The sequence below is a fragment of the Actinosynnema sp. NPDC050436 genome, assembly GCF_040655415.1.
In the GTDB taxonomy this organism is placed as follows: domain Bacteria; phylum Actinomycetota; class Actinomycetes; order Mycobacteriales; family Pseudonocardiaceae; genus Actinosynnema.
Window position 1 is genome coordinate 822,018 of sequence record NZ_JBFAJV010000002.1, and the last position, 56,468, is coordinate 878,485.

The following is a 56,468-nucleotide window of genomic DNA, read 5'->3' on the forward strand; positions in this document are numbered from 1 at the left end:
GGGCAGGCCGGGCATGGTGGCCAGGCCGGCCCAGACGAGCTGGTCGAAGTACGGGTAGTCGACGCCGTCGACGTCAAGGCGCCGTTCGAACGGGTTGGGGGTGTGGTCGTGCGGAAATGCGGGTGTCGGCGTGATCGGGCACACCACGACGTCGAACTCGGCGAACAGGCGCCGCCAGCCGTGGCGGTGCAGTTCGCGTCGGTGATTCGCCTCCATCCAGTCGTGGTGGCTGAACGCCGAGGCGCGCAGCCGCACCGCGTCGAGGCTCCGGTCCTCCGCGTCCAGCGCGGCGACGCGCGCCTGCAACTGCTCCTGCGACCCGCCCGGGAAACGCGCGACGGAGCCCGAGATCAGCAACTGCATGTAGAGCGTCGCGGCCTCGGTGGGATCGGGCAGCAGCGGGCTGCGCCGCTCGACGCGGGCACCGCCGGCGACGAGCGCGTCGGCCACCCGCTCCACGCCCGCCCGCACGGCGGACCCGGTCGGGATGAGCGGGTGCTCGTCGAGGACCAGGACCCGGAAGTCGGCGAGCCGCTCGTGGCGGGCGGGCGGCAGCGCCACCCGGTGCGCCACGCCGAAGGTCAGCGGGTCCGGTCCGGCCATGACGTCGAGCAGCAGCGCGAGGTCGCGTGCGCTGCGCGCCATCGGGCCGACCACGGCGAGGTCCAGGTCCACCGGCAACGCGGGTTGGGACGGCGGGACCATGCCCCGGTTGGCCGCCAGCCCGAGCGTCGGCTTGTGCGCGTAGACGCCGCAGAAGTGCGCGGGGGTGCGCAGCGAGCCGGCGAGGTCGGAGCCGATGGACAGCGCGCCGAAACCGCACGCCAGAGCAGCCGCCGACCCGCCGGACGAACCACCCGACGTGCGGGTGTGGTCCCACGGGTTCGTGGTCGTGCCGTAGAGGTCGTTGAAGCTCTGGATGTCCTGCAGCCCCAACGGCACGTTGGTCTTGCCGAGCACCACGGCACCTGCGGCCTTGAGCCGCGACACCTGCACCGCGTCCTCGTCCGGCAGGTGGTCCCGGTGCGGCGGCATCCCCCAGGTCGTGGGCAGCCCGACGATGTTGAAGGACTCCTTGACCGTCACCGGGATGCCGAGCAGCGGCCGGTCCTCACCACGCGCACGGGCCCGGTCGGCACCGTGCGCGGCGGCCCGCGCACGGTCGAAGTCGGGTACGCAGATCGCGTTGACCACCTCGTCGTCGCGCTCGATGCGCGCGATGGCCTCCTCGGTCAGTTCCACCGACGTCACCGCACCGGCACGCATCGCGGCGACGAGCTGTTCGGCCGTGTGAAAGCTCCACTCCATGAAAATCACGCTAAAGGGCCGTCGGGGAAGCCATCTAATACTTCGTCGCGCAATACCCCGCGTCCGTATTTTGCGGCTGTCAGGTCGTTTCCCCGCCTCTGCGGGCTCGTCTGACCCGGTGCGGCCATCCGGGTACTCCCGGTAAACCGTACAGCGGCACGTGCTAGTGTGACGTGTGCCCGACGCGCCGACCGGTACGGCTGGGGCCGTCGGCTCCGGCGCTCGCGGGAGCAGCGGCTTCGCACCCCAGTCCCCGGAGGAAGTCTTCCCATGTTCAAGCGGATGCTCAGCGCCTTCGGCGTCGGCGGACCGTCCGTCGACACCGTCCTCGACTCACCGCACGCCGCGCCCGGTCAGGTGATCACCGGCCAGGTGCGCATCCAGGGCGGGAGCGGTGACGCCCACATCGACCAGGTCGTGCTGTCCCTGGTGACCCGGGTCGAGGTCGAGCACGGCGACCACGAGTTCGCCGGCGTCTCGGAGTTCCTGCGGGTCCAGGTCGCCCAGGGCGTCCGGGTCGCGGCGAACCAGCCGCTCGCCGTGCCGTTCCAGCTCCCGATCCCGTGGGAGACCCCGATCACCGCCGTCGGCGGGCACCAGCTCCCCGGCATGACGGTCGGCGTGCGCACCGAGCTGGTCATCGCGGGCGCACCGGACAAGGGCGACCTCGACCCGGTGGTGGTGTCGCCGCTGCCGTCGCAGGACCGCGTGCTGGACGCCTTCGGGCAGCTCGGCTTCCAGTTCCGCAGCGCGGACGTGGAGGCCGGTCGCATCCACGGCGTGCACCAGGAACTCGGCTTCTACCAGGAGATCGAGTTCTTCCCGCCCAGCCAGTACGCGGGCCGGCTCAACCAGGTGGAGCTGACCTTCGTGACCAGCCCGCACGAGCTGGTCGTGGTGCTGGAGGCGGACAAGCGCGGTGGCCTGTTCAGCTCCGGCGGCGACTCGTTCGGCCGGTTCCACGCCTCGCACCAGGACGCGCAGCACACCGACTGGGCCTCGGCGATCAACGGGTGGCTCGCGCAGGTCGTCGAGCGCGGCGGCCACTCCGCGTTCGGCAACCCCGCGTTCGGCGGCCAGCAGGGTCACCCGCAGCAGGGTTACCCGCAGCACGGGTACGACCAGCACGGCCACCACGGGTACGGCCACCACGAGCGGCGCGGGCCCGGCGTGGGCGGCGTGGTCGCGGGTGCGGCGGCCGGCGTGGTCGGCGGGATGGTGCTCGGCGAGGTGCTGGAGGACGCCTTCGAGGACGGTGGCGAGGACTTCGCGTCCGAGGAGTGACCCCGGGCGGGGCGGGTCGGCGCGGGAATCGGGTCGCGCCGCCCGTCCCGGTCGGAGATCATCGCGGGGTGGTGGGAGCGGAGCGGGCCGTCGTGCTGGTCACGGGCATCCAGGCGGCCGGGAAGTCCACGGTGGCGCAGGCGCTGGCCGAGCGGCTGCCGCGCTCCGCGCACGTCCGGGGTGACGTGTACCGGCGCATGGTCGTCGGCGGGCGGGCGGAGATGGGCCCGGAGCCGTCCGGCGAAGCGGTGCGGCAGTTGCGGCTGCGGCACGACCTGGCCGCCGCGACCGCCGACGCGTACTTCGGCGCGGGGTTCACCGCCGTGGTGCAGGACGTGGTGCTCGGCGAGTACCTGCCGTACCTGGTCGACCGGATCCGCAGCCGCCCGCTGCTGGTCGTGGTGCTGGCACCGACGCCTTCCGTGATCGCGGACCGGGAGGCGGGCCGGGGCAAGCGGGCCTACGACGAGTGGACCGTGCACGCCCTGGACCGGGTGCTGCGCGAGGAGACCCCGCGCCTGGGGCTGTGGCTGGACACCTCGGCGCAGACCCCGGAGCAGACGGTGGCCGAAGTGCTGGACCGGTGGTCCGAGGCCGTGGTCGCCTGACCATCCCACCGCGACCCGGGTGCTGCCGCGCGTCACTCGATGCGGACGCTCATGCCGAACTCGTGCACCTGGTCACTGGCCGGCCCGACCGTGGAGACGACGGACCCCCGGCAGTCGGTCCCGTCGTAGACGACGGCGAACCGGTTGGTGCGGTTCTTGACCACCAGCGGCAGGTAGTTGCCGTGGTAGCAGCCGCTCGGGTCGCGGAACTCGTTGCCGCTGACCCAGAGCACGCCCTGGGCCGCAGCCGCCTGCGGAGCGGTCGGCACAGCCGCCGACACCGCCACCAGGGCCGCCGCCGCCAAGCCCACCGCCACCAGTCGTCGTGCCGTCACGAGCCGTAGTGCCGTCACCAGCCGTTGTGCCGCCATGCCAGGGACCTCCCTCTCCACGAGTGGTGCCCCCAGCTTCCCGACCGGGACCGGCCAGCCGCTCGCCCAGCACGCCGACATCGCCCGACCGTGCCGGATCTCGCCCGTGCCGGTCGAGGTCGGTGACGTGCCGTCACCGACCCGGCGAACGGCGAGGCCGCCGCCCGGTGCGCGCGGATGCCCGGACCGCCGCACGGTGCGGCGCGGCGTGGTGCTGTACTGACCCCGATCCGTCGCAGGGAGGTCGTGAGTGGCTCAGATCCAGGTACGCCCCGGTGTCAACCCGGACGAGCCGGAGGTGCCCGTCGTGGTCGTGCTCATCGACCCCGAGGGTCCTCCCGGGGAACGGGCCGTCAACGACCTGTCCAGCTACTGCTACGAGGGCGACGGCGTCCTGTACCTCGCGCAGACCGACGGCTGGGCGGAGTCCGCGCTCGCCGGCGACCGGCTCACCGTCGACGTCGTCGCGCACCCGACCGCGCTGGAGCAGGTCGACGTCGACCCCGGCCTGTTCCCGGGCCGGTCCGCGACCGACCCGGCAGCGGTAATCGTGCTGCGCGTGGAGACCAGGGTCGACCCCGGCGTGTTCGCCCGCGCCGAACCCGGCGCGGCGGTGTTCGCGCTCGGCCCGGACGAGACGCTGGAGGACGCCCTCGCGGACGAGGAGGCGTGGCCGATCCTCATCGCCCCGCCACCGGAGCGCTGACCCCGGTCCTGCCTGGGAGCGCTGACCCCGGTCCTGCCACCGAAACGCTGACCGCTGCCTCGCCGCCGGAGCGCCGATCGCCGGTCCCGCCACGCGGAGCCCGGTCGCAACGCCGGCGGTGTCGCCGTGCTCTGCGCGCCGTGCCTTGCCCGCCGTGCTCCGCTCGCCGTGTCCCGCTCGCGGAACGCCGGGGCGGTCGGGTCGTGGAGGGACCCGACCGCCCCGACGGCGTCAGCAGCCGCGCCTGGTCGGGGACTCCCGGGTCACCAGGTCCGTGCCGCCGGCCGTGCCGTCCAGCCACACCACGCGCCGGTCGCGGTCGGCGGCGAAGGACGCCTGGTCGCCCCGGTTGCACGACACGCGTCGCGGCGTGCCGCCCCACACCGGCACCTGCTCCAGCTTCGGCAGGCCCGCGTTGGTGCCCGCCGCGCCGACCCGCGTGCTGAACGTCAGCCACTGGTCGCTCGCGTCCAGCGCAGGGAACATCGGCGCGTGCTCACCGTCCTCCGCGACCACCGCGCGCACGCGCCCGCCGTGGTGGTCGGCCGCCATGATCCCCGAACGGCCGTCCACGCCGACGTCCTGGATCCACGCCACCCCGCTCGCGGTCAGCACGGCGTCCTTGACGAACACCGACCCCGTCGGCGACGGCAGGACCGTGCGGGTGCCGGTGCGCAGGTCCTCCACCACGGCGTTGTAGTACCAGCCGGTGGCGTCGCGCCGGACCTGCGTGTACGAGAGCAGGTGCCCGCGCAGGAACGGCCGGTTGCCCTGCACGCCGGGCTCGGGCGTCAGGTTGCGGGCGGGCCCGTCGCCGACCCGCACCCACACGTCGGTCTCCAGCGCGCCGGCGAAGTCGAAGTTCTGCCACGCCACCGCGTCACCGGACACCACCGGCACGGACAGGTCGGCGGTGGTGCCGCCGTCCGCGACGGTCCGGATCGGGCCGCCGTCGAGCGTGCGCGCCAGGACGCGGCTGCCCGCGCGGGACCGGTTGCTCCACACCGCCGTGGTGCCGTCGGTGTTGGTCTGGGCGTTGGCCGTGCCGTCCTTCGCGGACAGCCGCACGGGCGGCGTGGCGCGGTCGATGCGCCCGGTGTGCACCTCGGGGGCCTGCTCGCCGCGCACGTCGGACAGCAGCACCACGTACCGGCCGCCGGCGGCGGACGGGAACGGCGTGGCGGACGTGACGCCGCCGACCAGGGTGGTCGTGTCGGTGCCGAGGCGCTGCTCCCAGCCCGGCACGATGCCGTGCTCGTCGAACGCCCTGGCGATGGTCGCCTGCTGCCGCGCGGTGAGCTTGAGGGCCGCCGCCGCGCCGAGCACGGCCGTCCGACCGTCCACGAAGGTGTCCAGCGGGGTCATGTACTCGGTGAGCGCGGTGTAGACGACCTCGTCCGCCAGGGCCGGGTCGATGCGCTCGCGGATGTCCCACAGCGCGCCGCCGAAGATGGTGGAGTTCAGGTGCACGCCGCCGTTGTCGGTGCTCCGGGTGACGCCCAGGTAGTCGCGCACGGTCGTCCGGCCGTCGTTCAGGTCGCGGATGGCGCACTCCCGGGGTGCCTTGGTGCGGCACAGGTCCTCGCCGAGCAGGCCGGCGTCCGGGTCGGTCATCGGGGTGCCGCTGACGGTGACGTCGACGGCGTTGCCGAGGTAGTCCGACACGGCCTCGTTGATCGCCCCGGACTGGCCCAGGTAGACCAGGTTCGCGGTGTGCTCGGTGATGCCGTGGGTCATCTCGTGGCCCACGACGTCCAGGTCGGCCGACAGCGGCAGCTGCTCGCCGGTCGCCCAGCCGTAGACCATCTTCGTCCCGTCCCAGAAGGCGTTGAGGAACGGCTGGCCCCGGTTGGTGACGCCCGCGACGGACACGCTGGAGCCGCCCTTGCCGTCGATGCCCCGGCGGCCGAGCCGCTGCTCGTAGAACTCGTAGACCTGGCCCGCAGCCCAGTGCGCGTCCACGCCGCCGGTCTCGGCCGCCGCGCCGTCGAACCGCGCGGTGTCGGAGGCGAAGAGTTCGGTCTCGGGCGGCAGCTCGCCGAGGAAGTCGTAGTAGTCGCGCTTCTCGGCGTCGTAGGTCAGGATCTCGCCGCCGGTCGCGGGGAACATGGCCCGGCTGCGGTCGCGCAGCTCGAACCTGCCGTCGGCGCGCTCGTAGACGGCCAGCGGCTTGGTCTTGCCGTTGGCGGCGACGCCCTCACCGGTCGCCGGGCCCTCGGCGAGGTGCAGGTTGTCGTACTCCAGCGCGACGGCGCCGGTGTGCGCGTCGACGTACACCTCACGCCGCAGCGGCAGGCCCCGGGGGACGTCCTCGCCGCGCACGGTCAGGTGCCACGCCAGCACCCCGGACCCGCCGGGCAGCACGACCAGCCCGTGCCGCTCGACCCGGGCCCGGGACCGGGTCTCCGGGTCCAGCCCCGCGAGCGCGCCGCCGACCGCCCGGTCCTCGGCCACGGTCGGGGTGGTGTCGACGGTGAGCCCGCGCGCGGTCCGGTCGGTGGTGGCCCGGACGGTCCGCCGCGCCGCCGGCCCGTCGAGGTGCACGAGGGACTGCGCGCCGAACACCGGCACGCCCCGGTGCGCCTGGGCGAACCGGACGGTGGACCGGTCGCCGGAGTCGGTGGTGGACAACGGGGTCAGCTCTGCGCCGCCGGTCGCGGCGCGGGCCAGGGTGAGGTCGTCGGCGTGGGCGGCCGGCCCGCCCGGTAAGAGGGTGGCGGCGAGCGTGGCCAGGACGGCGGCCCCCACGAGGGACTTGCGCATGAATCCTCCTCGCCCGTGCGTCGGCAGGGAGTTCGCGGCACGGGTCGGAGCCCATGGTTGCGCCGACGAGTGGTGTAGACCTATCCGGCGTTGATCGTCAACAGTTGGCAGTTCAAGCCCGTTCGGACGCCACACGTGGGCCGGCTGCCCGAAGCCGTCACCGGGACGGCCCAACGCCGGGCAAGCGCTTCCCGCCTCGGCGACCGCACGCCGTGCGGTGGTCGGCGCTGTGGGCCGAAGCGGCGAGCGGACCGGCCGGGATTACCCATCTTTCCCGGAGGCCGGCGTGGAATGGCGCTGCTGATCGGCTCCGGGGGCGGGAAAGCCCGGGTCGGTGCCGCTTGTGAGCGGTCCCGCCAGGCCGGCAGTCTGCCTTCGGCGGCGCGCCGGAGTCGACATCCACCACGGGACCTTCGGAGGTACTCCCATGCGCAGGATTTCCGGCATTGCGGCGGTCGCGGCTCTGGTGCTGGCGGGGGTGGCGGGCTCGACCACGAGCGTCACGGCGACCCCGAACGCCCCCGAGACCCCGATCCCGAGCTACAGCGCGGCACGACTCGCCGCCCTCCAGTCCCGAGTGGACGGACACCTCGCCGACTACGGCGGTGGCAGGCAGGTCGGGCTCAACCAGGTCGAGTACCAGGGCGGCGGGATGGTGCTCACGCTGCCCCTGCCCGGCGAGGCGTCCGGCCGCGCGGTGGACGAGCCGGTGCACGCCCAGGGCGCCCCCGACTGCCCGTCCGGTTCGTCGTGCGTGTGGGAGGACACGGGCTACGAAGGCGCCCGCCTCTCCCGTTCCAAGTGCGGCCGGCTCACCTTGAGCGCGCCGTTCACCACCAGCGTGGGATCGCTGCACAACAACAACGGCAGCCAGACCGTGCTGTTCAACTCCGTCGGAGCGTTCCTCAACGCCAACCAGGACCCGACCCGGATCAACGACACCGGCGTCGGCACGCGCGGGTACGTCCGCCAGTGGGAAGTCTGCCCCTGACCCGGTGCCCCGCCGACCGGCACAGGTCCGGCCGTCGGGGACACCACTAGCCGGTGAGCCGGCCGTCGTGGACCTCGACCACCCGGTCCGCCGTGGCCAGGTGCGCGCGGTCGTGGGTGACCAGGACGGTGGCGGTCGACTGGTCGCGGGTCAGGCGCGTGATCAGGTCCACCACCGCCGCGCCGCGCTCGTGGTCCAGGGCGCTGGTCGGCTCGTCCACCAGCAGCACGGTGGGCCGGTTCATCAGCGCCCGGGCGATGTTCACGCGCTGGCGCTGGCCCCCGGAGAGCTGGTGCGGTCGCCGGCCGGCCAGGTCCGCCAGGCCGACCGCGTCCAGCAGGTCCAGCGCGCGCGGGCGGGCGGCGGCGGGGGAGCGGCCGTCCAGGTGGGCCATCACCTGGAGCTGTTCGGCGGCGGTCAGCGACGGCAGCAGGTTCGGCTGCTGGAACACCGTGCCGATGGTCCGCCGGCGCAGTGCGGCCAGCTCGCCCCGGCGCAGGCCGGTGGTGGTCACGCCGGCCACGGTGACCGTGCCCGCGTCCGGCGTGACCAGGGTGGCGGCGACCGCCAGCAGGCTGGACTTGCCGGAGCCGGACGGGCCCACGACGGCGGTCAGCGTGCCCGCAGGCACGTCCAGGCCCACCCGGTCCAGCGCGGTCAGCCGGCCGTCGCCGTCGGCGTAGGTCAGCGTGACGTCGCGCAGGACGAGGCTCATCGGGCTGCTCCCAGGGCGGTCAGCGGGTCGACGGAGGTGACGCGGCGGACGGCCAGCGCCGCGCCGGCCGCGCCCAGCAGCACGGTCGCCGCCGCCGGCGGCAGCACCGTCGCGGGGGTGAGCAGGAACGGCACGGACGAGCCGGCCAGCGCCGCGCCGACCGCGACCGCCAGGCCGGTGCCCACCAGCGTGCCGCCGACCAGCACGACGACCGCCTGGCCGAGCGCGTCGCGCAGCAGGTTCCCGGTGGAGGCGCCCAGCGCCTTCAGCACGGCGACGTCGCCGCTGCGCTGGATCGTCCACACGGTGAAGAACGCGCCGATCACGAGCGCGGAGATGGCGAACAGGAACCCGCGCATCAGTTGCAGCGAGCCGTTCTCCGACGTGTAGGAGCCGATCCCGGCCAGGGCGTCGCCGATCGACGTGGTCCGGGTGCCGATCGCGGCGTCCGCCGCCGCGAAGTCCACACCGGACGGATCGGTGGTCAGCGCGACCACGGTGGCCGCCCGCGCGTCCGGCGGCGCGACGAGCCGCCAGGTGTCCGCAGTGGTCCACACGACCGGTGTGTGGCTGTACCAGGCGTCACCGCGCACGGCGGCGACCGTCAACGAGCGCCCGGCGACCACGACCGCGTCACCGGGGCCGGCACCCAGCTCGTCGGCGGCCCCCTCGGACAGCACGGCGGAGCGGTCGTCGGGCACCGGGGCGAGCGCCGACCCGGGCCGCACCCCGAACACGGTGACCGGGGCGTTGCGCGCCGCCGACGCCTTGGTGCCGGCGACGCCCAGGGGCTCGGCGGCGCGCACGCCCGGCGTGGCCGCCCACCGCCGCACCTGGTCGTCGGTCACGGCGGAGTCCGCGAAGGACACCTCCGGCCCGCCGAACGCGATCCGGTCGGCCGGCAGCCCGGTGACCGCCGAGGTGTTCTGCCTGCCCAGCCCGGCGGTCAGCCCGGACAGCAACCCCACCAGCAGGGTGATGAGCACGATCACGGTCCCCATGAGAGCGAAGCGCCCCCGGGCGAACCTCAGGTCCCTCCAGCCGACGTACATCTCTTCCTTCCCCTCGGCAGCGGTGTCCTCCTACCGTCACCCGGCCGAGGGGTCCGGGGCATCGCGCGGGGGACCGGAGTCGCAGCGCCGCGAGGCGGTACCCGGGGTCGAACTTTCGGTTGATGCCTGGCCGGCGCGGGTCACCTACCCTGGACGGTGCTCATGGACACCACTCGCGTCGCCCTGACCTGGGGCCTGCACCTGCTGGTCGTCGCCCTGGTCGCGCCGGCCGTCGTCCGCGCGGGGGCACCGGCCACCGTCGTGGTCGCGGCGCTGCTCGTCGTCGTGTACGCGGCAGGCGTGCTGGTGCCGGGCATCGGCCGGTCGCGCCGCCGGGCCGCGTGGTGGCTCGCCGCCGTGTGCGCGGTGTGGGCGGTGCTGCTGGTGCTCACCGCCGACGCGCTGTGGGTGGCGTTCCCGCTCTACTTCCTCCAGCTGCACCTGCTGCCCCGGCGCGCGGGCGTGCCGGCCGTCGCCGCCACCGCGCTCGCCGCCGCCACCTCGTTCACCCTGCACCAGGGCTTCACGCCGGCCGCCGTGGCCGGTCCGGTGCTGGGTGCGGCCGTCGCCGTCGTGGTCGTGCGCGGCTACGAGGTGCTCTACCGCGAGAGCGAGCGCCGCCGGCGGCTGATCGAGGAGCTGACCGCGACCCGTGCCGACCTGGCCGAAGCGCAGCACGCGGCGGGCGTGCTCGCCGAGCGGGAGCGCCTGGCCCGCGAGATCCACGACACCCTGGCCCAGGGCCTGTCCAGCATCCAGCTCCTGCTGCGCGCGGCCGAGCGCATCCTGCCCGACCGCCCCGAGGACGCCGCCCGGCACGTCGGGCAGGCCCGCCGCACCGCCGTGGACAACCTCGCCGAGGCACGCCGCTTCGTGGCCGCGCTGAGCCCGCCCGCCCTGGACGGCACCACGCTGGCCGGCGCGCTGGAACGCCTGTGCGCCGCCACCGCGTCCCCGCCGACCCGCTTCGAGCTGACCGGCCGGCCGGTGCCGCTGCCGACCGCGCACGACGTGGCCCTGCTGCGGATCGCCCAGTCGGCGCTGGCCAACACCGCCCGCCACGCGCGCGCCCGCGCCGCGTCCGCCACCCTCGACTACCGGGACGACGAGGTCGTGCTGACCGTCACCGACGACGGCGACGGCTTCGACCCGGCGGCACCGCCCGCGCCAGACCCGGACGCCGGCGGGTTCGGCCTGGCCGCCTCGGCGGCCCGCGCGCGGTCCCTCGGCGGCACCCTCACCGTCGAGTCGGCTCCCGGGCGCGGCACCGCCCTGTCCGCCCGGCTCCCCCTGCCGCCGGAGCGGCCGTGACCCCGATCCGGCTGCTGCTCGCCGACGACCACCCGGTCGTGCGGGCGGGGCTGCGCGCGCTGCTGGAGACCGAACCGGACCTGGTGGTGGTGGCCGAGGCCGCCACCGCCGAGCGGGCCGTGGAACTCGCGGCGGAGCTGGACGTGGACGTCGTGCTGATGGACCTCCAGTTCGCCGGCGGGGTCATGAACGGCTCGCAGGCCACCGCCGCGATCAGCGCCCGCCCCAACGCGCCGCGCGTGCTGGTCGTCACCACCTACGACACCGACGCCGACACGCTGCCCGCGATCGAGGCGGGTGCGACCGGCTACCTGCTCAAGGACGCCCCGCCCGAGGAGCTGGCCGCCGCCGTCCGCACCGCCGCCGCCGGCCGGACCGCGCTGGCCCCGACCGTCGCCGACCGCCTGGTCGACCGCCTGCGCACCCCCGCGACCGCGCTGACCCGGCGCGAGGCCGAGGTGCTGACCCTGGTCGCGCGGGGCCTGTCCAACCACGCCATCGGCGAGCGCCTGGGCCTCACCCTGGCCACCGTGAAGTCGCACCTGGTCCACGTCTACGCGAAGCTGGACGTCGACTCGCGCACCGCCGCCGTGGCCGCCGCCACGGCCCGCGGCCTGATCCGCCGCTAGAGCCCGTCCGCACAGCCGGGTGGTGGGGGTGGTGAAGTCGGTCATGCCCGGTAGGAGGTGGCGGTCTTGTCACAGCGGGTGGCTCGGCCCTGGTCCGCGACCACCCGGCTCGGCCTGGCCGCCGGACGCCCGGAGCCGGCCTCCCGGCCCGATCCCGGCCGCGACCGGGTGACCGCGGCGCAGTCGTCGACGCCGCCGCCGGTCGGGACGACCCACAGCGGGCGGCCCTGACCCGGCGCGAACCGGACGGGCCTTCGTGGTGAGACCTCCTCGGACCGGCCGATGGCGTGATCGCCCGACCCACCGCGCCCGTCGTGCGATCCGACCGCCCCGCGCGGGAACGGTCGTGCGGCGGGCACCGCCGCGTGCCGGTGCGCCCGCACGATGCCGGGGTCGGCCGACACGTGCCGCTCCGGCAGGTCCTGCCACGCCACCCCCGGTCTGCGCCTCGAACAGCAGTCGACCCGTGCCTGCGCACCACGGACGGAGATCGACCCAGACCCGGCCGAGCCACCTGTGAAGACGGGTGGGGCCTGTGTCGGAGTCGCCGGGGGTGGCCGAGCCCGGCCCGGATCGTGGGCGGCGGCTCGTGGCCTGTTCCGACGTCGACAGCGGACCGGGGATCGGCAGGCGGTCCTGACCGCGTTCCGGGCGGTGGCGACGCCGCTCGCCGCACCGCCCGGGATGCGGGCCCCGGTCTGAGACCCGCCGCAGAGTCACCCGGTCGTGGTGCACGTTTCGCCCGGCGACGGTGAAACCGCCGTGCAAGTATCCGCTCGTCATCGCGTTCGGTCGCACGACGGTGGAGGCACGATGTCGTTGGTCGCCCGGCTGTTCCGGGGGAGCCGGGTGCTCGCCGGGGTGCTCGCGGCGGCCGTCGTGGCGACCCTGGTGACCGCGCCGGGTGCGTGGGCGGCCGACTGGGCGGTCGAGGGCGAGGACCGACCGTCCACTTTCGACTGCGACCACCTCTACTACAGCAACTACCGCTCCGGGATGGAGTTCGCCACCGGCCCCTCCGGCGAGCCCGTCATCGCCAACACGGTGATCAGCAAGCGCACGGGGTCGGGGCCGCCGGACTACTGGTCCACCAGCATGGCGCTGGGCCGCGACCCGGACACCGGGGCCGTGGCGGCGTTCTACGCGAGCTACACCTCCGCCGACCTCACGCTGTACAAGCACGTCTCCGGCACCGACGTGGTCACCGACCTGATCGCGGGCGGCCAGGGCCGCGCCCTGCCCGCCGGCACGAACTGGGGCGGGATCGCCGCCGACCCGGCGGCCGGCGCGCTGTACGGGGCGCAGAACGGTGGTGTGCCCAAGCTGTTCCGGATGGACCTGGCGACCGGTGCGACCACCGTGTGGACGCGCGGCGACAACCTGACCTCCGTGCCGCCCGACGACCCGGTGTTCGCGGGCGGGTCGATGGTCCCCGACATGTTCGTGGACAGCAACGGCGGCGCCTACTACGGCATCTCCTACGGCGGCTCGTCCTACGTCTACCGGTTGGACCCGGCGACCGGGACGACGACCCAGGCCGTGCAGGTGACCGGTCCGGCGTCCGGCAACGGGTTCAACAACTACGGCATGGCCTACGCGCACCACGCGATCTACCTCGGCGCGTACTGGGGCGCGCTGTACAAAGTGGACCCGGAGACCGGCGTCTCGGAGGAGGTGCCGGGCGGCTACGCGCACAACAACCAGGTCGGGCGGATCACGTCCGAGGGCGGCGGGTCGTGGCCGATCACCGACCTCGCCGCGTGCGAGGTCGCACCCGACCTCACGAAGAAGCTCGTGGTGGCCAAGACCGCCGACAAGACCACCGCCCGGCCGGGCGACAAGGTCACCTACACGGTGACCGCCCGCAACACCGGCACCGGCCCGGCGCCCGGGGCCTCCGTGGTCGACGACCTGTCCGGCGTGCTGGACGACGCGGTGTACAACGGCGACGCGGTCGCCGCCGGCTCGCCGACCCAGCCGGTGTACGACGGCACCGCGCAGACCCTGTCCTGGACCGGCGACATCGCCGCCGGGGCGACGGTCACGCTCACCTACTCGGTGACCGTGGGCAGCCCGCCCGGCGGCGACAAGGTGCTCCGCAACACCGTCACCTCCCCGGACGGCAACTGCTCGGCGGGCTGCTCGCACGAGGTGCCGATCGCGGTGCTGCGCCTGCGGAAGACGAGCGCCCCGCCGGACCCGGGCCCCGGCGGCACCGTCACCTACACGGTCACCGCGACCAACGACGGCACCGCGCCGTGGACCGGCGGCACGGTCACCGACGACCTGTCCGGCGTGCTGGACGACGCCGCGTACAACGGCGACGCCACGGCGAGCGCCGGCACCGTCGCCTACGACCCGGCGACCCGGCAACTCGCCTGGACGGGCGACGTGCCCGCCGGGGGATCGGTCACCATCACCTACTCGGTGACCGTCGGCAGCCCGCCCGCCGGCGACAAGCGGCTGCGCAACGCGGTCGTCGGCCCGGACGGCTCGAACTGCCCGGCCGGCGCCACCGACCCCGACTGCGGCACCGACCAGGTCGTCACCGGGCTGGTGATCCGCAAGACCGCCGCGCCCGCGACCGTGAAGCCCGGCGACACCGTCACCTTCACCATCACCGCCGAGAACGCCGGCGGCGCGCTGGTGGCGGGCGCGACGCTGACCGACGACCTGACCGGCGTGCTGGACGACGCCGACTACCGGGGTGACGCCGTGGCGCGCGTCGGCGGGACGGCCGCGCCCACCCAGCCCGTGTTCGACGCGGGCACCCGGACGCTCACCTGGACCGGTGACGTCGGCGTCGGCCAGACCGTCACCATCACCTACACGGCCACGGTCCGCACACCGCCCGGCGGCGACCTCTCGCTGGGCAACGCGGTGACCGGCCCGGAGGGCTCGAACTGCCCGCCGGGCTCCGCCGACCCCGCCTGCGGCAGCGTCACGCCGGTCGGCGCGGTCACCGTCCGCAAGACCGCCGACAAGGCCACCGCGGCGCCCGGCGAGCGCGTCACCTACACCGTGGTGGTGGTCAACACCGGTCGGGCCGCCTACCCCGGCGCGCGATTCACCGACGACCTGGCCGGCGTGCTGGACGACGCCGAGTGGGACGACCGGCTCACCGCCGACGTGGGCCGGGCGGTGTTCGACGCCGACGCGCGGCGGCTGACCTGGACCGGCGACGTCGCCGAGGGCGCGACCGCGACCATCACCTACTCGGTGACCGTCGGCACCCCGCCCGCCGGGGACAAGACGCTGCGCAACGCCGTTACCGGCGAGAACTGCCGACCCGGCTCGACCGGCCCGGGGTGCGGCACCGAGACGGCGGTCAAGTCGCTCAGGCTGGTCAAGACCGGGGGTCCTGCCAACCCGAAGGTGGGTGACGTGGTCACCTACTCGGTGGTGGTGACCAACACCGGCACCGCGCCCTACCCCGGGGCGGCGTTCGCGGACGACCTGAGCGACGTGCTGGACGACGCGTCCTGGAACGGCGACGCCACGGCGACCTCCGGCTCGGTGGTGTTCGACGCGGCCGGCGCGAAGCTCACCTGGACCGGTGACCTGGCGGTCGGCGCGACCGCGACGGTCACCTACCGGGTCACGGTCACCAACGGCGGCAACGAGTTCCTGCGCAACGTCGTGACCGGCGACGGCTCGAACTGCCCGCCGGGGTCGGACGACCCGGCGTGCACCAGCGTCCTGCCCAAACCGGCGCTGGAGATCGCCAAGGCGGTGTCGGCGACCAGCGCGAAGCCCGGCGACGTGGTCACGTACACGGTCACCGTCACCGAGAGCACCGGCAACGCCGCCTACTCCGGCGCGTCGTTCACCGACGACCTCTCCGGCGTGCTGGACGACGCGGCGTGGAACGGTGACGCCACCGCGACGTCGGGTTCCGCGACGTTCGACCCGGGCGCGAAGACGCTGGTGTGGAACGGGGACGTGCCGGCCGGCGGCACGGTGACCATCACCTACCGCGTGACCGTGGGGGTGCCGCCGGCTGGGGACGAGCGGCTGCGCAACACCGTGACCGGGCCCGAGGACTCCACCTGCCCGCCGGGCGGGGACTGCGGCACGGACACGCCCGTCGCCCTGCTGAAGATCCGCAAGACGGCGTCGCTCGCCCAGCCGAAGGCCGGTGACACCGTCACGTACACCGTCGTGGTGGGCAACCAGGGCGCGGCCGACTACGTGGGCGCGTCGTTCACCGACGACCTGACCGGCGTGCTGGACGACGCGGCGTGGAACGGTGACGCCACCGCGACGTCGGGTTCCGCGACCTTCGACCCGGGCGCGAAAACGCTGACGTGGAACGGGGACGTGGCCGCCGGCGGCACGGTCACCGTCACCTACTCGGTCACCGTGGGCCGCCCGCCCGCCGGCGACCGCGCGCTGCGCAACGCCGTCGTCGGCCCGGACGGGGCGACCTGCCCGCCGGGCTCGACGGACCCGGACTGCTCCACCGTCACCCCGCTGGCGCTGCTGGAGCTGGCGAAGACCGCGTCGCCGGCGACCGCGAAACCGGGCCAACGGGTCACCTACACCGTCACCGCGCGCAACCCCGGGACCGCGACCTACGTCGGCGCGACGTTCACCGACGACCTGACGGGCGTGCTGGACGACGCCACGTACGGCGGTGACGCCACCGCGTCGGCGGGCGCGCTGGACTACACCGCGCCGAACCTGACGTGGCGGCACGACCTGCCCGCCGGTGCGACGGCCACGGTCACCTTCTCGGTCACCGTGCGGCAGCCGCCCGCCGGGGACGGCGCACTGCGCAACGCGGTGACCGGCCCGGCCGACTCGACGTGCGGGTCGGGCTGCGGCACCGTCACGCCGGTCGCCGCGCTGCGCATCGCCAAGACCTCCGCGCCGGCCGACCCCCGGCCCGGCGACGAGGTGACCTACACCGTGCTGGTCACCAACACCGGCACGGCGACCTACTCCGGTGCGTCGTTCGCCGACGACCTGACCGGCGTGCTGGACGACGCCGCCTTCGACCAGGACGCCTCGGCCACCTCAGGGGTCGTCGCCTACACCGCGCCGACCGTCTCGTGGAACGGCGACGTCGGGGCGGGTGCCGAGGTGCGCGTCACCTACTCGGTCACCGTGAACCGCCCGCCCGGCGGTGACAAGGTGCTGCGCAACGCCGTCGTGGGCCCGGTCGACTCCACCTGCCCGCCCGGCGGCGCGGACCCGGCCTGCGGCACGGTCACCCCGCTGCCGGCGTTGCGGGTCGTCAAGAGCGGGACGCCTGACGACCCCCGGACCGGCGACAAGGTCACCTACACGGTCACCGTCACCAACGTGGGCGAGGCCCCGTACCCGGACGCGGCGTTCGCCGACGACCTGACCGGGGTCGTGGACGACGCCACCTACAACGGTGACGCGGTCGCATCGACGGGCGCGGTCTCCTACGCCGCACCGAACCTGGGTTGGACCGGCTCGCTGGACAAGGGCGCGACGGCCACCGTGACCTACTCGGTGACCGTCACGAACCTGGGCGACCGGCGGCTGGTCAACGTGGTCACCGCCGAGGGCTCCAACTGCGAACCCGGTTCCGCCGACCCGGACTGCCGCTCGGTGCTGCCGGTGCCGAAGCTGTCGATCCGGAAGACGGCGGAACCGGCGGCCGTGACGGCGGGCGGGACGGTGACCTACCGGGTCGTCCTCGCCAACACGGGCGGAGCGCCGTACCGGGGTGCGGCGTTCGCCGACGACCTGACCGGGGTCGTGGACGACGCCACCTACAACGGTGACGCGGTCGCGTCGGCAGGCACGGTCTCCTACGCCGCACCGGTCCTGAGGTGGTCCGGCGACGTCCCGGCGAACGCGGAGGTCACCGTGACCTACACCGTGGTGGTGGGCACCCCGCCCGCCGGTGACAAGCGGCTGCGCAACGCGGTGACCAGCCCGGACGCCACGAACTGCCCGCCGTCGACGCGCACGCCGCACGCGCGGGCGACGGGCCCGGCCGACCCGGCGTGCTCGACGGAGACGCTGGTCCGGGAGCTGACCATCCGCAAGTCGGCCGACCCGGGCACGACGGTCGCACCCGGCGGGACCGTCCGCTACGCGCTGACCGTCCACAACACCGGCGCCGCGCGGTACGAGCAGGCGGAGCTGGCCGACGACCTGGCGGACGTCCTGGACGACGCGACGTACGACGGCAACGCCCGCGCCGACACCGGGATGGTCACCGTGACCGGGTCGGTGCTGCGGTGGCAGGGCAGCCTGGAACCGGCGGAACTGGCGACGATCACGTACTCGGTGACCGTGCGGGCGGACGCCACCGGGCCGCTGCGCAACACGGCGGTCTCCAGGACCCCGGGCGCGAACTGCACCCCGGAACGGCCTTGCGCGACCACGACGGACGTGGCGCCGGCCGCGCTGGCCGACACCGGCACCCGGCTGCTGGACCTGCTGCTCGCCGCCCTGGCCCTGCTGGCGGCCGGTGCCCTGCTGCTGGTCCGGGGCCGCCGCAGCTGACTTCGCGCGGCCCCCGCGCGGTCAGCCGTCGACGTCGGGGGACAGGAACTCCAGCCGGTTGCCGAACACGTCGGACACGTAGCACCGCCGGAACCCCGGGAAGTCGCCGTCCCAGCGCACCTCGACGCCCGCGTCGGCGATCCGGGCGGCCAGGCCGTCCAGGTCGGTCGTGGTGATCCCGGGGTGGGCCTTGCGCGCGGGCCGGAAGTCGTCCTCGACGCCGAGGTGGACCTCCAGCCGGTCGGCGCGCACCCACAGGCCGCCGCGCGCGGCGAGCGCCGGCGGCTTGGGGACCTCGGTCATGCCCAGCACGCCGACGTAGAAGGCACGTGCCCGGTCCTCGCCGCCGGGCGGGATGGCGAGCTGCACGTGGTGCAGCCCCAGCCCGAACGCGCCCGGGGTGTCCGCTCCGCTCGACAGCGCCTGGTCCACGACCCGTCCCCTCCCCGTCACCGTCAGTCGATCATCCCACGCGCCCGGCCGTGCCCGTCGTACTCGCGCCGGTTGGCCGCCGACCAGCGCCGCGCGCCGTCGAGGGTGGCCCGGTGGACGGCGTTGGCCAGCCGCCGCCCCCACTCCGAGCGCGGGCCGCCGTAGGGCTCGCCCCCGTCGTCGGGGCAGCAGACGACGATCGCGTCGCTCGGCGTCCCGGTGCCGGGCACGCCGGCGTCGGCCAGCGCCTGGGCCTTCGCCTCGGTCGCCGTCACCACGGCGTTGACCAGCGCGCCGTCCGCGAGCCCGACCGGCACCCAGCACACGGTGTTGATCGTGCCGGGGCCCCACGCCCCGGCGGCGGCGGAGGAGGCCGCGTACACCGGGTGGCTGAGCCCGACCGTGGCGACGCACTCGACGCCCCCGTCCGCGCCGGTCGCGTGCTCGGCGACCACCGCCGCCGTCAGCAGCCCCGCACCCGGGCCGGTCAGGTTCCACGCCCCGGCCAGCTCGCCGACGTGCGCCACGGGGTCGCGGTGGTACTGGTCGTCCACCTCGACGTTGACCACCCAGCGGCACGGCCCGACGCCGCCGCCGACCACCGCCGTCGACACCGCCCGCACCCCGTCCGGGAACGACCAGGCGAGGGCGGGCCGGCCGTTGTCGGGCTGGGTGAGGACTCCGGGCGGCACGATCGTGATCACCGCCGCACGATAGCGACGCGGCGCGCGCGACCGCCGGGAACCGGCCCCTCGGCGGTTCCCGGCGGGTCGCGGTCCTCAGCCCACCTGGGCGTAGAACTCGCGGATGTCGGCGACCAGGACGTCGGTCGCCTCGTGCGCCGCGTAGTGGCCGGCCGCGTCGTTCGCGCTGCCGCCGGCTTCGGTGCCGTAGGAGTTCCAGCGGACGATGGCGGCGTGGTCCCGTTCGGCGAAGCGGCGGATGGACCGGAAGTCGCCGGCGAACATGGCCAGCGCGGTCGGCGTCGTGGTCGGGCCGGTCGGGCGGTCGGTGTGGTGCGCGTCCTCGTAGTAGAACCGGATGGACGAGCCGCCCGTGCGGGTCAGCCAGTAGATCGCCACGTTCGCCACGACGAAGTCGTCGTCCAGCGCTTCGCCGAAGAGCTGCGCGTTCCACCCGAGCAGGCCGACCGGCGAGTCGGCGAGCGCGAACGCCAGCGTCTGCGGCTGCTGGCTGTGCAGGGCGTTGAAGGAGAACTTGGTGGCGTAGAACCACTCCAGGTGCCGCAGCGCGGCCAGGTCGGCTTCGTCCAGGCCCTCGAACTCGGCGGGGTCGCCGGAGGGGAAGGAGAAGAGCTGGGTGACGTGCACGCCGATCACGCCCTCCGGGTCGAGCCGTCCGACCTCGGGGGAGACCATCGAGCCGCCGTCGTTGCCGACCGCGCCGTAGCGCCGGTAGCCCAGCCGGCGCATCAGCTCGACCCACGCGCGGGCGGTGCGGTGGGTGCCCCAGCCGGGGCTGCGGGTCGGGCCGGAGAAGCCGAAGCCCGGCAGCGACGGGATGACCAGGTGGAAGGCCGGGCTGTCGGCGGACTCCGGCTCGGTCAGCGGGCCGATCACGTCCAGGTACTCGACCACGGAGCCGGGCCAGCCGTGGGTGAGCACGAGCGGGGTGGCGTCCTCGCGGGACGAGCGGACGTGCAGGAAGTGGATGTCCTCGCCCTCGATCTCGGTGACGAACTGGGGGTGCTCGTTGAGCCGGGCCTCGAACGCGCGCCAGTCGAACCCGGACCGCCAGTGCTCGGCAAGCCGGCGCACCCGCCCGGCCGGCACGCCGTAGGCGTCCGCGACGCCCGGCAGCTCGTCCGGCCACAGCGCCGCGTCGAGCCGGCGGTGCAGGTCGTCCAGGTCGGCCTGCGGGACCTCGACGCGGAACGGGCGGATCGCGGTGCCGGTCATCTCTGCTCCTTCGGAACGGAATGCTTTGTTCCGTTTCACTGTAGCGGAGCGGAACGATCCGTTCCAGTGTTAGGGTGGTCACCATGCCGTCACGGACCGACGCCGGCCTCTCCGGCCGCCGCCAGCAGGCCGCGCACAACGACGCCGCCATCCTCGCCGCCGCCCGCGAGGTGTTCCTCAACGACCCGCGATCACCGATCGCCGACGTGGCCAAGCACGCGGGCGTCGGGATCAGCGCGCTGTACCGCCGGTACCCGGGCAAAGAGGAACTGCTGCGCAAGCTGTGCCACGACGGGCTGCGCCGCTACATCGCCGAGGCGGAGGCGGCGCTGGCCGAACCGGACGGCTGGGCCGCTCTGACCGGCTTCCTGGCCGGGGTGGTCGACGCCGACGTGCACTCGCTGACCGTGCGCCTGGCCGGCACGTTCACCCCCACGCCGGACATGGGCGCGGACGCCGCCCGCGCGGGGGAGCTGGCCGCCGCGCTCGTGGACCGCGCACACGCCGACGGCAGGCTGCGCGCCGACGTCGTCGCCCACGACCTCGGCCTGGTGCTGGAAAGCTGCGCCGCCGTCCGCGTGCCGGACGCGGGCCGCACCGCCGAGCTGCGCCGCCGCGTGCTCGCGGTCATGGTGGACGGCCTCGCCCGGACCGACGGCCCGGACCTGCCCGGACCGCCGCCGGCACCCGGCGAGTTCAGCCGGCGCTGGGACCCCCGGTCGTGAGCCGGCGGCTGTAGGGGACCGCGTCGACCAGCGTCACCCGCACGACCGCCCCGCTCGGCACCTGGTACGAGCGCCGCTCGCCGCGCCGCGCCCCGTCGAGGGCCGTGCCCAGCGGCGAGCCGGGGGAGTAGACCTCCAGCCCGGCGCCCTCCCGGTCCGCCGGGCCGGCCTCGGTGTCCCGCACGCCCAGCAGGAACGTCTCCACCTCGCCGGTGTCGTCGTACCGGACGGTCAGCACCATGCCCGGTTCGGCCACCCCGTCGTCCGGCGGGTCCTCGCCGACCACCGCCCGCGCCAGCAGGTCGCGCACCTCGCGGATGCGCACCTCGCGCTGCCGCCGGGTCGTGGTGACCAGGTCGTCGTCGGCGCGCGGCGCGGGCAGGGCGAGCAGCGCGGCCAGCTCGGCGCGCAGCCGGGCGTGGGCCTCGGGGGTCAGCCAGTCGGTCATGGTGGGCTCCAGTGGGGTGCGCCGTCAGGGCGGCCGGGGGCCCGCCCTGACGGCGCGGTGGGGTCCGTGATTGCCGGGTGTTCTTCTCGGCTCCGGCCCCCACGGACAGGGGGAGTGGTCTAGTGGGCCACGGGTCCGCGCCGCCGCAGCAGCGCGTCCATGTCGTCGGCGTAGCCCGTGGCGATGCGCACCAGCACATCGCGCTGGGCCCGCAGGAACGTGTTCTCCGAGCGCAGCCACGCCAGCTCCGCGCGCTCGTCGGCGGTGAGCCCGCCGCGCGCGGTGCCGCGTCCGGTGTCGGCGGTGAGCCCGCCGCATCCGGTGTCGGCGGTGAGGCCGGTCCGCGTGGTGCTGCCGCGTCCGGTGTCGGCGGCGGTCATCGGAGCGGGTCGAACTCGCGCAGGGCGTCCGGCGTCTTGCCGGTGGTGACCTGCTCGGCCAGCAGCCGCCCGGTGATCGGGCCGTGGGCCAGGCCCCACATGCCGTGCCCGCCCGCGACGTAGACGTGGGGCGCGCGCACCGCGCCGATCACCGGTCGCCCGTCCGGCGTCACGGGGCGCGGTCCCACCCACACGTCGGTCCGCTCGTCCCACCGGACGCCGCGCAGCAGCGGGCGGGCCGACGCGACGACGGCGTCCACCCGGGCCGTCACGCCCGGCGCGTCGGGGTCGCGGAACTCCATGGTGCCCGCGACCCGCAGCCCGTCCCGGTACGGCGTGCACGCCACCCGCACGTCCGGCAGGTACACCGGACCCGGCACGGGGTGCTCCACGGGCACCGTGAACGAGTACCCGCGACCCGCCCGCACCGGCGTCCGCACGCCGAAGCCGCGCGCCAGCCCGGACAGCCACGCGCCGGTCGCCACCACGGCGACGTCGGCGGCCACGGCGTCGCCGTGGCGCGGGTGCACGGTGACGCCCCTGCTGAACGGGCGGATGCTCGCCACCTCGAACAACCGGACCTCCGCACCGCGCGCCACCACGGCGCGGGCCAGCGCCTGGACGAACCCGCCGGGGTCGACGTACCGCTGGCCGTCGACCCGCACGCCCGCCGTGAGCGCGGCGGACGCCAGCGACACCTGCGAGCGCAGTTCGTCGGCCGAGAGCACGGCGTGGTCGACGGGCTGCCCCTGGTCGGCCATCCGCCGCAGCTCGCGCAGCAGGCCCCGCGCCTGGTGGGGCGTCTCGAACGCGGCGGTGATCGGCGCGTCGACCACGGGCGCGTCCACGCCGTTGCCGGTGAGCACGTCGAACGCCTCGGCGCACTCGTCGTTGAGCGGCAGGTTGGCGCGCACCGCCCGGCTCCACGACGACCAGCGGCAGTGCGCCGCGAACCGCGCCAGGAAGCCCCACAACCCGGGGTCCGCGGTCAGCGGCACGTGCAGCGGCGCGCTCGGGCTCAGCAGCGACCGCAGCCCGTAGCGCAGCACGGTCGGCTCGTTGAGCGGTATCGCCAGGCCCGGCGCGAGCCACCCGGCGTTGCCCCACGACGCGCCCGCCGCGACCCCGGTGCGGTCCACGAGGGTCACCTCGACCCCGCGCTCCTGGAGGAACCACGCGGTGGACAGGCCCACGATGCCCGCCCCGACCACGACGGCCGACCTCGGCCCGCCGTCCACGCGCCCCACCATGCCCCACCTCCGAGTTCTCGCTCCCGGCACCAGCATGGACCGGCCGGCGGGGTGGCCTGCTGTCCGTTCCCTACACCTCCGGGGCGGGATCTTGTCCGGAACGCACAGCGGGGTCGTCCTCGGCGGCCAGGGCGATGATCAGCGCGAGCCGCTTGCGGGTGTCGTCGAGGTCCAGGCCCGCGACCCCGGCCATCTTCCGCAGCCGGTTGCGCACGGTGTTCTGGTGCACGCCCAGCCGTTCGCCCGCCGCCGCCAGGTCGCCCTGCGCCGCCAGCCACTCGCGCAGCGTCGCGGTGAACCGGGTGCCGTGCTCGACGTCGTGCCGGCGCAGCTCGGCGACCGGGCCCCGGGCCGGCGTCCGGCCCGCCTTCGCCGCCGCGCGCAGGCGTTGCAGCAGCAGGTCGTCCCACGACTCGTCGTAGGCGGGCGGCGGGTCGTCCGGTGTGCGCGACTCGTGCAGCGCCAGGCACTCGTCGGCCTCCCGGCGGGCGGCGGGCAGGTCCGCCGCGTCGGCCGTGCCGCCGATCCCGGCCCACACCGTGACCTGGGCGGGCAGCGCCGACCGCAGCGCGGCCACCCACTCCCGGCCCGGCGACGCCCGCTCGCCGGGCAGCACGGTGTACAGCGACGTGCCGGCCAGGGCGCTGCGGCCCGGCCGCGACCAGCCGAACCCGGTGGTGGCCCGCTCGAACGCCAGCAGCAGCGCGGCGTGCCGCTCGTCGGCGACGTGCGCGCGCACCGCGATCACCCGCAGCGGACCCGGCGGCAGGCCGAGGCGGCTGACCACCGTCGCGGCGTCCGCCGTGCCCTCCAGGAGCTGGATCACCAGGTCGGACTCCACCTGGCGCTCCAGGTCCGCGCTCGCCCGCGAGCGCAGCAGGTGCAGCGCGGCCGTGCGCGCGCCGTCCGCGAGCGCGGTGCGCCGCGCGCCGGTCAGCGGCTCCGGGCACGTCGCCCACACCGAGCCCAGCACCTCGCGCCCGGCCCGCACCGCCACGACCATCCGCCCGGACAGGCCGTGCGCCGGGTCGGGCGGGACGAACAGCGGCTCGTCCGAGGACGCCAGGTGCGCCGCGACACCGAGCGCGTCGAACAGCCGCCGCAGCGGCTCGGGCGTCCGGCGGCCGAGGATCGTCGCCGAGCGGGCCGGGTCGGCGTGCTGCTGGAGGCTGGAGTAGGCCAGCACCCGCGACCGGCGATCCTCGATGGTCACCGCGCCGCCGACCGCCGCCGCCAGGCTGTCCGCGAGCGCGAACAGGTCCGTGGGCCCGCGCCCGGACTCGGTCTCCCGGCCCTCCAGCACCAGCCCGAAGACCACGCCCGCCAGCTCGCTCCACGAGACGGCCGGGTCGACCACCAGCACCGCCACGCCGTGCGCCTCGCCGGCGGAGGCGGCCCCCGGGTCGTCGGTGCGCACCAGCACGACCGCCGCCCGCGCCGCCGCGCCCCACGACACCGCCTCGGCGACCGAGCCCGCGCCCACCGCGAGGAACACGTCACCGGCCGCCGGCCGCCGGTCCGACGGGTCGTGCACGGCCACGCTGCGCAACTCGGTGGACCTCGGCACGGGGCAGCAGGCCAACCGCACCCCGTAGCCGCCCAGCACGTTGACCAAGCGGTCCAGCACCACCATCAGCAGCCCCCATCCCGACGGCCACCCACGGTAATCGCGGCCCGCCGGGCGCGCGGCCCGGGGACCGGCCCCCCGGCCTTCTCGCCAGGGCGTTACCGGCGCACCCCCACCTGGCGTGCCGACGGCCGTGCGGCCCGCACCACCGAGCCGCCGTCGGGTTCCCAGCGTGGGACACCAGTCGAGAGGAGTTCCCCGCGTAAGGACAACAGCCGTCGCGGCGGTGCCGACCGGGGGTGGGTCCCGGTGCGGCGGTGCTGCCGGCGCGCAGTGCGGCGAACCGGCTGTGCCGGTCGACCACCGCGACCCGCGCGGGCCCGCCGGCGCGGAGTGCTGATGATCAACCCCGGCGGGCCGGGCGATCCGGCCACGGGGCAGGTCCTGTTCGGGCGGCACATGCCCGACGTCGCTGCGCAGTACGACCTGGTCGGCGTCGACCACGGTGTGCCCGAAGCGCTCCAGCAGGCCGATCGGGGCCTTGCCGTTGGTGCCGTCCTACGACGTCCACGAGCGCGTCTGGAACCCACCCATGCCGCTGTTGTTCCAGCGCCGTATCGGCGAAGAGAATAGAGCGTTCACCCCTCAGTGGTCCGCAAGCTCCAGAAAAAATCGAAGCAGTCGAACTCGAAATGCCGTTGATCGGGCCGATTCGCGGGCGAAATACCTGAGGACCCAGTCGAAAGGCACCGCCGACCCGGTGATCTAGGCACCACCAGCGAGCACTGCCAACCCACTGGTGGGAAGCCTTGAACGTCGATAGGTCCGTCGAACAGTGACCACGGCCGCAGTCACCAAGATCACTGTCGTCCGGAGATCGATTGCGCCGGTGAACTTCTAGTTGGTCATGCTGACGCTTTCCTTCCAGTGAGAGTGGTGCGGCACTCATCGGGAGACTCGGGAAAGCTGCTGGATAAGTGCTGCGGTCCTCTCAAGGCTGTGGCAACGAAGACGCATCGGTCACACCCACTGAACATGTTTGAACACGGATGGACAACATTGAACAGCCCGTCGAGCGGCAGGCCGAGGCGCGAAGTGGTGTTCAATGGGAGCGGCACCGTTGAACACCCAGGGAGGTACCGTGCCGCGAGATGCTTGGAAGAGGCTGCCGCCAGGGCCTCAACGTCTGTTCTTCGAGAAGCTCAACGAGCTGTGGGAAAGTCAAGGACTTCCCAGTGGTCGCGCGATCGCCGCCGCACTTGGCAAGAACAGGAGAACGGTGATGAGTCAGGGAACCGTGAACAACATGCTCAACGGCCCCCGGATCTCCAACTGGGACAATGCGTCAGCATTGATCAGGTACTTAGGGCGCGAACCACGCGACTTTCTGCCGCTTTGGCGAGATGCCAAGAAAGCTCAGCACACTGCCACCCGTCCGGTTGAATCGGAAGAATTTCCAGAACAATTCAGTCGCGTCGGTGACATGACTTCGGCAGGAGTCGAACTCGAACTGAAATCGCTCATGCGCTCCCGCAGCTATTTCAACCATCAGACACTACTCATACGTAAGCCATCCACAAAATCCTGGACCGACGACGACAGGCTGACAATGGACGAAGTCCTTGAACTCGTGGATCGGGCCATCGGCACCCTTGCCGACGAGACTCGCAGATGGACAGCCCGCGTCCTCTTCGGCATCACCAAGGATTTGCGGGTGAAATCGCTTGCCGAGCGTCGCGAAGTAGTAGCAAAGGAACTGAATCGGTCGCCGCGGACAATTCAACGACTGCAACCCACTCTTATCGAAGAGGTCGGCGAGGCGTTGACCACGATCCTAAGAAATCAGGGTTGACCGTCAAGACGACGCTGACCAGTGCACGTCCGCATGGCTGGTTCAGAGAAGCCTGCATCCGATGTCCAGCCTCCGCGTCGACTCCCGAGCCCACCCATGCCTGGTCGCGATCATCGCCGACCTCCGCGACCGCATCCGGGCAGCCAGCCTCAACGGCCGGCTCGGCGAAGTCCGAGTGCCAGAGACCAGCCTTAACGAAGCCGCCCGCAAGCTGGTTGCACTGGAACGAGCGATCGAGAGGAGGTCCTCGCAGGGGGCCGCCCCTGCCGGGTCTCCCGTGGCCGAACCGTGCAGCCAGGACTAGCAGGGGCCGGGCTGGTGATTGCCCGAACCGGCGACGTTGCCCATGGAGGAACCCATCGATTCCAACGTGACTTGACCACCGTGCCGTTCGACAGGAGAACGCCTACGAGACGCTCCACGCCTGGTACCTCTGGAACCTCGTCCGCTAGGATCCATGTCTCGAATGGTCGCCGACAAAGAACTGCACGGAGTGCTGCGCACATGTGCGGCAACCGGGCGGCGGCCGCCGCCGGGGATACCGACGAGGCGGTCCGCACCACGGCACTGATCCGGCGGTACCCGGACGATCCGACCGCCCGCTGAACGCCGGGCAGCCGGATCGCCCTTCTGGCGGGCGGTGCGACGCGTTCGACGGGCTCGATCGGATCACTCCGTGCGCCCGGGTGGTCAGTGCCGGTTGGCCCGGAAGAAGTTCAGCAGCACGGGGTTGGTCACGTCCGACCGTTCCCAGTGGACGTTGTGCCCGCACTCGTTGGCCACCACCGTGCGCACCCTGCGGAAGTGCCCGGCCAGCAGGCGCTGCACCGGCGGTGAGGTGAACGGGTCGGCGTCACCCCACAGCAGCAGGGTGGGCACGGCGAGGCGTTCGATCACGGCCCAGCTCAGCGAAGTCGCCCTGGGCTGGATGATCCCGCCGGACCCGGCCCGGTGGTGGATGTCCAGCCACCTGGCGACACCGTCCGGGTCGGTCGCGCGGTAGGCCGGGCCCAACTCCCGGAAGTGGACGGGCAGCGCGTCGACCTCGGGTGCCCGCAACCGCTCCACCATGTCCTGGTAGTCCTGCTCCCGGACCTGGAGCACGCACGCGCCGATCACCAGGCTGTGCAGCCGGTCCGGGTGGTTGAGCGCGTAGTCCATCGCGTACCAGCCGCCACCGGCGACGCCGACGACGTGGAACTTCTTGATCCCCAGGAAGTCCACGAGGTCGTGCAGGTCCTCGATGCCGGTCCTCGGGTCGTCCGGGTCCTGCACCGGCGAGTTGGTGTACCCCCGACGCGAGTAGCCGATGACCCGGTACCCCGCACGGGCGAGGTACGACTGCTGGTACGGCCAGCTCTCGCCACTGCCGCTCAGGGCGTGCAGCAGGACCACCGGCTCACCGGGCCCGCCGGTGTCCCAGTACCACAGCCGCGCCCCGGGCACCTGGAACCAGCCCTGGGTGGCCGGAACCTGCTCGGGTACCGGGATCCGGCGCACCGGGCTGCCGGGGCCCGGGACCGGCACGCCCGGTGGGTGCGCGTCGGCGGTCCCGTTGACCAGGGCCGTGCCGCCGAGCGCGAGCCCGGTTCCCTGTAACAGGGTCCGGCGGGATATCGGGAGCGACGGGTTCGGGTTGGCCTCGGCGTTGCCCATGCGACCTCATCTCGGGTGACCGGTTCCCGCCGACGTGCCGGACGTGCCGAGGAGCCGAACCACTGGCGCATCCGAGATCACGTGCCGGGACGGGGGTGCGGCGGCCGTCCGGAGCGTAGCGAAAGGTCTGCATTTGACTCCAGGCGTTCACCGTGGAGGACGCACCCTGGTGGGCACCGCAGCCTGTCGGCGGCTGCCGCGTCGGTCCGGCCACCGAAGACGGCCCGAACACGAGCGGGCGGCGCGGCGCGCAAGCGAGGCGATGTCGGAGCAGCACCTCCCACTTGCGCCGATCCGCCCGGTTCCGGCGCTAGTAGTGGGGCATGACTCCCACGACGATGCGACTGGCGACCTTCGACCGGTACGGGCCTCCCGAAGTGCTGACCGTGACCACCGCGCCCGTGCCGCGACCGCAGCCCGGCGAGGTGCTCGTGCGGGTGCGGGCGGTCTCGGTGAACGGCGGCGAGGCGGCGGTGCGGTCCGGCCGGCTGCGGCTGCTGACCGGGCGGCGGTTCCCCCGGCGGGTGGGCGTCGACCTGGTCGGCGAGGTCGTCTCGGCGACCGGCCGGTTCGCGGCCGGCGACCTGGTGTGGGGGCTGGTGGGGCGCCGGCTCGGGTCGGCCGCCGAGTACGTCGCGGTGCGCGCGGACCGCCTCGACCACGTCCCGGCCGGACTCGACGCGGTCCGGGCCGCCGCGCTGCCCTCCGGGACCACCGCGATCACCGCGCTGCGCGACAAGGCGGCGCTCGCGCCCGGCGAGCGGCTGCTCGTGCGCGGCGCGACCGGCGGCGTCGGGCACGTCGCCGTCCAGCTCGGGAAGGCGATGGGCGCGCACGTCACCGCGCTGGCCGGGGCGTCCACCCTGGACCTCGCGCGTGAACTGGGCGCGGACCGGGCCGTCGACTACCGCGCGCCCGGCGAGCTGGGCCGCTTCGACGTCGTCCTGGACGCGGTCGGCACCGACCTGCCCGCGTTCCGCCGGCTGCTCGCCCCGGGCGGGCGGATGGTGGCGATCGCGTTCGACCTCGACCACCCGGTCCGCTCGCTGGGCCACATCGCGCTGCACGCCCCGCGCCGCGACCGCTGGGTGCGCGGCTTCAGCGGCAACCCGACCACGCCGCTGTTCGCCGAACTCGGCCGGTGGGTCGCGGCGGGCGCGGTCGAACCCCGGGTCGACCGGGTGTTCCCGCTGGCCGAGGTCGCCGCCGCGCACCGCGCGTTCGAGCAGGGCGGGGTGCGCGGCAAGATCATCGTCGAGCTGCCCTGAACCGGCGGGCCCGCCCGCGCGCGTGGGCTGCGCCCCGTTCGCTCGCCCGGCCGGCCGCCGGCGATCTACAGTCGGGTCCGGCCGGGCCGAACGTGCGGCCGGGCACGCCGAGGAGGTGCCCGAGTGTCCGCGCGGCCAGGTCCGGAGAGCCACCCCGTCACCAGGCTGCTGCGCCTCGCGCTGGTCGTGGTCGGGGTGGTCTGGCTGGTGCTCGTCGTCACGTCGATCGCCGACGAGCCGCCGGCGGGCGCGGCCGATGCCCCGGCCCTGGCCCGGTCGCTGGAGGAGGCGCTCAACGCGCGGGACGCGGCGGCCCTCGAAGACCTGGTCGGCGGCCCGGTCTCCGGCGACGCCCGACCGGTCGCGGAGTTCCTGGCGGGCCAGGCGGAGCTGCCGCACGAGGGCCGGTGGCGGGTGGCGGTGCGCGACCGGACCGTCGAGGTGTCCGACGACCGGGGCGCGCGGGCGCGCTACGCGGCGGTGGAACACGCGGGCCGGTGGCGGCTGAACCCGGTCGGCCTGCTCGCCCCGGGCTCCTGACGCGGCACCGGTGGTCGGGGCCGGGGGCGGGGACGGTCGCGTTCCCGGCGCGACACCGGCGGCCGGGGCCGGCGCGGCGACGGCCGCGTTCCCGGCGCGGCAGCGGTCGGTCAGGGCCGGGGCAGGTGGAACGGGACGGCCGGCTCCGCGAAGTGCGCCGCCACGGCGGCGTCGTCCACGCCGGACAGCGCGGCGGGCGACCAGCGCGGCGACCGGTCCTTGTCGACCACCCGGGCCCGGATGCCCTCGACCAGGTCGTGGTCGCGCAGGCACGCCACCGACACCCGGTACTCCTGCTCCAGCACCGACTCCAGGTCGGGCAACGCGCGGGCCCGGCGCAGAGCGGCCAGCGCGACCTTCAGCGCGGTGGGCGACTTGGCGAGCACCTCCTCCGCCGTGGCGGCCTGGCCGTGCCGCTCCAGCCGCCGCACGACCTCCTCCACCGAGTCGGCCGAGAAGCACGCGTCGATCCAGTCCCGCCGCGCGGCGAGCGGGGACGGGCCGGCCGGGACGGCGAGGTCGGCGACGTCGGCCCCGGCGCGCAGCGCGTCCAGCCGGTCGGCGGGCACCAGGAAGTCCGCCAGCCCGCAGTGGATCGCGTCGGCGGCCGACAGCACCCCGGCGGTGAGCGCCGCCCAGGTGCCCAGCTCGCCGGGCGCGCGGGACAGCAGGTAGGTGCCGCCGACGTCGGGCGAGAGCCCGATGGCGACCTCCGGCATGGCGAGCCGAGTCCGCTCGGTGACCACCCGCACCGACCCGTGCGCCGACACCCCGACGCCGCCGCCCATCACCACCCCGTCCATCAGGGCGACGTAGGGCTTGGGGAACCGGGCGACCCGGGCGTTCATCCGGTACTCGTCGGCCCAGAACCCGGGCGTGGCAGTGCCGCCCGCGTCGGCGTCCCGGTGCACGGCCCGGATGTCGCCGCCCGCGCACAGCCCCCGGTCGCCGGCACCGTCGAGCAGCACCGAGCGCACGCCGTCGTCGGCCGCCCACGCGACCAGCGCCGCGTCGACCTCCAGCACCATGGAGTGGGTCAGCGCGTTGATCGCCTCCGGCCGGTTCAACGTGATGCGGCCGACGCCGCGCTCCACCCGGATGTCCACTTCGCCCACGACGCCACTCCCCGCTGAGACCGGAAACCACCCCAGCACAGCACCCGCCCGGCCGTTCCCGCCCGCCGTGGTGGCCCACCTCACGCCGGCCGGACCGGTGCCCGCCCGGCCGGGGTCAGCGGCGGGCGGCGAGGTCCATCAGGCCGTGCCCGATGTTGTCCGGGTCGGTCGTGCCCAGGTTGGAGACCACGGTGACCGAGGACCTGGTCCCCCGGTGGAAACCGTTGTAGGTGAGGAACCCGGGCAGGCCGCCGCTGTGCTCGACCGAGGTCTCCGAGCCGACCTTATGCAGTTGCAGGCCGTAGCCGTAGGGGTCGCCGGCGTTCTTCACGGCCGGGTTCGGGGTGGTCATCCGGTCGAGGGTGGCGCGGGTGACCAGCGGCGGGTTCGCGGTGAGCAGGAAGGTGTTCCAGCGGTGCAGGTCCGCCGTGGTGGAGGACAGCGAGCCGTCGGAGTAGCGCGGGAACGAGGTGAGGTCGGCGGGCGTGGTGGCGTCGGTGTAGCCGACCGCGCGCCCGGCCGGGTCGGTCTCGTCCCAGGCGGTGGTCGTCGCGCCCATCCCGAGCGGGTCCAGGACGGTGCGCCGCAGGAACGACTCGTACGACTCGCCGGACAGGTGCTCGATCAGCGCGCCGGCGGCCACGTACCCGGTGTTGCTGTACTCGAACTCGGTGCCGGGCGGCCGGGTGAGCGGCCAGGACCGCATCCGGTGCACCAGTTCGAGGTGCGAGGGCCGGTCGCCGAGCAGGGTGACGAGCTGCTCGCGCGGCAGGGCGAGGTAGTTCACCAGCCCCGAGGTGTGGTCGAGCAGGTGCCCCACCGCGATCGCCGCCCACTCCGGCGGGCACCCCGGCAGGTGGGCGCACAGCGGGTCGGTCAGCCGGAGCGCGCCGCGCTCCTCCAGCACGAGCAGGGCGAGCGCGGTCACCTGCTTGGTGACCGACCCGATGCGGAACCGGGTGGCGGGCGTGTTCGGCCGGGTGGTGGAGACCTCGGCCGGCCCGAACGCCCGGGACAGCAGCAGTTCCCCGTCCCGGTGCACCTCGACCACGCCCCGGAAGCCCAGCCGGTCCAACGAGCCGACGTGCTGCTCCAGCCTCTTCGCCAGGGCCTGTGCCGGTGTCCCGGACGACGGCCCGGACGACGGCGGAGCCGCCCCGCCCCCGGTGCACGCGCCCAGCGCGAACGCCACGCATAACAGGCCGACTCCTCGGAGAACCCCCACGCCCCACCCCCGTGCCGCGACCCCGTGGGTCGGCCCGGCGGCCGGGGGTCGGCTCCCAGTGTGCTCGCGGTCGGCCGTCCTGGTGGCCGGTTCGGACGGGATGCGGTCGCACCGGCCGGGCGAGCACGGCGTCCGCTGCCGGAGCGCCCGGGGGCGGTGGCCGCCACCCGTCCGGCCGCCGGATTACCACTTGTCGCACGAAAGGGTGAAGCGCTGCCGGGAACCAGTCCCCTCGGCATCCGACTAACTAGCCGGTGCCCCGACGCCCGCCGACCCCCGTCCCCGACCCGAGGTGGCCGCCCCGATGTCCCGCAAGTCCCACAACCCGGTGACCGCCCGGCGCGGCCCGTCCCTCAACGTGCTCCTGACCGTCGCGGTCGTCGTGGTCGCCGTCGCGGTGGTCGGGGGAGTGCTGCTCACCAACCGGGGATCGGCCGGAACGCCCCTCGGCAGCGCGCTGCGCCCGGCCGACGCCCACACCCTGTCCCGGGCCGACGGCGACAAGGTCACCGTGGTCGAGTTCGTGGACTTCCAGTGCCCGGCGTGCTCGTCGTACTACACCGAGGTCACCAAGAAGCTGGAGCAGGACTACCAGGGGCGCATCACGTTCGTCCCGCGCAACCTGCCCCTGGAGGCGCACCCGCTCGCGGTGCCCGCCGCCCTCGCCGCCGAAGCCGCCGGCCGGCAGGGCAAGTACGCCGAGATGTACCACGCCCTCTACGGCGACTACGACGCGTGGGCGCTCGACGGCCGGTCCGTCGCCACCGACCAGGCGGCGGCCACCGCGAAGTTCGAGCAGTACGCCACCGCCGCCGGCCTGGACCTGGCGCGGTTCCGCGCCGACGTGGCGTCACCGGACCTGCGCGCGATCCTCGACCGGGACGTCGCCGACGCCCGCTCGCTGGGCGTCACCAGCACCCCGACGCTGTTCGTGAACGGCGAGCAGTTCCGGGCGAAGGGGCGCAGCCTGGGCGACGTCGAGCGCGAGCTGCGGGCCAGGGTGGACGAGGAACTGGCCCGATGAGCCGTGCCCTGGCCCGGCTGCTCGTCGTCGGCGGCGCACTGGGCCTGCTCGCCTCGGCGGCGCTGCTGCTGGAGAAGATCGCGACCCTGCGCGACCCCGACCACGTGCCGACGTGCTCGCTGAACCCGGTGGTGTCGTGCGGTTCGGTGATGGACAGCGCGCAGGCGTCGGCGTTCGGCTTCCCCAACCCGGTGATCGGGATCGCCGCGTTCGCCGCCCTCGTGACGACCGGTGTCGCGGTGCTGGCGGGCTTCCAGCCGCCCCGGTGGTACCGGGTCGCGCTCAACGCCGGCACCGCGCTGGGCGTGGTGTTCGTGCACTGGCTGATCGCGGCCAGCCTGTACGACATCCACGCGCTGTGCCCGTACTGCCTGGTCGTGTGGATCGTGACCATCCCGCTGTTCTGGTACACGGCCTTGGACGCGTGGCCCGCCCTCGCGCCGCTGCGCCGGGTGCACAGCGTGGTGCCGGTGCTCTGGTACGCCGTGCTCGTCGCCCTGGTGCTGGCGGCTTTCTGGGACTACTGGATCAGTCTGGTGTAGACAGTCGCGGTCGGCCGCCTGCCGAGCCGTGGGACCCCTGCCGCGCCGGTCGGGTCCGTGAACTCCGCGTGGCACCGCTCGCACGAACGGGGATGACATCGACCCGATCCGGGTACCCGGGCCGGGCGGCCCCTGCGGGCGCACCCTGGCGGAGCCGACGGCGGCCCGCAGGACCACACCGAGGAGGGACCCCGAGTGGTCGACCACGACAGCCGGGACCGGGACGACGACCCCGGCCGGCAGGACGGGCCCGCGAGCGATCCCGCGAAGTCCTCCGGCACGAGCACCTACCTGGGCGTCTACCTCAACGACCACCTCGCCGGCGCGACGGCGAACGTCGAGCTGGCCCGCCGCGCGGCCCGCACCGAACCCCGCCTGCGCGGCCTGGTCCGCGAGCTGGCGGAGGACCGCGCCGCGCTCCTGCGGGTCATGGCGGAACGCGGGGTGCCCGTGCGGCGGCACAAGGTCGCGCTGGGCCGGTTGGGTGAACTGGCGGGCCGGCTCAAGCTCAACGGCGCGCTGGTCACCCGCTCGCCGCTGAGCGACCTGGTGGAGCTGGAAGCGCTGGAGCTCGGCATCGAGGGCAAGGCGGCGCTGTGGCAGGCCCTGCGCACGCTGCCCGACGCCGACACCTTCGACGGCCTGCTGGACCGGGCGCGGGCGCAGGCCCGGCTCGTGCAGGAGATCCGCCTCGACGCGGCGAGCGGCGCGCTGTCCGCGCGCACCGACCGGGCGGGCGTCGAGGTGGGCCGGACCTTCCTCGTGCGCACCCCGCCCGAGGCGGTGCACGAGTACCTGCGCGACTTCGCCCACGCCGAGGAGTGGGACCCCGGCACGGTGTCCTGCGCGCCCGTGGCACCCGGCCCGGTCGAGGTCGGCACCCGCTGGGACAACGCGACGACGTTCCTGGGCCGCCGCGTGGAACTGGTCTACGAGCTGACCCGCGACGACCCGGACCACTTGCAGTTCGTCGGCGCGAACCGGACGGCCACCGCCACCGACGACATCGCGATCACGCCCGGACCGCACCCCGGCACCAGCGCGGTCGAGTACCGCTCGCACGTCGAGTTCCACGGCGCGGCCCGGTTCGGCGCACCGCTCGCCCGGCTGGCGCTGGAGAAGCTGGCGACGGAGATGGAGCGCACCCTGCCGCGCGCGCTGGGCGGCCCCGTCCAGGAGTGACGGCATCCAGGAGTGACGGCATCCGGGAGTGACGGCGTCCGGGAGCGACGGCGGGGACTCAGCCCTGGCCCAGGGAGCGGCGGATCTCGGCGAGCTTGGCGCGGGCGGCCTCGTCGCGCTTGGCCCGCTGGGCGTCCAGCGAGTCGGCGGTGGGGCCGCTGCCGCCCAGCCCGGCCAGGTCGACCTCGGCGGGCGCGGTGTGGAAGCGGTTCTCGATCCGCTCGCGGACGTAGTCGAAGCTCGGGACGCCGTCGTCGGAGTAGTCCGGCGCCACGGCGGGCGGCGGCACGGGGCTCGGGAGGGCGGGCGTCCCGGCGTCCGGCACGATCTCGGCGTCCACCACGTCGGCGTCGCCCGCCGCGTTCCGGTCGTCACCCTGGGGTGTGGTCATCGCGAACTCCTCTGCCGGCGGTCCCCGCCAGGATAGGCGCTCCCGGCACCGGGCAGCCGCCGCGCGCCGGGCCTCGGCCACGCACCCCTGTCGGGTGAGTGGGCCCGCTCGGTCGGGTGAGCGGGGCCGGACGCCCGGCGGGCGCGGCGTCCGGGTCGAACACTGTGGGCGTTCCCGATCGAGAGGTGCGCCGATGTCCACTCGTCCCGGCAAGCGCGCGCTGTCCGCGCTGGCGTTGGCCTTCGCCGCGGTGGCGGGCGTGACCACCGCCCCGGCCTCGGCCGAGGTGTTCGACCACTGCGTGCGGCTGGGGTGCTCGGACGCCCGCGTGGCGTTCGACTACTGGGCGGCCGAGGGCCTGCCGCCGCGCCGGGTCACCAACGTCCTGCCGGACGACCAGTGCTACACGGGCGGCGGGACCTACCGCAACCGGGACGACCAACTGCCCGACGAGGAGCGGGGCACCTACCGCGAGTTCGACGTCTACCCGCGCCCCTGCGGCACCCAGCGCGACGCGCACCGGATCGTCGTCAACCACGAGACCCGCACCGCCTGGTACACCGACGACCACTACTCGAACTTCCACCGGCTCTGAACCGGGCAACGACAGCGGTGACGCCCCGAACGGGGGGCGTCACCGCGACGCGGTCAGCGGTTGACGTCGACCGCCGCCCGGTCCTCCCGTCGGGGGTGCTCGTCCAGGGCGGTGCCCTCCACGTCGAGTTCCGGCAGCCACCGCAGCCACCTCGGCAGCCACCACGCCTTGTCGCCGAGCAGGGCCAGGGCCGCCGGCACCAGGACCATGCGGACCACGAAGGCGTCCACCAGGATGCCGATGGCCAGGGCGAAGGCGATGGACTTGATGGTCGGCTCGCCGAACGGGACGAAGCCCGCGAACACCGAGAACATGATCAGCGCGGCGGCCACGACGACCGGCGCGGCCTGGCGGAAGCCGGTGGTGATGGCGGTGTGCGGCGCGGCGCCCCGGTGGTGCGCCTCGTGCATCCGGGACACCAGGAAGATCTGGTAGTCCATGGCCAGGCCGAACAGGATGCCGATCACCAGGATCGGGGTGAGGCTGATCAGCGGCCCGGTGGTGTCGAGGTTGACCGCGCCGGTCAGCCACCCCCACTGGAACACCGCGACGGTCGCGCCGAGGGAAGCCCCGATGGTGAGCAGGAAGCCCAGCACGCCGACCAGCGGCACGAGCAGCGACCGGAACACCAGCACTAGCAGGACCAGCGCCAGGCCGACGACCAGCGCCAGGTAGACCGGCAGCGCCTCATCCAGCGCGACGGCCACGTCGACGCTCACGGCGGTCGCGCCGGTCACGTAGGCGGTGGCGCCCTGCGTGTCGGCCAAACGCTCGCGCAGGTCGGCGACGAGCTTCTCGGTGGCGGCGGAGGTGGGGCCGGACTCGGGGACGACGGTCAGCAGGGCGGCGCTGCCGTCCGGCTTCGGCACGGGCGGCGCGACGACGGCGACGTCCTCGACGTCGGCGAACTCCTGGGCGGCCGAAGTCGCGGCCGGCACCGAACCGGCACCCTCGAACAGGACCAGCAGCGGGCCGTTGAAGCCCTCGCCGAAGCCGTCGGACAGCATCTGCTGCGCGCGGGCCTGGCTGCTGTCGCCGGGCGGGGTCTGCACGAGCGTGGTCTGCATCGACGCGACCGGGACGGCGATCACGCCCAGCGCGACCACCGACAGCAGCAGCGCCGCGACCCGCCGGCGCACCACGGTGCCGCCCCAGCCCCGGAAGAACCCGCGCTCGCGGTGCTCCTCGGTGGTGTCGCGCTGCTTGCGCGGCAGGGCCCGCCGGCCGAGGAAGCCGAGCACCGCCGGCACGAGCGTGATGGCCACGAGCACGGCCACGACGATGGTCCCGGCGGCGGCGATGCCCATCTGGGTCAGGAACGGGATGCCGACCACGGCCAGGCCCGCCAGGGCGATGACCACGGTGAGGCCGGCGGTGACCACGGCCGACCCGGCGGTGCCCACGGCGGTGCCGATCGCGTCGCCGACGTCCCGGCCGCGCCGCAGCTCCTGCCGGTAGCGGTTGATGATGAACAGCGCGTAGTCGATGCCCACCGCCAGGCCCAGCATGGCGGCCAGGATCGGGGTCGTGGAGGACAGCTCCAGGAACCCGGTGGCGATGGTGATGCCGAGCGTGCCGATGCCGACGCCCACGGCGGCGGTCAGCAGGTTCATCCCGGCCATCACCAGCGAGCCGTAGGTGAGCGCGAGGATCGCCAGGGCGATGACGACGCCGACCACCTCGACGACGCCGCCGACGTGCGGGGGCGCCTGCACGGCCTCGCCGGTCACCTCGGCGGTCCAGCCGCCCGCGCGGGCCTCGGCGACGGCGTCGGTCAGCGCGGTGCGCTGCGCCTCGGTGACCTCGCCGACCTTCGCGTCGTAGGTGACCGTGCTGTAGGCCAGGTCCCGGTCGGCGTTGACGGACGGGGCCTTGGGGTCGAGCGGGTTGCTCGCCGAGACCACTCCGGGCAGCTCGCCGAGCCGGCCGACCAGCGCGGTGATCTTCGCCGCGTTGTCCGGGGTGACCACCTGCTGCCCCTCGGGCGGCGCGACCACGACGCGGGCCGTCGCGCCCCCGCCGCCGAACTGCTCGCCGATCTTGTCCAGGGCGGTGGTGGACTCCTGGCCGGGGATGGAGAACGTGGTGGAGGTCGAGCCGGCCAGCGTGAGCGCGCCGACGGCCGAGCCGACCAGCACCACCAGCCACACCAGCAGGACGACGACCCGGCGGTGGAAGGCGGCGGAGCCGAGCCGGTAGAGCAGACGAGCCATGGGGATCAAACCCTCACCTGGGAGCGGTCGGACGGAACGGGGCCCGGGTCGCGGTGACCGAGCGCGTCGAGGCAGGTCGTGATGATGTGCGGGCGCCACTCGGCGGCGACGCCGCCGTGGCCGGCGGCCAGGCTGAGCACGGCGAGGGCGCTGAGCATCCCGACGACCCGGACCAGCCGCTCGGTGCCGCCCGCCTCCGGGTCGACGCCGAAGAGCGCGAAGACCAGCCGGTCGATGCCGTCCAGCCCCCGGTCCCGGGGGTCGACCTCGGCACCGGCGCCCAGCGTGCTGATGGCCCGGGACGCGAGCGCGATCAGGCCGGGCCGGGCCAGGGCGAAGTCGACCAGCAGCGCCACGGCCCGCCGGTCCCGCTCGGCCCCGACCGGCAGCACCCGCACCCGCTCCAGCAGTTCCGCGCTCTGCTCCCGACCGAGTTCGACCGCTGCCGCGAACAGGGCGTCCTTGCTCGGGTAGTGGTGCAGCAGGCCCGCTTTGGACAGACCGGCGGCGTCGGCGAGCGCCTGGAGCGAGGTCTGCGCGAACCCGTGCCGCGCGAACAGCCCGGCGGCGCGGTCGAGGATCTGCTCGTCGACCTGGAGGCGCAGTGGACGTGCCATGGTTGCCACGGTACGCAGTCACCAACCGATCCGGTCGGTCTTCCAACCGATTTGGTAGGTGGGCTCGGTCACCCTGTCGGAGCAATGAAACCCCCGGTCGGACCAACCGGCAATCGGAGCCGCCGCCGGCCCGGTTGCCCTCGGGACGAGCGCGGACGACCACCCGGTCAGGTGGCCCGGGGGTTGACCGGGCTCGGGCCGGGTAACCGGGGCACCGCCGAGGAAGGGGAGGTGCGCGGATGCGTGCCGTGCTGTTGAACTGCACTCTGAAGAAGTCGCCGGAGCCGTCGAACACGGACTCGCTGGCGCGGGTGGTCGTGGACGAGCTGCGTGCCAAGCAGGTCGAGGTGGTGGAGTTCCGGGTCGCCGACCACTCCGTGCCGCCGGGCGTGGTGACCGACCTGGGCGACGGCGACGAGTGGCCGCGCATCCACGACGAGCTGCTCCGGGCCGAGATCCTGGTGGTCGCCACGCCGACGTGGGTGGGCCGCCCGTCCTCGATCGCGCAGCGGGTGCTGGAGCGGATGGACGCGATGATCTCCGAGACCGACGACCAGGACCGCCCGGTGGCCTACAACCGGGTGGCCGGGGTCGTCGTGACCGGCAACGAGGACGGCGCGCACCACGTGATCAGCGAGGTCGCCGGCGGCCTGGGCGACATCGGCTACACGATCCCCGGCCAGGCGTGGACGTACTGGAACCGGGGCCCCGGTCCCGGCAAGTCCTACTCGGAGACCGACGAGGGCCACGAGTGGGCGGCGAACACCGGCCGGACCATGGCGGCCAACCTGCACGCCGTGGCGTCCGCGCTGGCGGCCAACCCCATCCCGGCGTGAGAACAGGCGGTCGCCCACCATGGTCAGCACCGGGTACTTCCTGTCGTGCGAGGAGTTCGGGCCGCGCGAGCTGGTCCGGCAGGCCCAGTGGGCGGCCGAGGCCGGGTTCGAGCGGCTGTGGATCTCCGACCACTTCCACCCCTGGATCGCCGAGCAGGGCCAGAGCCCGTTCGTCTGGTCGGTGATCGGCGCCCTCTCGGAGCGGACCCGGCTGCCGATCACCACGGCGGTCACCTGCCCCACGACCCGCGTCCACCCGGCGATCATCGCCCAGGCCGCCGCCACGGCCGCCGTGCAGTGCGAGGGCCGGTTCGCCCTCGGCGTCGGGTCGGGGGAGGCGCTCAACGAGCACATCCTCGGCGACGCGTGGCCGCCCGCCCCGGTGCGGCTGGAGATGCTGGAGGAGGCGGTCGCGGTCATCCGCGCGCTGCACACCGGCGACGAGGTCGACCACCACGGCGAGCACTACACCGTCGAGAACGCCCGGCTCTACACGCTGCCCGACCGACCGGTGCCCATTTACGTGTCGGCGTTCGGCCCGAAGGCGGCCAAGCTCGCGGGCCGGATCGGCGACGGGCTGTGCAGCACCAAGCCGGACGGCGACCTGATCGCCACCTACCGGGAGTCCGGCGGCGTCGGGCCGGCCCAGGGCGGGTTCAAGGTCTGCCACGCTCCGACGGAGGAGGAGGGCGTCCGGACCGCGCGGCGGCTGTGGCCGAGCGAGCACCTGCCCGGCGAGCTGGCCCAGGTGCTGCCGACCCCGCGCCACTTCGAGCAGGCGTCGACCCTGGTGACGGAGGAGGCGGTGGCCGGGGCGGTGCCGACCGGCCCTGACCCGCGACGCTACCTCGACACCCTGCGCGCGTACGCGGACGCGGGCTACGACGAGGTGTACGTCCAGCAGATCGGCCCGGACCAGGAGCGGTTCTTCGAGTTCTGGGCACAGGAGGTCGCCCCGCACGCCCCGTGAGCGCACGGGCCGGGTTCCGGGTGTTTGACTGATCGCGCGGCAGTGCGGTGGCGGGCTGGGCGGAGGTCGGCGTGAGCGGTGATTCGGCGTGGGCCCCGTTGCGGCGGCGGGCCTACCGCGCGTTGTGGCTGGCGCAGTTCGCGTCCAACATCGGCACGTGGGCGCAGACCGTGGGCGCGCAGTGGCTGATGGGCGACCTGGGCGGCGGCGCGCTGGAGGTGGCGCTGGTCCAGGCGGCCACCACCGTGCCGGTGTTCCTGCTGGTCGTCCCGTCCGGGGCGGTGGGCGACATCCTGGACCGGCGGCACGTGCTGATCGGCGGCCAGTCGCTGATGCTCGCCGGCGCGGCGGGGCTGGCCCTGCTCACGGCGGCCGGCGGCGCGACACCCGCGTCGCTGCTGGCGCTGATCGCGCTCATGGGCGTCGGCCAGGCGTTGGCGATGCCGTCGTTCCAGGCGATCCAGCCCGAGTTGGTGCCGCGCGAGGAGATCCCCCGGGCGGCGCTGCTCAACGGCGTGAACATGAACGTCGGCCGCGCCATCGGGCCCGCGCTGGGCGGCGTGCTGATCGCGGCGGCCGGCCCGGAGGCCGCGTTCGCGTTCAACACCGTCTCGTTCCTCGGCGTGCTGCTGGTGCTGTGGCGGTGGCGGCGGCCCTCGGACCACCGGCCGCTGGGCGCGGAGCACGTGACCACCGCCGTGCGGACCGGCGCGCGGTACGTGCGCAGCGCCCCGCTGTTCCGGCGGGTGCTGGTGCGGTCGGTGCTGTTCGTCGTGTTCGGCAGCGCGTTGTGGGCGCTGCTGCCCGCCCTCGCGCGCGGCCCGCTCGGGCTGGGCGCGGGCGGCTACGGCGTGCTGCTGGGCAGCGTCGGCGTCGGCGCGATCGGCGGCGCGTTCGTCGTGCCCCGGCTGCTGCGCCGGACCGGGAAGAACCTGCTGATCACCCTCGCCACCTGCGCCTACGCGGCGGCGCTCGCGCTCGCCGCGCTCACCTCGTCGCCGCTGGTCGCGGTGCCCGCGATGCTGGTGGCCGGCGCGGGCTGGATCGCCGTGCTGTCCACCCTCAACGCCACCGCGCAGGTGCTGCTCCCGGCGTGGACCCGGGCCCGGGCTCTGGCGTACTACCAGCTCGTGTTCATGGGCGGTCAGGCCGTCGGCGCGCTGGTCTGGGGCACCGTCGCCGACGTGCTGGGCGTGCGCGGCGCGCTGGTCGTGCCGGCGGTGGCCATGGTGCTGGTGGTGGCCGTGGCGGCGCGGGCGCTGCCGCTGACCGAGCGGCAGCTCGACACGTCCCCGGCGGGACTGTGGGACGCGCCGCCGCAACTGCCCGACGTCGAGCGCGGGCCGGTGCTGGTGACCGTGCGGTGGCGGGTCGACGAGCCGGACGCGGCGGCGTTCGTCGAGGCGATGAGCAAGGTCGGCCGGTCCCGCAGGCGCACCGGGGCGACGCTGTGGGGCCTGTTCCGCGACCTGGAGGAGCCCGACACCTACCTGGAGACCTTCACCGTGGCGACCTGGCGGGAGCACCTGCGCCAACACCTCGAACGCGGCACCGGCACGGACGTGGAGGTCGAGGAGGCCGCCCGCGCGCTGGCCTCCGGCCCGCCGGAGGTCCGCCACCTGCTGTGGGCCGACGCCCCGGCCACCGCGAGCCCCGCAGCGGACGAGGACCCCGCCTGACCACCCGCGTCCGGACGGCCCACCGCGCTTCACCCGACTGTTCACCCCCGCACGCGCCGCAACCGCCGACGAGTGGGTACTCCCCGCGTGGATTCCGCAGTACACCCCACGCCGGAGGTCGCGCCTTGTCCGCTGAACGCCCCGCGTTCCCCCGCAGGCTGCTGCTCGCGGCGGCGACCGCCCTGCCCGGTGCCCTCCTGGGCGCGGCCGAGTACCTCGGCCTGCCGCACCCGGCACTGCCCGACCCGGTCGCCGCCGCCGTGTTCGGCCTGGCCATCGTCGGGGCCGCGTTCGTGCTGTCGTGGGCGGCCGAGGCCGCGCAGGTCGACGTCAGCGCCGGGCTCGCGCTCGCGGTGCTGGCACTGGTCGCGGTGCTCCCGGAGTACGCCGTCGACCTGGTCTTCACGTTCCAGGCCGGCCAGGAGTACGCGCAGCAGGGCACCTGCACACCGCCCCCGGGGCAGGCCGACCCGTGCTCGCTGGCGCTGGCCAACATGACCGGGGCCAACCGGGTGCTGGTCGGCATCGGCTGGCCGCTGGTGGTGCTCGTCGCCGCCATCGCGGTGCGGCGGGCGAAGCACGACAGCGAGTCGACCCACCGGGGCCGGGTGGCGCTGCCGCCGCTGATGTCGGCCGAGGTGGTGTTCCTCGGCATCGCCACGCTCTACTCGCTGACCCTGCCGCTGCGCTCGTCGCTGACGATCGTGGACGGCGCCGTGCTCGTGGCCGTCTTCGCCGCCTACGTGTGGCGGCTGTCCAAGGCGCCCGTCGAGCAGCCGGAACTGCTCGGCGTGTCGGCGTGGGTGGGCGGCCTGCCCCGCACCGCGCGGCGGTGGTGGGTGGCCGGGCTGTTCGCGTTCGCGGGCCTGGTCATCCTGGCCACCGCCGAGCACTTCGCCACCAGGCTCGTGCAAACCGGGACCAGCCTGGGCGCGGACGAGTTCCTGCTCGTGCAGTGGGTCGCGCCGCTGGCCAGCGAGTCGCCGGAGCTGATCGTGGCCTGCCTGTACGCCGCCCGCCTGATGGCGTCGCGGTCGCTGGGCACCCTGCTGTCCAGCAAGGTCAACCAGTGGACGCTGCTGGTCGGCACGATCCCGGTGGTGTTCGCGCTGTCCAGCGGCGGGTGGGACGGGCTGCCGCTGGACGACCACCAGCGCCTGGAACTGCTGATCACCGCCGCGCAGTCGCTGTTCGCCATCAGCATCCTGACCGACCTGGCCCTGACCACCAGCGGGGCGGTCACCCTCTTCGCGCTGTTCGCCGCCCAGTTCACCGCGAGCATCGTGCTGCCCCAGGACGCCAACCGGGTCGTCGTGATCGCCCTGTCCGCGCTCTACGGCGTGCTGGCGGTCGGTCAGCTCGTCCGCCGCCGGCACACCGCGCTGCGCACCGCCCGCGACGGCGTGGCCACCCCGTTCAGCGAGCTGGAGCGGCGGTCGTGACCCGGCGGGCGCGACCGGCCGGGCCGCATCGGAGGAAGTGACGAAACGGCTCGCGGATGTTCGTCGGGGTGCATGATCCCGAGCGCGGCCGGCGCGGTGGACGATGGCACGGGTCCGCACCAGGACCACCTGAAAGGTGACCGGAATGCCGCGATCGCTCGGGGAACTGCAGTCGTCGCTCGACCGGTGGGCGCAGGAGGCCGGTGTGCCCGGCGCCGTGGTCGGCGTCCTGCACGACGGCGAGGAGTCGGTCGCCGCCACGGGGGTCTCCAGTGTGGACGCCCCGCTGCCGGTGGACGGCGACACGCTGTTCATGGTCGGCTCGACCACCAAGACGTTCACCGCCGCAGCGGTCCTGGCGCTGGTCGAGGACGGCCTGCTGGACCTCGACGCGCCCGTCGTGGAGTACCTCCCCGACCTGGTGCTGGCGGACCCGGCCGCGCGGAGCCGGGTGACCTCGCGCCACCTGCTCACGCACACCGGCGGGTTCCTGGGCGACGTGGACATCGAGACCGGCTGGGGCTCCGACGCGCTCGCCGCCGCCGTCGCCGCGCTCGCCGACCTCCCGCAGGTCTTCCCCGTGGGCGAGGTCTTCTCCTACAGCAACAGCGGCTTCATGCTCGCCGGCCGCGTGGCCGAGGTGGTGTCCGGGCAGCTCTACGAGGACCTGGTGCGCACGCGCCTGCTGGAGCCGCTGGGCATGGACGACTCGCTGTTCCTGCCGTGGGAGGTGTTCACCCGCCGGCACAGCGTCGGCCACGCGTTCCGGGACGGTTCGCCCGTCGTCGCGCACACCCCCGGCCTGCCGCGCTCGGCGGCGGCGGCCGGTGGCCTGTGGTCCTCGGCGCGCGACCAGCTCCGCTGGGCGCGGTTCTTCCTGCTGGGCGAGACGAAGGGCACCGCGCCGTTCGGCGAGGCCGCCCGGAACGCGCTGTTCGAGCCGCAGCGCCCGGCGGCGTCGCCGTTCGAGCAGGTCGGGCTGAGCTGGCTGCGCACCCGCCACGGCGACGCGGAGCTGGTGCGCCACGGGGGCAACGTCAGCAACATCCAGGTGTCGGAGTTCGTCACGCTGCCCGCCGAGCGGTTCGCCGTCACCGTGCTGACCAACAGCGCCGGCGGTTCGGCGCTGGGGCCCAGGGTGGTCGACTGGTGCCTGGAGCACCTGGTGGGCGTGCCGCCGGTGCCGGCCGCACCGGCCCTGCCGCGCCCGGACCTGGCCGAGTACACGGGCACCTACGCGACGGGCGACCTCGCGTTCGAGTTCACCGCCCGCGACGGCGGCCTGTGGCTGCGCCTGGTGGTGACCGGCGAGCTGGGTGACCTGCCACCCGCCGCCGAGGTCGTGTTCGTGGCCGACGACGTGGTGGCCAGGGCCGCCGACACCAGCAAGAGGGCCGCCCGGTTCGTCCGCGACTCCACCGGCCGGGTCACGGCGGTCGAGTACGGCGGCCGGACCGCGTACCGCGCCGACGCCTGATCCCGCGCCCCCGGCGCACCGCCGGCCGGAGCCTGCGTGCTGCCGGACCGCACCCACGAGCTGCGCCGTCCGCCGGGGCCTGGTCCGGCGGACGGCGCACCCGGTCCGGCGGACGGCGGTGTCGAAGCCGGGTCGCCACCCGGTGTCCGTCCACTCCGGACCGGCTGCGGACCCGCAGTCCGGCGTCCGATCGGCCGGGTGCGTGCCAGAACGTCAGGCAAGATCGTTTCGGCGGGGGCGACCACCGCGCACCCGGGTGGCCGGTCGCCCTCGGCACGTGGCTGTCCGGCTACAACGCCCTCGGCCGGCGGGTCGTTCGTGGTGCTCGTGTTCGGCTGCCTGGTCGGCTGCGACCAGGTGTGCGACCGCCCACCGCGTTGCCGGGGTGCGCCGGCCGTGAGCCGGTGCGCTGCTGCGGGACGCGCTGCCGGCGGCCTGGCTGCCCGGAGCGCTGCGCTCGCTGCTGCACCACCAGGGCAACGTGCTGTGACCCCTTGCCGATCTTCGGACTGGTGCCGGCCTGCGGCGACGTCCTCGACCGGACCGGTGCGGGCACCGAGCGCCGGGCACCGCGCCGCCGGCCGGTCAGGTGCGCTGCGACTCCACGGCCTGGTCGACGGTGGGGTGGAAGGAGAACAGCTGGTCCAGCCCGACGATGTGGAACACCCGCATCAGGTCCGGCGTGACGCCGGACAGGGCGAACGAGGCGCCGGCGGCCTCCGCGCGCTGGTGGGCGGTGATCAGGGCGGTGATCCCGGTGGAGTCGCAGTAGCTCAGCCGGGTCAGGTCGACGACCAGGCCCGCGTCCGCGCCCAGGTGCACCGAGTCGAGGACTTCCAGCAGTTGGGGCGTGGTGTCCAGGTCGAGTTCGCCGGCCACCCGCAGCACGGTCGGGTTCGCCGTGGACCGGTCGTGGACGACGGTAAAGGAGGGTTCGTTCACCAGGTCTCCTGTGCGGTGGGTGCTGCTGGTGCCGGGCGGGCGGCGCGGTGACCGCGGTACGGGGTGCCCGCGCGCCGGGCCCGGTACACCGCGCCCGTCCGCCTCGGCCCGTCCACCGGTCCCGGCCCCCGCCCACCATGATGGTCCTGCCCCTCGCGGGCCCGGTCGGCGCCTCACCCGCCGCGTGCCGGCTCGCGCCGCCGCCGGCTCGCCGGCCTATCCTAAGGATCATGTCACCGGGTTGTCCCGATGACCGGAATCCGGCGACACGGGCGTCGGGGCGGCTGCTCCGGGCGCGGGCCGGTGCGGCTTAAGGGGTGTGGGCGTGGCGCGAGCCGACGACGCCGGGCACGAACGGCCGGCGCCCGCCGGGTTCGACGTGTTCGCGGTCGACGACGAGGTGGGCCCGGACCTGGCCTCGGTCGACTGGGCGGCGACCCCGCTCGGCCCGCCGGCCGGCTGGCCGCAGAGCCTGCGCACGGCGGTCAGCATCCTGCTGTCCTCCCGGTTCCCGATGTGGCTGGCCTGGGGTCCCGGGCTGACCTTCTTCTGCAACGCCGCCTACCGGCGCGACACCCTGGGCCGCAAGTACCCGTGGGCGCTGGGCCGACCCGCCACCGAGGTGTGGGCGGAGATCTGGGGCGACATCGGCCCGCGCATCGAGACCGTGCTGACCACCGGCAAGGCGACCTGGGACGAGGCGCTGCGGCTGTTCCTGGAGCGGTCGGGCTACCCCGAGGAGACCTACCACACGTTCTCCTACAGCCCGGTGCGCGACGACGGCGGCGCGGTGGCCGGGATGCTGTGCGTGGTCAGCGAGGACACCGACCGGGTCGTCGGCGAGCGGCGGATGGCGACCCTGCGCGACCTCGGCTCGGACCCGAGCGTGGTGCGCACCGACCAGGACACCCTCACGTTCTCCGGCCGGCAGCTCGACCGCAACCGGTGGGACCTGCCGTTCACCCTCACCTACCTGTTCCACGAGGACGGCTCCGCGCACCTGGCGAACGCGACCGGCATCGCACCCGGCCACCCGGCCGGCCCGGCGGTGCTGGCGGCCGACGCCGGGGTGCCGTGGCCGTCGGCCACGCCGGCGCGCGGCGAGTCCGCGCTCGTGGTGCTGGACGGCCCGGTGTTCGCCGGCCTGCCGAACGGGGCGTGGGACGAACCGCCGCTGGAAGCCCTGGTGGCCCCGTTGCAGCAGCAGGGCGTCGCGCCGCACGGGTTCATCGTGGTGGGCCTGAACCGCTACCGGCCGCTGGACGACGGCTACCGGGGGTTCGTGGAGCTGGTCGCCGGGCACGTCGCGGCCGGCCTGTCCGCCGCCCGCAGCTACCAGTCCCAGCAGCGGCGGGCCGAGGAGCTGGCGGAGCTGGACCGCGCCAAGACCGCGTTCTTCTCCAACATAAGCCACGAGTTCCGCACCCCGCTGACGCTGATCATGGGCCCGGTGGAGGAGCTGCGCGACCGGCTGGCGGCGTCGGACCCCCGGGCCGTCGAGGAGCTGGAGGTGGTGCGCAGCAACGGGTTGCGGCTGGGCAAGCTGGTCAACACCCTGCTGGACTTCTCCCGCATCGAAGCCGGCCGGATGCAGGCGCACTACGAGCCGGTCGACCTGTCGGCGGCCACCGCCGAGCTGGCCGGCGTCTTCCGCTCGGCGGTCGACAGGGCCGGGCTGGCCTACCGGGTCGACTGCCCGCCGCTGCCCGAGCCGGTGCACCTGGACCGGGGCATGTGGGAGAAGGTGGTGCTCAACCTGTTGAGCAACGCGCTGAAGTTCACCTTCGAGGGGTCGGTCGGGATCGCGGTGCGGGCCGAGGGCGGCGAGGCGGTGGTCACCGTCGAGGACACCGGCATCGGCGTGCCGCCCGACGAGATCCCCAGGCTGTTCGAGCGCTTTCACCGCATCGAGAACGCCCGGTCGCGCTCCAACGAGGGCAGCGGCATCGGCCTGGCCCTGGTGCGGGAGCTGGTCGGCCTGCACGGCGGCACGATCACCGCGACCAGCGAGGTGGGCCGGGGCACCCGGTTCACCATCCGCCTGCGGTTCGGCTCCGCCCACCTGCCCGCCGGACCGCCCCCGGCACCCGCCGCCGGGCCGGCCGCGCTGTCCGCCACGGCCGACCCCTTCGTCCGGGAGGCCCTGCGCTGGCTGCCCGACGAGCGCGGTGGACCGGACGCCCCGGCCGTCGAGCCCCCGCCCGCGCGGGGTTCCGCGTCACCGGCCACGGTCCTGGTCGCCGACGACAACGCCGACATGAGGGACTACCTGACCCGGCTGCTGGCCGACGCCGGCTACCGCACCCGGACCGCCGACGACGGCCTGGCGGCGCTCGAAGCCGCCCGCAGCCGGCCGCCCGACCTGGTGGTCAGCGACGTGATGATGCCCCGCCTGGACGGCCTGGCCCTGGTCGCCGCGCTGCGCGCCGACCCGCGCACGGCGGCCGTCCCGGTGCTGCTGCTGTCCGCCCGCGCCGGTCAGGAGGCGTCGATCGAGGGGCTCCAGGCCGGTGCCGACGACTACCTGGTCAAGCCGTTCGCCGCCGCCGAGCTGCTGGCCCGGGTCCGGGCGAACGTCGAGCTGTCCCGGCTGCGCAACCACCACGCCCGCTGGCGCACCGCGCTGGTCGACTCGTTGCAGGAGGCGTTCTTCGTCTGCGACGAGGACGGCACCGTGATCGAGGTGAACTCGGCGTTCACCGACATCCTCGGCCACGGCCCCGAGGGCCTGCCCTACCCGCCGGAGCACCCGTGGTGGCCGGACGCCGCCACCGACCCGGAGGCCCACCGGCAGTTCACCGAGGCGTTCACCGGCCTGCGGGACCGGGGTCAGGGCAGCTGCACCGTCCCGGTGACCCACCGCGACGGGCACCGGCTGTGGGTCAGCGTCACGTTCAACTCCGCGCAGGACCCCGACACCGGCCGCACGGTCGTGGTCGGCACCTTCCGCGACGTCACCGACGAGCACTTCGCCATCCAGCGCGACACCGCCCTGGCCGCGCTGAGCCTGGGCCTGTCCAAGGCGGGCAGCCTGCCCGAGGCGCTGGCCGGCGCGCTGGCGGAGTTCGAGCGCCTCTGGCACGCCCGGGGTGTCGCGGCGGCGGTGTTCACCGACCAGGACGTGCCGGTGCTGACCGCCACCGATCCGACGCTGACCTGGGCCGACCTGCCCGAGCCGCGCCGCGAGGCGTTCACCGCGCTGCGCGAGCGGCCCGGCCTGAGCCCGGTCGTGGACGCCACCGGGGTCGGCATCACCGTGGAGCACCCCGAGGGCACCCTCGTGCTGCGGCTCGACCTGGACGACCGCCGCCCGTTCGGCGGGCCGGACGAGCTGCTGCTGACCCTGCTGGCGGGCCACCTCGCGCAGGGCCTGACCCGGGCGCACCAGATCGACCAGCAGCGCGACACGGCGCTGGCGCTGCAGCGCGCCATCCTCGGCCCGGCGAGCCTCCCCGCCGGGTTCGCCGTCCGCTACGAGCCGGCCGCCCGCCCGCTGGAGATCGGCGGCGACTGGTACGACACGGTCGCCCTGTCCGGGAACCGGATCGGCATCGTCGTGGGCGACTGCGTCGGCCGGGGCCTGAAGGCCGCCGCCGTCATGGGCCAGCTCCGCAGCGCCTGCCGGGCCTTGCTGCTGCAGGAGATCGGCCCCGCGCGCACCCTGATGGCCCTGGACGACTTCGCGGCCGGCCTGCCCGGCGCGATGTGCACCACCGTGTTCTGCGGCGTGCTGGACCCGGAGACCGGCGTGCTGACCTACTCCAGCGCCGGGCACCCGCCCGCCATCCTCACCGAGTCGGGCGGCACCACGGCGCTGCTGGACCAGGGCCGCTCGGTGCCGCTCGCCGTGCGGCCCGGCACCGCCCGGCCCGAGGCCGAGTGCACGATCCCGCCCCGGGCGACCCTGCTGATGTACACCGACGGCCTGGTCGAGCGCCGCCGCCGCCCGCTGACCGTGGGCATCGACCAGGCGGGCGAGGCCGTGCAGCAGGGCCGCGACGCCGCGCTGGACGACCTCGCCAGCCACGTGATGACCCGGCTCGCCCCGGCCGGCGGCTACGACGACGACGTCGCGCTGCTGCTCTACCGGCACCCCGCGCCGCTGGACCTGACCTTCCCGGCCGAGTCCGGCCGGCTGGCGCCGGTCCGCAGCACCCTGCGCGGCTGGCTCGGCAGGTGCGGCCTGCCGCCGCAGGTGGTGCAGAGCGTCCTGGTCGCCGCCGGCGAGGCGTGCGCCAACGCCATCGAGCACGGCGCGCGCGGCAGGCCCGGCAACTCCATCCGGTTGCGGGCCGAGGCACTGGTCGGCGACCTGTACGTGAGCGTCGTGGACACCGGCCGGTGGAAGACGCCGCAGCCGGAGCTGAACCCGCACCGAGGTCGCGGCGTCGCGGTGATGCGGGCGATGATGGAGCACGTCTCCGTGAACCCGGGCCCGGTCGGAACGACCGTCGACATGCACCTGAGGATTCCCCGATGACCACACCACTCGTCCTCACCCCCGGCCGAGGTCCGGACGGGACCGCGTTCCTCAAGGCGGTCGGCGAGATCGACATGAGCAACACCCCGGCCCTGGCGGCGGCGCTGGACGACCTCCCGGGGCGGCTCGTGGTCGACCTGACCGAGGTCGAGTACCTGGACAGCGCGGGCTTGAGCGTGCTGTTCGCCCACGCCGAGCGCATCGAGCTGGTCACCACCCTGCTGCTGGAACCCGTCATGGCCGTCTCGGGGCTCACCACCGTGACCACGGTCCGCGTCCAGGAGGGGCCGGACACCGACGCGTAGCGCCGGCCGCGCACGCGTTCAGCGCCTGCTCGCCGTCCGGCACGCCGGCCAACGCACTCACCACAACGTGCTCCAGCCGGAACACCAGCTCCTCCAGCGCTTCCCGGGCCAACGGCGGGCGCGCCCGCGCGGCGACGGAAGAACCGGGGGGTGACCGGGCCGAGCCCTCGACCACGGCCGTGCGTGCGTCACACGGTCCGCTGTTGCCGGACCTGGCCCCACGCGGCCCGCGTCGCCACGGACGCCACCACCAGCACGACCACCAGCACCAGAGCGCCGAGGTCGGTCACCAGGGACGGCAGCGCGCCGACGACCCCGAACCGCTCCCGCGCGGCGACCGACATCGCCGGCGGGACCATGACCACACCGGCCGCCTGGGTGGCGTTGGTGATCAGCACGACCCAGAACAGCCACCGGTCGGGACGCCCGCGCAGCGCCAGCACGCCCAGCGCGTTGCCCACCAGGTACAGGCACCCGACCGCGCGGAACCCGAGCAGGAAGCCGGGCACCTGCTCGGCCGCCGCACCCGGCGGGGTCCCGGCGACGACCATCATCCTCGTCAACGTCTGCTCGTCGACCACGACGAACGCCTGCACCGCCGTCCCCGCGGTGAAGACCAGGGAGGCGATCCCCGTGAGCACGAGCAACGTCGAGGTCCAGCGCCCCGGCCGAACCCCGGTCCGCTCAGGTGTCGAGGTGGACATCGGGCCCCCTTGCCGATCCCGGTGGTGTCCGGTCGAGCATCGCGCCCGGACCACCCGGCGGGGATCGGGGACCGACCCCGGAACACCCCTGGAACTCACCCTGAGCCACCGGCCCCGTGGACAAGAACCGCCAGGACGCCGACAACGTCGTGGATCGCTAGAACACCAGCACGCCCTGCGTCACCGGCTGGAGGGTGCCCACCTTGACGCTGCTCACCTTCAGGCTCGTGGTGTCGGTGACCGGCTGGCCGTCGGTGCCGATGATGGTCACCGGGGTGGTGCCCGCGCCGGGCACCTCGACGTCCATCGACCCGATCGCCGACCCGTCGCCGCCCAGGTTCAGCAGCACCCCGGCGAACGCCGTCCGGCCGGGCTGGAGGGTGATCGACGGGCCCTCGCCGGGCACCGGCACCTGCTCGACCGGGACGGACGCCCGCTCGCCGGCCAGGTTCGTGAAGCCCGGCTCCGGCCACCCCTGGAAGGTGATCGGCGCGCTGCCGCCGTTGGTCACCGCGAGCATCCCCAGCCCCGGCTTGTCCCCGCCCTGGAGCGAGAGTTCGGCCTTGAGCGACGCGGTCGCCGGCGCGTTCGTGGCCGCCGACGTGGGCGCGGGTGCCGCCGAGGTGGACGCGCTGCCGGTCGTGGTCGGTGCTGCGGCGGAGGACGACCCCGGCGACGAGCCCGTAGACGACCCGCACGCCGTCAGAGCGCACAGCAGGGCGACTGTCGAGCCGGTCAGGAACACCCTCGTGGAACGCATACACAACCCCTCGGAGTCGACAACCGTCACCGCATCGGTAGCCCACGATCCACTGCGCCAAACTCCGCGCACGTCCGGCCCGGTCGCGGCGGCCGTCACCCGACCGCGCCACCACACCCGGGCCGCTGCCCGGGCAGGTTTCGCGCGCGCGTGCGCGGTTATTCCAGCGCCATGACGACAGTGGACCTGGAGATCCCCAGCACACCGAGCCGGGTGTTCGAGGTGCTGGCCGATGGCTGGTCCTACGCGGGCTGGGTGGTCGGCGCGACGCACATCCGCGACGTCGACCACAACTGGCCCGAGGTGGGCTCGCGCATCCGGCACAGCGTGGGGGCCTGGCCCTTGCAGATCGAGGACGAGACGGTCGTCCAGGCGGTCGACGTCGGCACCTCCCTGGAGCTGCACGCCAAGGTGTGGCCGCTCGGTGCCGCGCGCATCCGCTTCGAACTGGTGTCCACGGTGAACGGCGGCACCAAGGTCACGTTGCACGAGCAGGCCGTGAACGGCCTGGGGGCCCTGCTGCCCGAGGCGGTGCAGACGGTGCTGCTCGTCCCGCGCAACAGGGAGACCCTCCGGCGCTTGGCCGACCAGGTCGTGCGCGGCGACCACCAGTAGGCACCCACCGGCCCGCCTACCGGTAGACCGCGCGCAACGCGGCACCGATCACGGCCCGGTACGCGCCTCCGGTGCTGCCGTGCCGGGCCAGTGCCGCGCGGGCCGCGTTGGCCCCGCACGCCCCGTGCACGCCCCCGCCGGGGTGCGCCGACGCGCTCGCCAGGAACAACCGGTCGACCGGGGTGTCCGCGCGGGACAGGCCGGGCGTGGGGCGGAACACCAGCTGCTGGTGGACGGCCGACGTGCCCGCGTTGATCGCGCCGCCGTCGACGCTGCGGTTGCGCGCCTGCAACTCGCCCGGACCGCTCACCGCGCGGCCCACCACCAGGTCCCGGAAGCCCGGCGCGTGCCGCTCCAGCGCCGCCTCCACCTCGTCCGCGCGCTCGCGGAGCCGGTCGGCCGTCCACGTCCCGCCGCGCGGCACGTGCGTGTACGCCCAGACCGACTCGGTGCCGGCGGGGGAGCGGGTCGCGTCCGCCGTGGTCATCTGCCCCACCAGCAGGAACGGCGTGCGCGGCACCCGGCGGCAGGCGAGGTCGTTGGCGAAGTCGGCCAGGCCGTCGATGTCGGCCCCCAGGTGCACGGTGCCGGCCCCGCGCGCGTCCTCGGACAGCCACGGGATCGGCCCGGACAGCGCCCAGTCGACCTTGATCGTCGCGTCGTCCCAGTCGAACCGGTCCAGGTCCGCCACCAGCCGCGCGGGCAGGTGGTCGGGGCCCACCAGGTCGAGGTAGAGCGCGGGCGCGGGCACGTCGGCGAGCACCGCGCGGCGGGCCCGCACGAACCCGCCGCGCGCGTCCCGCACGCCCAGCGCCCGGCCGTCCGCCACCACCACCCGGTCCACCGGCCGGCCGCACTCGACCCGGCCGCCGCGCGCCGCGAGCCGCCGGACCAGCGCGCCGGACAGCTCGCCCGCGCCGCCCCGGGGCACCGGGAAGCCGACGTCCTGCCCGAGCATGGCCAGCAGCCAGCCGAACACCGCGCCACCCGCCTGGTCCGGGCCGAGGTCGGTGTGCAGGGCGTTGCCCGCCAGCAGGATCTTCGCGCCGTCGCCGGAGAACCGGTCGTCGCCGTAGGCCCGCACGGGCTGGGCGGCCATCCGCGCGAACCTCAGCGCGTCGGCCACCCCCAGTTCGCGCGCCAGCCGCGCACCCGACCGGACGGGCGGGAACGGCCGCAGGATCGCCTCCAGCAGGTCGTCGCGGATGCGCTGCCACAGCGCGAACTCCGCCAGCCACGCGTCGGCGTCCGCCGGGTGGAACGACCCGACCGACGCGGCGGTCCGCTCCGGGTCGCGCGACAGCAGCGCGCTGCGCCCGTCCGGGAACACGTGGGCCAGCACCTCGGGGGCGTGCACCCAGGTCAGCCCGTGGTCGGCCAGGTCGAGCCCGCGCAGCACCGGCGACGCCACCCCGAGCGGGTAGAAGGCGCTGAACAGGTCGTTGCGGAAGCCGGGCGCGGTGATCTCGGCGGTCCGCACCGCGCCGCCGGGTTCGTCGCCCGCCTCCAGCACCAGGACGTCCCAGCCCTCGTCGGCCAGCAGGTTCGCCGCCACCAGGCCGTTGGGCCCCGCCCCCACGACGATCGCGTCGTAGTCCTCCACCCGCTCCTCACTCCCTCCGGCCCCGGTGCGCCGGTTCCCCTCGAGCCTGCCTGATCCGGGCACCCGGGGCGCGTTGGCAGGTGGTCGAATTCGACGGGCGCGACGGACCGGCGCGCGCGGGTCGGCGTGAGTCCGGTCCCGCCGGGTACCCGTCCGGCTGCCGGACCGGAGTGGAGGAACGATGCCGAAGCCGTTGTCGGAACAGGTGGTCGTCGTGGTGGGCGCGTCCTCGGGCATCGGCCGGGCCGCCGCCGTCCGGTTCGCCGCCGGCGGTGCCCGGGTCGTGTGCGCCGCGCGCAACGCTCGCGCCTTGGACGCCGTGGTGGCGGAGATCGGGGACCGCGCGGTCGCCGTGCCCACCGACATCGCCGACGAGCAGCAGGTGCAAGCGCTCGCACGGGCGGCGGAGGAGCGGTTCGGGCGGATCGACACGTGGGTCAACGTGGCCGGGGTCGGCGTGGTGGGCCGCGTCGAGGACGTGCCGGCGGAGGAGTTCGACCGGGTGATGCGGGTGAACTACTTGGGGCACGTCCACGGTGTGCAGGCGGCCCTGCCGGCGCTGCGCCGCGCCGGCGGCGGGGTGGTGATCGGCATCGCCTCGGTGGAGGGCGTGCGGTCCGTGCCGTGGCAGGCCCCATACGCGGCCAGCAAGTTCGCGCTGCGGGCGTTGTACGACAGCCTGCGCGTGGAACTCGCCCAGTCCGGGGACCCGATCAGCGTCGTCACCGTCCTGCCCGCGGCGGTGGACACGCCGTTCTTCGAGCACTGCCGCTACCACCTGGGCTTCCAGCTCCAGCCCCCGCCGCCGGTGTACGCGCCCGAACTCGTGGCCGAGGCGGTCGTGACGGCGGCCACGCGCCCGCGCCGGGAGATCCCGGTCGGCGGTGCGACGGCGGTGTTCCACCTGGGGCAGCGCCTGTTCCCCGCGCTGACCGACGCGCTGCTGTCCGTGCGCGGCCTGGCGACGTTCCTGTCGCGCCGGGGAGAGCCGGACAACGGCGTGGACAACCTGGAGGCAACGCCGGACGACTCCGGACGCGTCCACGGCTCGTACCCGGGCCACGTGGTGCGGCGCAGCCCGTTCACCACCCTGGCGTCCTTCGTGCCCCGGCCCGGCGAGCTGTTGACCGCTGCCCTGACCCGGCTCCACGGCCGGGAAGACACCGCCGCGCGACGGTGACGCCGTTGAGCGCCGACCGGGGCGGCAGTCGCGAAACGCCGCCGGTCCCGGCGCGGGCCGCCCGGCATCGACGCCCCGCGAGCGCCGGACCGGCGGCGCTGACGCGAACTACCCCAGCTCGGCGGAGGAGCGCCCGTCCCCGGTCACCTCGCGGGCGGGGTCGGGGGTGGGCTGGGGGTGTCCGGCCACGCCGCCCGCCCGCCCGGTCCAGTCCGGGCCCAGCCGGGTCCGACGGGGGTTGGCGACGGCCTGGCCGGCCTCGATCTCGTGCATCGTGATCCCTTTCGACGAGAAGCGCACCTCTGAC

General features: G+C 74.6%; 48 protein-coding genes and 1 pseudogene (1 of these 49 only partly in view). 25 read left to right on the forward strand and 24 right to left on the reverse strand.

The window, feature by feature from the left end; genetic code table 11:
- Positions 1 to 1,308, reverse strand: a pseudogene (locus AB0I60_RS07965) (amidase) (its annotated part extends 132 nt beyond the left edge of the window); the annotation flags it as partial.
- 270 nt (positions 1,309 to 1,578) lie between these two features.
- Here AB0I60_RS07965 and AB0I60_RS07970 point away from each other — a divergent pair.
- Both AB0I60_RS07970 and AB0I60_RS07975 read left to right on the forward strand, forming a co-directional pair.
- Positions 1,579 to 2,592: a sporulation protein gene (locus AB0I60_RS07970; RefSeq protein WP_360726700.1), complete on the forward strand. Its 1,014-nt coding sequence runs from the start codon at positions 1,579 to 1,581 to the stop codon at positions 2,590 to 2,592.
- Between the two features lie 68 nt (positions 2,593 to 2,660).
- Positions 2,661 to 3,200 (forward strand): AAA family ATPase, encoded by a 540-nt coding sequence (locus AB0I60_RS07975; protein WP_360726702.1) that lies wholly within the window; start codon positions 2,661 to 2,663, stop codon positions 3,198 to 3,200.
- Between the two features lie 32 nt (positions 3,201 to 3,232).
- Here AB0I60_RS07975 and AB0I60_RS07980 read toward each other — a convergent pair whose 3' ends face one another.
- The gene (locus tag AB0I60_RS07980) at positions 3,233 to 3,571 is read right to left on the reverse strand and encodes a hypothetical protein (protein WP_360726704.1); all 339 of its coding nucleotides are present in this window, start codon (positions 3,569 to 3,571) and stop codon (positions 3,233 to 3,235) included.
- Between AB0I60_RS07980 and AB0I60_RS07985 the strand changes: the two genes are divergently transcribed.
- Complete coding sequence (locus AB0I60_RS07985; RefSeq protein ID WP_360726706.1) at positions 3,570 to 3,794, forward strand: hypothetical protein; 225 nt, start codon at positions 3,570 to 3,572, stop codon at positions 3,792 to 3,794. The two genes, AB0I60_RS07980 and AB0I60_RS07985, sit on opposite strands and share 2 nt — an antisense overlap.
- A 27-nt stretch (positions 3,795 to 3,821) precedes the next feature.
- Complete coding sequence (locus tag AB0I60_RS07990; protein WP_360726708.1) at positions 3,822 to 4,277, forward strand: hypothetical protein; 456 nt, start codon at positions 3,822 to 3,824, stop codon at positions 4,275 to 4,277.
- Between the two features lie 231 nt (positions 4,278 to 4,508).
- Here the strand turns inward: AB0I60_RS07990 and AB0I60_RS07995 are convergent, their stop codons facing one another.
- Complete coding sequence (locus AB0I60_RS07995; RefSeq protein WP_360726710.1) at positions 4,509 to 7,040, reverse strand: M4 family metallopeptidase; 2,532 nt, start codon at positions 7,038 to 7,040, stop codon at positions 4,509 to 4,511.
- Between the two features lie 427 nt (positions 7,041 to 7,467).
- Between AB0I60_RS07995 and AB0I60_RS08000 the strand changes: the two genes are divergently transcribed.
- Positions 7,468 to 8,031, forward strand: a complete 564-nt coding sequence (locus tag AB0I60_RS08000) for a peptidase inhibitor family I36 protein (protein ID WP_360726712.1) — start codon at positions 7,468 to 7,470, stop codon at positions 8,029 to 8,031.
- 46 nt (positions 8,032 to 8,077) lie between these two features.
- Here AB0I60_RS08000 and AB0I60_RS08005 read toward each other — a convergent pair whose 3' ends face one another.
- Both AB0I60_RS08005 and AB0I60_RS08010 read right to left on the reverse strand, forming a co-directional pair.
- Entirely contained in the window at positions 8,078 to 8,746 is a 669-nt protein-coding gene (locus AB0I60_RS08005; RefSeq protein WP_360726714.1) for an ABC transporter ATP-binding protein, read from the reverse strand.
- Positions 8,743 to 9,798, reverse strand: a complete 1,056-nt coding sequence (locus AB0I60_RS08010; RefSeq protein ID WP_360726716.1) for an FtsX-like permease family protein — start codon at positions 9,796 to 9,798, stop codon at positions 8,743 to 8,745. The genes AB0I60_RS08005 and AB0I60_RS08010 overlap by 4 nt, the downstream gene beginning before the upstream one ends.
- A 162-nt stretch (positions 9,799 to 9,960) precedes the next feature.
- On the opposite strand from AB0I60_RS08010, the gene AB0I60_RS08015 reads away from it, so the two are divergent.
- Positions 9,961 to 11,109 (forward strand): histidine kinase, encoded by a 1,149-nt coding sequence (locus AB0I60_RS08015; RefSeq protein ID WP_360726718.1) that lies wholly within the window; start codon positions 9,961 to 9,963, stop codon positions 11,107 to 11,109.
- Positions 11,106 to 11,738, forward strand: a complete 633-nt coding sequence (locus tag AB0I60_RS08020) for a response regulator transcription factor (RefSeq protein WP_360726720.1) — start codon at positions 11,106 to 11,108, stop codon at positions 11,736 to 11,738. Before AB0I60_RS08015 ends, AB0I60_RS08020 begins: the two co-directional genes overlap by 4 nt.
- Positions 11,739 to 11,779: 41 nt before the next feature.
- Here AB0I60_RS08020 and AB0I60_RS08025 read toward each other — a convergent pair whose 3' ends face one another.
- Positions 11,780 to 12,172, reverse strand: coding sequence for a hypothetical protein (locus AB0I60_RS08025; RefSeq protein ID WP_360726721.1), 393 nt, complete (start codon positions 12,170 to 12,172; stop codon positions 11,780 to 11,782).
- A 379-nt stretch (positions 12,173 to 12,551) separates the two neighbouring features.
- Here AB0I60_RS08025 and AB0I60_RS08030 point away from each other — a divergent pair, with 379 nt between their 5' ends.
- Entirely contained in the window at positions 12,552 to 18,227 is a 5,676-nt protein-coding gene (locus AB0I60_RS08030; protein WP_360726723.1) for a DUF11 domain-containing protein, read from the forward strand.
- 21 nt (positions 18,228 to 18,248) lie between these two features.
- On the opposite strand, the gene AB0I60_RS08035 is transcribed toward AB0I60_RS08030, so the two are convergent.
- The 3 genes from AB0I60_RS08035 to AB0I60_RS08045 all read right to left on the reverse strand — a co-directional run bounded on the left by AB0I60_RS08035 (position 18,249) and on the right by AB0I60_RS08045 (position 20,578).
- The gene (locus AB0I60_RS08035) at positions 18,249 to 18,680 is read right to left on the reverse strand and encodes a VOC family protein (protein ID WP_360726725.1); all 432 of its coding nucleotides are present in this window, start codon (positions 18,678 to 18,680) and stop codon (positions 18,249 to 18,251) included.
- Positions 18,681 to 18,682: 2 nt separating this feature from the next.
- Positions 18,683 to 19,363 carry an adenosylcobinamide amidohydrolase gene (locus AB0I60_RS08040; protein ID WP_360726727.1) on the reverse strand — a complete coding sequence of 227 codons (681 nt, stop codon included), beginning with the start codon at positions 19,361 to 19,363 and terminating at the stop codon, positions 18,683 to 18,685.
- Positions 19,364 to 19,438: 75 nt separating this feature from the next.
- Positions 19,439 to 20,578 carry an epoxide hydrolase family protein gene (locus AB0I60_RS08045; RefSeq protein WP_360726729.1) on the reverse strand — a complete coding sequence of 380 codons (1,140 nt, stop codon included), beginning with the start codon at positions 20,576 to 20,578 and terminating at the stop codon, positions 19,439 to 19,441.
- An 83-nt stretch (positions 20,579 to 20,661) separates the two neighbouring features.
- Between AB0I60_RS08045 and AB0I60_RS08050 the strand changes: the two genes are divergently transcribed.
- The gene (locus AB0I60_RS08050) at positions 20,662 to 21,303 is read left to right on the forward strand and encodes a helix-turn-helix domain-containing protein (protein WP_360726731.1); all 642 of its coding nucleotides are present in this window, start codon (positions 20,662 to 20,664) and stop codon (positions 21,301 to 21,303) included.
- Here AB0I60_RS08050 and AB0I60_RS08055 read toward each other — a convergent pair.
- The 4 genes from AB0I60_RS08055 to AB0I60_RS08070 all read right to left on the reverse strand — a co-directional run bounded on the left by AB0I60_RS08055 (position 21,275) and on the right by AB0I60_RS08070 (position 25,014).
- Complete coding sequence (locus tag AB0I60_RS08055; RefSeq protein WP_360726733.1) at positions 21,275 to 21,751, reverse strand: GreA/GreB family elongation factor; 477 nt, start codon at positions 21,749 to 21,751, stop codon at positions 21,275 to 21,277. The two genes, AB0I60_RS08050 and AB0I60_RS08055, sit on opposite strands and share 29 nt — an antisense overlap.
- Positions 21,752 to 21,870: 119 nt before the next feature.
- Positions 21,871 to 22,131, reverse strand: coding sequence for a hypothetical protein (locus AB0I60_RS08060; protein WP_360726735.1), 261 nt, complete (start codon positions 22,129 to 22,131; stop codon positions 21,871 to 21,873).
- On the reverse strand, positions 22,128 to 23,381 hold the full coding sequence (locus tag AB0I60_RS08065; protein ID WP_360726737.1) for an FAD-dependent oxidoreductase: 1,254 nt from the start codon (positions 23,379 to 23,381) through the stop codon (positions 22,128 to 22,130). The genes AB0I60_RS08060 and AB0I60_RS08065 overlap by 4 nt, the downstream gene beginning before the upstream one ends.
- Positions 23,382 to 23,451: 70 nt before the next feature.
- Entirely contained in the window at positions 23,452 to 25,014 is a 1,563-nt protein-coding gene (locus tag AB0I60_RS08070; protein WP_360726738.1) for a helix-turn-helix domain-containing protein, read from the reverse strand.
- 1,075 nt (positions 25,015 to 26,089) lie between these two features.
- Here AB0I60_RS08070 and AB0I60_RS08075 point away from each other — a divergent pair.
- Positions 26,090 to 26,800 carry a hypothetical protein gene (locus tag AB0I60_RS08075; RefSeq protein ID WP_360726740.1) on the forward strand — a complete coding sequence of 237 codons (711 nt, stop codon included), beginning with the start codon at positions 26,090 to 26,092 and terminating at the stop codon, positions 26,798 to 26,800.
- A gap of 690 nt (positions 26,801 to 27,490) precedes the next feature.
- Here AB0I60_RS08075 and AB0I60_RS08080 read toward each other — a convergent pair.
- Positions 27,491 to 28,456 carry an alpha/beta hydrolase gene (locus AB0I60_RS08080; RefSeq protein ID WP_360726742.1) on the reverse strand — a complete coding sequence of 322 codons (966 nt, stop codon included), beginning with the start codon at positions 28,454 to 28,456 and terminating at the stop codon, positions 27,491 to 27,493.
- A 323-nt stretch (positions 28,457 to 28,779) separates the two neighbouring features.
- On the opposite strand from AB0I60_RS08080, the gene AB0I60_RS08085 reads away from it, so the two are divergent.
- The gene (locus tag AB0I60_RS08085) at positions 28,780 to 29,724 is read left to right on the forward strand and encodes an NAD(P)-dependent alcohol dehydrogenase (RefSeq protein WP_360726744.1); all 945 of its coding nucleotides are present in this window, start codon (positions 28,780 to 28,782) and stop codon (positions 29,722 to 29,724) included.
- Positions 29,725 to 29,847: 123 nt separating this feature from the next.
- On the forward strand, positions 29,848 to 30,264 hold the full coding sequence (locus AB0I60_RS08090) for a hypothetical protein (protein WP_360726745.1): 417 nt from the start codon (positions 29,848 to 29,850) through the stop codon (positions 30,262 to 30,264).
- Between the two features lie 110 nt (positions 30,265 to 30,374).
- On the opposite strand, the gene AB0I60_RS08095 is transcribed toward AB0I60_RS08090, so the two are convergent.
- Together AB0I60_RS08095 and AB0I60_RS08100 are read right to left on the reverse strand one after the other, a co-directional pair.
- The gene (locus AB0I60_RS08095; protein WP_360726747.1) at positions 30,375 to 31,379 is read right to left on the reverse strand and encodes an enoyl-CoA hydratase/isomerase family protein; all 1,005 of its coding nucleotides are present in this window, start codon (positions 31,377 to 31,379) and stop codon (positions 30,375 to 30,377) included.
- A 115-nt stretch (positions 31,380 to 31,494) separates the two neighbouring features.
- Entirely contained in the window at positions 31,495 to 32,604 is a 1,110-nt protein-coding gene (locus AB0I60_RS08100) for a serine hydrolase domain-containing protein (protein ID WP_360726749.1), read from the reverse strand.
- A gap of 304 nt (positions 32,605 to 32,908) precedes the next feature.
- Between AB0I60_RS08100 and AB0I60_RS08105 the strand changes: the two genes are divergently transcribed.
- The 3 genes from AB0I60_RS08105 to AB0I60_RS08115 all read left to right on the forward strand — a co-directional run bounded on the left by AB0I60_RS08105 (position 32,909) and on the right by AB0I60_RS08115 (position 35,352).
- Positions 32,909 to 33,628 (forward strand): thioredoxin domain-containing protein, encoded by a 720-nt coding sequence (locus AB0I60_RS08105; protein ID WP_360726751.1) that lies wholly within the window; start codon positions 32,909 to 32,911, stop codon positions 33,626 to 33,628.
- Positions 33,625 to 34,170 (forward strand): vitamin K epoxide reductase family protein, encoded by a 546-nt coding sequence (locus tag AB0I60_RS08110; RefSeq protein WP_360726753.1) that lies wholly within the window; start codon positions 33,625 to 33,627, stop codon positions 34,168 to 34,170. The genes AB0I60_RS08105 and AB0I60_RS08110 overlap by 4 nt, the downstream gene beginning before the upstream one ends.
- Positions 34,171 to 34,365: 195 nt before the next feature.
- Positions 34,366 to 35,352: an SRPBCC family protein gene (locus AB0I60_RS08115; protein ID WP_360726755.1), complete on the forward strand. Its 987-nt coding sequence runs from the start codon at positions 34,366 to 34,368 to the stop codon at positions 35,350 to 35,352.
- A 58-nt stretch (positions 35,353 to 35,410) separates the two neighbouring features.
- On the opposite strand, the gene AB0I60_RS08120 is transcribed toward AB0I60_RS08115, so the two are convergent.
- Positions 35,411 to 35,743, reverse strand: a complete 333-nt coding sequence (locus AB0I60_RS08120) for a hypothetical protein (protein ID WP_360726756.1) — start codon at positions 35,741 to 35,743, stop codon at positions 35,411 to 35,413.
- 193 nt (positions 35,744 to 35,936) lie between these two features.
- Here AB0I60_RS08120 and AB0I60_RS08125 point away from each other — a divergent pair, with 193 nt between their 5' ends.
- Positions 35,937 to 36,338, forward strand: a complete 402-nt coding sequence (locus AB0I60_RS08125) for a ribonuclease domain-containing protein (protein WP_360726758.1) — start codon at positions 35,937 to 35,939, stop codon at positions 36,336 to 36,338.
- Positions 36,339 to 36,391: 53 nt separating this feature from the next.
- Here the strand turns inward: AB0I60_RS08125 and AB0I60_RS08130 are convergent, their stop codons facing one another.
- Complete coding sequence (locus AB0I60_RS08130; RefSeq protein WP_360726760.1) at positions 36,392 to 38,551, reverse strand: MMPL family transporter; 2,160 nt, start codon at positions 38,549 to 38,551, stop codon at positions 36,392 to 36,394.
- Between the two features lie 5 nt (positions 38,552 to 38,556).
- Entirely contained in the window at positions 38,557 to 39,168 is a 612-nt protein-coding gene (locus AB0I60_RS08135; RefSeq protein WP_360726762.1) for a helix-turn-helix domain-containing protein, read from the reverse strand.
- 239 nt (positions 39,169 to 39,407) lie between these two features.
- Between AB0I60_RS08135 and AB0I60_RS08140 the strand changes: the two genes are divergently transcribed.
- The 5 genes from AB0I60_RS08140 (at position 39,408) to AB0I60_RS08160 (ending at position 45,572) form a co-directional block, all read left to right on the forward strand.
- Entirely contained in the window at positions 39,408 to 40,004 is a 597-nt protein-coding gene (locus tag AB0I60_RS08140) for an NAD(P)H-dependent oxidoreductase (protein ID WP_360726764.1), read from the forward strand.
- Positions 40,005 to 40,023: 19 nt separating this feature from the next.
- A complete protein-coding gene (locus AB0I60_RS08145) occupies positions 40,024 to 40,974 on the forward strand; it encodes a TIGR03557 family F420-dependent LLM class oxidoreductase (protein WP_360726765.1) in 951 nt (316 codons plus the stop codon).
- 71 nt (positions 40,975 to 41,045) lie between these two features.
- Complete coding sequence (locus AB0I60_RS08150; protein ID WP_360726767.1) at positions 41,046 to 42,653, forward strand: MFS transporter; 1,608 nt, start codon at positions 41,046 to 41,048, stop codon at positions 42,651 to 42,653.
- A gap of 125 nt (positions 42,654 to 42,778) precedes the next feature.
- The gene (locus AB0I60_RS08155; RefSeq protein WP_360726769.1) at positions 42,779 to 44,095 is read left to right on the forward strand and encodes a sodium:proton exchanger; all 1,317 of its coding nucleotides are present in this window, start codon (positions 42,779 to 42,781) and stop codon (positions 44,093 to 44,095) included.
- Between the two features lie 145 nt (positions 44,096 to 44,240).
- A complete protein-coding gene (locus AB0I60_RS08160) occupies positions 44,241 to 45,572 on the forward strand; it encodes a serine hydrolase domain-containing protein (RefSeq protein ID WP_360726771.1) in 1,332 nt (443 codons plus the stop codon).
- A 585-nt stretch (positions 45,573 to 46,157) separates the two neighbouring features.
- Here AB0I60_RS08160 and AB0I60_RS08165 read toward each other — a convergent pair.
- Positions 46,158 to 46,514 carry an STAS domain-containing protein gene (locus tag AB0I60_RS08165; protein WP_360726772.1) on the reverse strand — a complete coding sequence of 119 codons (357 nt, stop codon included), beginning with the start codon at positions 46,512 to 46,514 and terminating at the stop codon, positions 46,158 to 46,160.
- A gap of 325 nt (positions 46,515 to 46,839) precedes the next feature.
- On the opposite strand from AB0I60_RS08165, the gene AB0I60_RS08170 reads away from it, so the two are divergent.
- Both AB0I60_RS08170 and AB0I60_RS08175 read left to right on the forward strand, forming a co-directional pair.
- Positions 46,840 to 50,994: a SpoIIE family protein phosphatase gene (locus AB0I60_RS08170; protein ID WP_360726774.1), complete on the forward strand. Its 4,155-nt coding sequence runs from the start codon at positions 46,840 to 46,842 to the stop codon at positions 50,992 to 50,994.
- On the forward strand, positions 50,991 to 51,299 hold the full coding sequence (locus AB0I60_RS08175; protein ID WP_360726776.1) for an STAS domain-containing protein: 309 nt from the start codon (positions 50,991 to 50,993) through the stop codon (positions 51,297 to 51,299). Before AB0I60_RS08170 ends, AB0I60_RS08175 begins: the two co-directional genes overlap by 4 nt.
- Positions 51,300 to 51,487: 188 nt before the next feature.
- Here AB0I60_RS08175 and AB0I60_RS08180 read toward each other — a convergent pair whose 3' ends face one another.
- Complete coding sequence (locus tag AB0I60_RS08180; protein ID WP_360726777.1) at positions 51,488 to 52,003, reverse strand: hypothetical protein; 516 nt, start codon at positions 52,001 to 52,003, stop codon at positions 51,488 to 51,490.
- 157 nt (positions 52,004 to 52,160) lie between these two features.
- Positions 52,161 to 52,763, reverse strand: a complete 603-nt coding sequence (locus AB0I60_RS08185; RefSeq protein WP_360726779.1) for a DUF4232 domain-containing protein — start codon at positions 52,761 to 52,763, stop codon at positions 52,161 to 52,163.
- Positions 52,764 to 52,934: 171 nt separating this feature from the next.
- On the opposite strand from AB0I60_RS08185, the gene AB0I60_RS08190 reads away from it, so the two are divergent.
- Entirely contained in the window at positions 52,935 to 53,378 is a 444-nt protein-coding gene (locus AB0I60_RS08190) for an SRPBCC family protein (RefSeq protein WP_360726780.1), read from the forward strand.
- Positions 53,379 to 53,394: 16 nt separating this feature from the next.
- Here AB0I60_RS08190 and AB0I60_RS08195 read toward each other — a convergent pair whose 3' ends face one another.
- Positions 53,395 to 54,981 (reverse strand): NAD(P)/FAD-dependent oxidoreductase, encoded by a 1,587-nt coding sequence (locus AB0I60_RS08195; protein ID WP_360726782.1) that lies wholly within the window; start codon positions 54,979 to 54,981, stop codon positions 53,395 to 53,397.
- A gap of 181 nt (positions 54,982 to 55,162) precedes the next feature.
- On the opposite strand from AB0I60_RS08195, the gene AB0I60_RS08200 reads away from it, so the two are divergent.
- A complete protein-coding gene (locus tag AB0I60_RS08200; protein ID WP_360726784.1) occupies positions 55,163 to 56,161 on the forward strand; it encodes an SDR family oxidoreductase in 999 nt (332 codons plus the stop codon).
- Positions 56,162 to 56,269: 108 nt separating this feature from the next.
- Here AB0I60_RS08200 and AB0I60_RS08205 read toward each other — a convergent pair whose 3' ends face one another.
- Entirely contained in the window at positions 56,270 to 56,434 is a 165-nt protein-coding gene (locus AB0I60_RS08205) for a hypothetical protein (RefSeq protein WP_360726785.1), read from the reverse strand.
- Positions 56,435 to 56,468 lie beyond the last annotated feature (34 nt).

Excerpts from the sequence above, each read along its gene's own strand:
- AB0I60_RS07970 (WP_360726700.1), top strand. The coding sequence starts at position 1,579 with ATGTTCAAGCGGATGCTCAGCGCCTTCGGCGTCGGCGGACCGTCCGTC.
- AB0I60_RS07985 (WP_360726706.1), top strand. The coding sequence starts at position 3,570 with ATGCCAGGGACCTCCCTCTCCACGAGTGGTGCCCCCAGCTTCCCGACC.
- AB0I60_RS07980 (WP_360726704.1), bottom strand. The coding sequence starts at position 3,571 with ATGGCGGCACAACGGCTGGTGACGGCACTACGGCTCGTGACGGCACGA.
- AB0I60_RS07995 (WP_360726710.1), bottom strand. The coding sequence starts at position 7,040 with ATGCGCAAGTCCCTCGTGGGGGCCGCCGTCCTGGCCACGCTCGCCGCC.
- AB0I60_RS08000 (WP_360726712.1), top strand. The coding sequence starts at position 7,468 with ATGCGCAGGATTTCCGGCATTGCGGCGGTCGCGGCTCTGGTGCTGGCG.
- AB0I60_RS08005 (WP_360726714.1), bottom strand. The coding sequence starts at position 8,746 with ATGAGCCTCGTCCTGCGCGACGTCACGCTGACCTACGCCGACGGCGAC.
- AB0I60_RS08010 (WP_360726716.1), bottom strand. The coding sequence starts at position 9,798 with ATGTACGTCGGCTGGAGGGACCTGAGGTTCGCCCGGGGGCGCTTCGCT.
- AB0I60_RS08015 (WP_360726718.1), top strand. The coding sequence starts at position 9,961 with ATGGACACCACTCGCGTCGCCCTGACCTGGGGCCTGCACCTGCTGGTC.
- AB0I60_RS08030 (WP_360726723.1), top strand. The coding sequence starts at position 12,552 with ATGTCGTTGGTCGCCCGGCTGTTCCGGGGGAGCCGGGTGCTCGCCGGG.
- AB0I60_RS08045 (WP_360726729.1), bottom strand. The coding sequence starts at position 20,578 with ATGACCGGCACCGCGATCCGCCCGTTCCGCGTCGAGGTCCCGCAGGCC.
- AB0I60_RS08050 (WP_360726731.1), top strand. The coding sequence starts at position 20,662 with ATGCCGTCACGGACCGACGCCGGCCTCTCCGGCCGCCGCCAGCAGGCC.
- AB0I60_RS08055 (WP_360726733.1), bottom strand. The coding sequence starts at position 21,751 with ATGACCGACTGGCTGACCCCCGAGGCCCACGCCCGGCTGCGCGCCGAG.
- AB0I60_RS08060 (WP_360726735.1), bottom strand. The coding sequence starts at position 22,131 with ATGACCGCCGCCGACACCGGACGCGGCAGCACCACGCGGACCGGCCTC.
- AB0I60_RS08065 (WP_360726737.1), bottom strand. The coding sequence starts at position 23,381 with ATGGTGGGGCGCGTGGACGGCGGGCCGAGGTCGGCCGTCGTGGTCGGG.
- AB0I60_RS08070 (WP_360726738.1), bottom strand. The coding sequence starts at position 25,014 with ATGGTGGTGCTGGACCGCTTGGTCAACGTGCTGGGCGGCTACGGGGTG.
- AB0I60_RS08080 (WP_360726742.1), bottom strand. The coding sequence starts at position 28,456 with ATGGGCAACGCCGAGGCCAACCCGAACCCGTCGCTCCCGATATCCCGC.
- AB0I60_RS08085 (WP_360726744.1), top strand. The coding sequence starts at position 28,780 with ATGACTCCCACGACGATGCGACTGGCGACCTTCGACCGGTACGGGCCT.
- AB0I60_RS08105 (WP_360726751.1), top strand. The coding sequence starts at position 32,909 with ATGTCCCGCAAGTCCCACAACCCGGTGACCGCCCGGCGCGGCCCGTCC.
- AB0I60_RS08110 (WP_360726753.1), top strand. The coding sequence starts at position 33,625 with ATGAGCCGTGCCCTGGCCCGGCTGCTCGTCGTCGGCGGCGCACTGGGC.
- AB0I60_RS08120 (WP_360726756.1), bottom strand. The coding sequence starts at position 35,743 with ATGACCACACCCCAGGGTGACGACCGGAACGCGGCGGGCGACGCCGAC.
- AB0I60_RS08125 (WP_360726758.1), top strand. The coding sequence starts at position 35,937 with ATGTCCACTCGTCCCGGCAAGCGCGCGCTGTCCGCGCTGGCGTTGGCC.
- AB0I60_RS08130 (WP_360726760.1), bottom strand. The coding sequence starts at position 38,551 with ATGGCTCGTCTGCTCTACCGGCTCGGCTCCGCCGCCTTCCACCGCCGG.
- AB0I60_RS08135 (WP_360726762.1), bottom strand. The coding sequence starts at position 39,168 with ATGGCACGTCCACTGCGCCTCCAGGTCGACGAGCAGATCCTCGACCGC.
- AB0I60_RS08140 (WP_360726764.1), top strand. The coding sequence starts at position 39,408 with ATGCGTGCCGTGCTGTTGAACTGCACTCTGAAGAAGTCGCCGGAGCCG.
- AB0I60_RS08145 (WP_360726765.1), top strand. The coding sequence starts at position 40,024 with ATGGTCAGCACCGGGTACTTCCTGTCGTGCGAGGAGTTCGGGCCGCGC.
- AB0I60_RS08160 (WP_360726771.1), top strand. The coding sequence starts at position 44,241 with ATGCCGCGATCGCTCGGGGAACTGCAGTCGTCGCTCGACCGGTGGGCG.
- AB0I60_RS08175 (WP_360726776.1), top strand. The coding sequence starts at position 50,991 with ATGACCACACCACTCGTCCTCACCCCCGGCCGAGGTCCGGACGGGACC.
- AB0I60_RS08180 (WP_360726777.1), bottom strand. The coding sequence starts at position 52,003 with ATGTCCACCTCGACACCTGAGCGGACCGGGGTTCGGCCGGGGCGCTGG.
- AB0I60_RS08185 (WP_360726779.1), bottom strand. The coding sequence starts at position 52,763 with ATGCGTTCCACGAGGGTGTTCCTGACCGGCTCGACAGTCGCCCTGCTG.
- AB0I60_RS08190 (WP_360726780.1), top strand. The coding sequence starts at position 52,935 with ATGACGACAGTGGACCTGGAGATCCCCAGCACACCGAGCCGGGTGTTC.
- AB0I60_RS08200 (WP_360726784.1), top strand. The coding sequence starts at position 55,163 with ATGCCGAAGCCGTTGTCGGAACAGGTGGTCGTCGTGGTGGGCGCGTCC.
- AB0I60_RS08205 (WP_360726785.1), bottom strand. The coding sequence starts at position 56,434 with ATGCACGAGATCGAGGCCGGCCAGGCCGTCGCCAACCCCCGTCGGACC.